At 68.0% G+C, this 57,671-nt stretch carries 47 protein-coding genes and 3 pseudogenes (1 of these 50 running past the window's edge); 18 read left to right on the top strand and 32 right to left on the bottom strand.

Going from position 1 to position 57,671, the window contains the following annotated elements:
• On the top strand, positions 1-450 hold a 450-nt coding region (locus AWC25_RS20740; protein WP_142278637.1), incomplete at its 5' end, for an integrase core domain-containing protein.
• Here the strand turns inward: AWC25_RS20740 and AWC25_RS20745 are convergent.
• Positions 447-1,826 (bottom strand): glycine--tRNA ligase, encoded by a 1,380-nt coding sequence (locus AWC25_RS20745; protein WP_069398891.1) that lies wholly within the window; start codon positions 1,824-1,826, stop codon positions 447-449. The genes AWC25_RS20740 and AWC25_RS20745 overlap by 4 nt on opposite strands.
• A gap of 187 nt (positions 1,827-2,013) precedes the next feature.
• Between AWC25_RS20745 and AWC25_RS20750 the strand changes: the two genes are divergently transcribed.
• Together AWC25_RS20750 and AWC25_RS20755 are read left to right on the top strand one after the other, a co-directional pair.
• Positions 2,014-2,418 carry an ArsR/SmtB family transcription factor gene (locus AWC25_RS20750; protein ID WP_069398892.1) on the top strand — a complete coding sequence of 135 codons (405 nt, stop codon included), beginning with the start codon at positions 2,014-2,016 and terminating at the stop codon, positions 2,416-2,418.
• Positions 2,415-2,807 carry a Fur family transcriptional regulator gene (locus AWC25_RS20755; protein ID WP_085167459.1) on the top strand — a complete coding sequence of 131 codons (393 nt, stop codon included), beginning with the start codon at positions 2,415-2,417 and terminating at the stop codon, positions 2,805-2,807. The genes AWC25_RS20750 and AWC25_RS20755 overlap by 4 nt, the downstream gene beginning before the upstream one ends.
• Before the next feature lie 103 nt (positions 2,808-2,910).
• Here the strand turns inward: AWC25_RS20755 and AWC25_RS20760 are convergent, their stop codons facing one another.
• The 3 genes from AWC25_RS20760 to recO are packed head-to-tail and all read right to left on the bottom strand — an operon-like array spanning position 2,911 to position 5,022.
• Positions 2,911-3,339 (bottom strand): hypothetical protein, encoded by a 429-nt coding sequence (locus AWC25_RS20760; RefSeq protein WP_069398894.1) that lies wholly within the window; start codon positions 3,337-3,339, stop codon positions 2,911-2,913.
• Positions 3,339-4,232 carry a decaprenyl diphosphate synthase gene (locus tag AWC25_RS20765; protein WP_142278971.1) on the bottom strand — a complete coding sequence of 298 codons (894 nt, stop codon included), beginning with the start codon at positions 4,230-4,232 and terminating at the stop codon, positions 3,339-3,341. The genes AWC25_RS20760 and AWC25_RS20765 overlap by 1 nt, the downstream gene beginning before the upstream one ends.
• Complete coding sequence (gene recO / locus AWC25_RS20770) at positions 4,225-5,022, bottom strand: DNA repair protein RecO (protein WP_085167461.1); 798 nt, start codon at positions 5,020-5,022, stop codon at positions 4,225-4,227. The genes AWC25_RS20765 and recO overlap by 8 nt, the downstream gene beginning before the upstream one ends.
• A gap of 62 nt (positions 5,023-5,084) precedes the next feature.
• Between recO and AWC25_RS20775 the strand changes: the two genes are divergently transcribed.
• The gene (locus AWC25_RS20775; protein WP_085167463.1) at positions 5,085-6,572 is read left to right on the top strand and encodes an amidase; all 1,488 of its coding nucleotides are present in this window, start codon (positions 5,085-5,087) and stop codon (positions 6,570-6,572) included.
• 21 nt (positions 6,573-6,593) lie between these two features.
• On the opposite strand, the gene AWC25_RS20780 is transcribed toward AWC25_RS20775, so the two are convergent.
• Positions 6,594-7,379: an SDR family NAD(P)-dependent oxidoreductase gene (locus AWC25_RS20780; protein WP_069398898.1), complete on the bottom strand. Its 786-nt coding sequence runs from the start codon at positions 7,377-7,379 to the stop codon at positions 6,594-6,596.
• A gap of 161 nt (positions 7,380-7,540) precedes the next feature.
• Here AWC25_RS20780 and AWC25_RS20785 point away from each other — a divergent pair, with 161 nt between their 5' ends.
• A complete protein-coding gene (locus tag AWC25_RS20785) occupies positions 7,541-8,437 on the top strand; it encodes a manganese catalase family protein (protein WP_069399027.1) in 897 nt (298 codons plus the stop codon).
• 52 nt (positions 8,438-8,489) lie between these two features.
• Here the strand turns inward: AWC25_RS20785 and AWC25_RS20790 are convergent, their stop codons facing one another.
• From AWC25_RS20790 to hrcA, 12 genes and pseudogenes are all read right to left on the bottom strand, one after another.
• Complete coding sequence (locus tag AWC25_RS20790; protein ID WP_069398899.1) at positions 8,490-9,068, bottom strand: hemerythrin domain-containing protein; 579 nt, start codon at positions 9,066-9,068, stop codon at positions 8,490-8,492.
• A gap of 131 nt (positions 9,069-9,199) precedes the next feature.
• Entirely contained in the window at positions 9,200-10,099 is a 900-nt protein-coding gene (gene era, locus AWC25_RS20795; RefSeq protein ID WP_069398900.1) for a GTPase Era, read from the bottom strand.
• A complete protein-coding gene (locus AWC25_RS20800) occupies positions 10,096-10,416 on the bottom strand; it encodes a cytidine deaminase (protein ID WP_085167466.1) in 321 nt (106 codons plus the stop codon). The genes era and AWC25_RS20800 overlap by 4 nt, the downstream gene beginning before the upstream one ends.
• Positions 10,409-11,713: a hemolysin family protein gene (locus AWC25_RS20805; RefSeq protein WP_069398902.1), complete on the bottom strand. Its 1,305-nt coding sequence runs from the start codon at positions 11,711-11,713 to the stop codon at positions 10,409-10,411. The genes AWC25_RS20800 and AWC25_RS20805 overlap by 8 nt, the downstream gene beginning before the upstream one ends.
• A complete protein-coding gene (locus AWC25_RS20810) occupies positions 11,710-12,969 on the bottom strand; it encodes a hypothetical protein (protein WP_069398903.1) in 1,260 nt (419 codons plus the stop codon). Before AWC25_RS20810 ends, AWC25_RS20805 begins: the two co-directional genes overlap by 4 nt.
• An 8-nt stretch (positions 12,970-12,977) precedes the next feature.
• Positions 12,978-13,511, bottom strand: a complete 534-nt coding sequence (ybeY, locus tag AWC25_RS20815) for an rRNA maturation RNase YbeY (protein WP_085167468.1) — start codon at positions 13,509-13,511, stop codon at positions 12,978-12,980.
• Between the two features lie 18 nt (positions 13,512-13,529).
• A pseudogene (locus AWC25_RS27535) lies at positions 13,530-13,868 on the bottom strand (PhoH family protein); the annotation flags it as partial.
• A gap of 294 nt (positions 13,869-14,162) precedes the next feature.
• Positions 14,163-14,804: pseudogene (locus AWC25_RS27770) on the bottom strand (LAGLIDADG family homing endonuclease); the annotation flags it as partial.
• Positions 14,793-15,521 (bottom strand): annotated as a pseudogene (locus AWC25_RS27545) (PhoH family protein); the annotation flags it as partial. The pseudogenes AWC25_RS27770 and AWC25_RS27545, both read right to left, overlap by 12 nt.
• Before the next feature lie 56 nt (positions 15,522-15,577).
• A complete protein-coding gene (locus AWC25_RS20825; RefSeq protein ID WP_069399028.1) occupies positions 15,578-16,384 on the bottom strand; it encodes a 16S rRNA (uracil(1498)-N(3))-methyltransferase in 807 nt (268 codons plus the stop codon).
• 22 nt (positions 16,385-16,406) lie between these two features.
• Positions 16,407-17,549 carry a molecular chaperone DnaJ gene (gene dnaJ, locus AWC25_RS20830; RefSeq protein ID WP_069398905.1) on the bottom strand — a complete coding sequence of 381 codons (1,143 nt, stop codon included), beginning with the start codon at positions 17,547-17,549 and terminating at the stop codon, positions 16,407-16,409.
• Positions 17,550-17,616: 67 nt separating this feature from the next.
• Positions 17,617-18,648, bottom strand: a complete 1,032-nt coding sequence (hrcA, locus tag AWC25_RS20835) for a heat-inducible transcriptional repressor HrcA (RefSeq protein ID WP_069398906.1) — start codon at positions 18,646-18,648, stop codon at positions 17,617-17,619.
• Between the two features lie 149 nt (positions 18,649-18,797).
• Here hrcA and AWC25_RS20840 point away from each other — a divergent pair, with 149 nt between their 5' ends.
• The 3 genes from AWC25_RS20840 (at position 18,798) to AWC25_RS20850 (ending at position 20,700) form a co-directional block, all read left to right on the top strand.
• A complete protein-coding gene (locus tag AWC25_RS20840) occupies positions 18,798-19,139 on the top strand; it encodes a type II toxin-antitoxin system VapB family antitoxin (RefSeq protein ID WP_069398907.1) in 342 nt (113 codons plus the stop codon).
• Positions 19,140-19,228: 89 nt separating this feature from the next.
• A complete protein-coding gene (locus tag AWC25_RS20845) occupies positions 19,229-19,825 on the top strand; it encodes a carboxymuconolactone decarboxylase family protein (protein WP_069398908.1) in 597 nt (198 codons plus the stop codon).
• On the top strand, positions 19,822-20,700 hold the full coding sequence (locus AWC25_RS20850; protein WP_085167472.1) for a sigma-70 family RNA polymerase sigma factor: 879 nt from the start codon (positions 19,822-19,824) through the stop codon (positions 20,698-20,700). The genes AWC25_RS20845 and AWC25_RS20850 overlap by 4 nt, the downstream gene beginning before the upstream one ends.
• On the opposite strand, the gene AWC25_RS20855 is transcribed toward AWC25_RS20850, so the two are convergent.
• The 10 genes from AWC25_RS20855 to AWC25_RS20900 all read right to left on the bottom strand — a co-directional run bounded on the left by AWC25_RS20855 (position 20,697) and on the right by AWC25_RS20900 (position 43,127).
• A complete protein-coding gene (locus AWC25_RS20855; RefSeq protein WP_085167474.1) occupies positions 20,697-21,221 on the bottom strand; it encodes an MTB12 family secreted protein in 525 nt (174 codons plus the stop codon). The genes AWC25_RS20850 and AWC25_RS20855 overlap by 4 nt on opposite strands.
• A gap of 47 nt (positions 21,222-21,268) precedes the next feature.
• A complete protein-coding gene (locus AWC25_RS20860) occupies positions 21,269-21,790 on the bottom strand; it encodes an MTB12 family secreted protein (RefSeq protein ID WP_069398911.1) in 522 nt (173 codons plus the stop codon).
• A 149-nt stretch (positions 21,791-21,939) separates the two neighbouring features.
• The gene (locus AWC25_RS20865; RefSeq protein ID WP_069398912.1) at positions 21,940-22,167 is read right to left on the bottom strand and encodes an MbtH family protein; all 228 of its coding nucleotides are present in this window, start codon (positions 22,165-22,167) and stop codon (positions 21,940-21,942) included.
• Between the two features lie 12 nt (positions 22,168-22,179).
• Entirely contained in the window at positions 22,180-23,460 is a 1,281-nt protein-coding gene (gene mbtG, locus AWC25_RS20870; RefSeq protein ID WP_085167476.1) for an NADPH-dependent L-lysine N(6)-monooxygenase MbtG, read from the bottom strand.
• Entirely contained in the window at positions 23,457-27,884 is a 4,428-nt protein-coding gene (locus tag AWC25_RS20875) for a non-ribosomal peptide synthetase (RefSeq protein WP_085167478.1), read from the bottom strand. The genes mbtG and AWC25_RS20875 overlap by 4 nt, the downstream gene beginning before the upstream one ends.
• Positions 27,881-34,468, bottom strand: a complete 6,588-nt coding sequence (locus AWC25_RS20880; protein ID WP_085167480.1) for a non-ribosomal peptide synthetase — start codon at positions 34,466-34,468, stop codon at positions 27,881-27,883. Before AWC25_RS20880 ends, AWC25_RS20875 begins: the two co-directional genes overlap by 4 nt.
• Positions 34,465-37,500 (bottom strand): mycobactin polyketide synthase MbtD, encoded by a 3,036-nt coding sequence (gene mbtD, locus AWC25_RS20885; RefSeq protein ID WP_142278972.1) that lies wholly within the window; start codon positions 37,498-37,500, stop codon positions 34,465-34,467. The genes AWC25_RS20880 and mbtD overlap by 4 nt, the downstream gene beginning before the upstream one ends.
• Positions 37,500-38,831, bottom strand: a complete 1,332-nt coding sequence (locus tag AWC25_RS20890) for a beta-ketoacyl [acyl carrier protein] synthase domain-containing protein (protein ID WP_085167482.1) — start codon at positions 38,829-38,831, stop codon at positions 37,500-37,502. The genes mbtD and AWC25_RS20890 overlap by 1 nt, the downstream gene beginning before the upstream one ends.
• Positions 38,824-39,588: a thioesterase II family protein gene (locus AWC25_RS20895; RefSeq protein ID WP_142278974.1), complete on the bottom strand. Its 765-nt coding sequence runs from the start codon at positions 39,586-39,588 to the stop codon at positions 38,824-38,826. Before AWC25_RS20895 ends, AWC25_RS20890 begins: the two co-directional genes overlap by 8 nt.
• Complete coding sequence (locus tag AWC25_RS20900) at positions 39,585-43,127, bottom strand: non-ribosomal peptide synthetase (RefSeq protein WP_085167484.1); 3,543 nt, start codon at positions 43,125-43,127, stop codon at positions 39,585-39,587. The genes AWC25_RS20895 and AWC25_RS20900 overlap by 4 nt, the downstream gene beginning before the upstream one ends.
• A gap of 137 nt (positions 43,128-43,264) precedes the next feature.
• Here AWC25_RS20900 and AWC25_RS20905 point away from each other — a divergent pair, with 137 nt between their 5' ends.
• The gene (locus AWC25_RS20905) at positions 43,265-44,911 is read left to right on the top strand and encodes a (2,3-dihydroxybenzoyl)adenylate synthase (protein WP_085167486.1); all 1,647 of its coding nucleotides are present in this window, start codon (positions 43,265-43,267) and stop codon (positions 44,909-44,911) included.
• Between the two features lie 157 nt (positions 44,912-45,068).
• Here the strand turns inward: AWC25_RS20905 and AWC25_RS20910 are convergent, their stop codons facing one another.
• Positions 45,069-46,517 carry an FAD-dependent oxidoreductase gene (locus AWC25_RS20910; RefSeq protein WP_069398921.1) on the bottom strand — a complete coding sequence of 483 codons (1,449 nt, stop codon included), beginning with the start codon at positions 46,515-46,517 and terminating at the stop codon, positions 45,069-45,071.
• 168 nt (positions 46,518-46,685) lie between these two features.
• On the opposite strand from AWC25_RS20910, the gene AWC25_RS20915 reads away from it, so the two are divergent.
• From AWC25_RS20915 to AWC25_RS20925, 3 genes are all read left to right on the top strand, one after another.
• The gene (locus AWC25_RS20915; protein WP_069398922.1) at positions 46,686-47,111 is read left to right on the top strand and encodes a hypothetical protein; all 426 of its coding nucleotides are present in this window, start codon (positions 46,686-46,688) and stop codon (positions 47,109-47,111) included.
• Between the two features lie 343 nt (positions 47,112-47,454).
• The gene (locus AWC25_RS20920) at positions 47,455-47,853 is read left to right on the top strand and encodes an MmpS family transport accessory protein (RefSeq protein WP_069398923.1); all 399 of its coding nucleotides are present in this window, start codon (positions 47,455-47,457) and stop codon (positions 47,851-47,853) included.
• Positions 47,850-50,699, top strand: a complete 2,850-nt coding sequence (locus AWC25_RS20925) for an MMPL/RND family transporter (protein WP_069398924.1) — start codon at positions 47,850-47,852, stop codon at positions 50,697-50,699. Before AWC25_RS20920 ends, AWC25_RS20925 begins: the two co-directional genes overlap by 4 nt.
• A 15-nt stretch (positions 50,700-50,714) precedes the next feature.
• Here AWC25_RS20925 and AWC25_RS20930 read toward each other — a convergent pair whose 3' ends face one another.
• Positions 50,715-51,497, bottom strand: coding sequence for a 3-hydroxybutyrate dehydrogenase (locus tag AWC25_RS20930; RefSeq protein ID WP_069399029.1), 783 nt, complete (start codon positions 51,495-51,497; stop codon positions 50,715-50,717).
• 144 nt (positions 51,498-51,641) lie between these two features.
• Between AWC25_RS20930 and AWC25_RS20935 the strand changes: the two genes are divergently transcribed.
• Positions 51,642-52,103 carry a nitroreductase family deazaflavin-dependent oxidoreductase gene (locus AWC25_RS20935; RefSeq protein ID WP_069398925.1) on the top strand — a complete coding sequence of 154 codons (462 nt, stop codon included), beginning with the start codon at positions 51,642-51,644 and terminating at the stop codon, positions 52,101-52,103.
• A gap of 27 nt (positions 52,104-52,130) precedes the next feature.
• On the opposite strand, the gene AWC25_RS20940 is transcribed toward AWC25_RS20935, so the two are convergent.
• A complete protein-coding gene (locus AWC25_RS20940; RefSeq protein WP_084229142.1) occupies positions 52,131-52,649 on the bottom strand; it encodes a MarR family transcriptional regulator in 519 nt (172 codons plus the stop codon).
• A gap of 77 nt (positions 52,650-52,726) precedes the next feature.
• Positions 52,727-53,218 carry a beta-class carbonic anhydrase gene (locus AWC25_RS20945; RefSeq protein ID WP_069399031.1) on the bottom strand — a complete coding sequence of 164 codons (492 nt, stop codon included), beginning with the start codon at positions 53,216-53,218 and terminating at the stop codon, positions 52,727-52,729.
• 222 nt (positions 53,219-53,440) lie between these two features.
• On the opposite strand from AWC25_RS20945, the gene AWC25_RS20950 reads away from it, so the two are divergent.
• From AWC25_RS20950 to AWC25_RS20970, 5 genes are read left to right on the top strand one after another with little or no spacing between them, the layout of a single operon-like run.
• The gene (locus tag AWC25_RS20950) at positions 53,441-54,949 is read left to right on the top strand and encodes a YHS domain-containing protein (protein WP_069398926.1); all 1,509 of its coding nucleotides are present in this window, start codon (positions 53,441-53,443) and stop codon (positions 54,947-54,949) included.
• Positions 54,950-54,954: 5 nt separating this feature from the next.
• Positions 54,955-55,200, top strand: coding sequence for a toluene-4-monooxygenase system B family protein (locus tag AWC25_RS20955; protein ID WP_085167488.1), 246 nt, complete (start codon positions 54,955-54,957; stop codon positions 55,198-55,200).
• Positions 55,193-55,531 carry a Rieske 2Fe-2S domain-containing protein gene (locus tag AWC25_RS20960; protein WP_069398928.1) on the top strand — a complete coding sequence of 113 codons (339 nt, stop codon included), beginning with the start codon at positions 55,193-55,195 and terminating at the stop codon, positions 55,529-55,531. The genes AWC25_RS20955 and AWC25_RS20960 overlap by 8 nt, the downstream gene beginning before the upstream one ends.
• The gene (locus AWC25_RS20965) at positions 55,528-55,839 is read left to right on the top strand and encodes an MmoB/DmpM family protein (protein WP_069398929.1); all 312 of its coding nucleotides are present in this window, start codon (positions 55,528-55,530) and stop codon (positions 55,837-55,839) included. The genes AWC25_RS20960 and AWC25_RS20965 overlap by 4 nt, the downstream gene beginning before the upstream one ends.
• A gap of 3 nt (positions 55,840-55,842) precedes the next feature.
• Positions 55,843-56,832, top strand: a complete 990-nt coding sequence (locus AWC25_RS20970; protein ID WP_069398930.1) for an aromatic/alkene monooxygenase hydroxylase subunit beta — start codon at positions 55,843-55,845, stop codon at positions 56,830-56,832.
• A 35-nt stretch (positions 56,833-56,867) separates the two neighbouring features.
• Here AWC25_RS20970 and AWC25_RS20975 read toward each other — a convergent pair whose 3' ends face one another.
• Positions 56,868-57,671: the 3' portion of an NAD(P)H-quinone oxidoreductase gene (locus AWC25_RS20975; RefSeq protein WP_085167490.1), read on the bottom strand. It continues 204 nt past the right edge of the window; only the last 804 of its 1,008 coding nucleotides appear in the window; its start codon lies beyond the right edge, outside the window — the gene reads right to left on this strand; the stop codon is at positions 56,868-56,870.

Genomic DNA, 57,671 nt, shown 5'->3' on the forward strand with positions numbered 1-57,671 from the left:
GTGTACCTGCATTCGGCCGTCGACGGGTTCTCCCGACTGTCCTACACCGAAGCCCTTGACAACGAAAAAGCCGTCACCGCAATCGGATTCATGCACCGCGCCCAGGTATGGTTCGCCGTCCATGGCATCGACCGCATCCAGCGGATCGTCACCGACAACGGCGCCTGCTACCGGGCCAAAGACTTCGCCCACGTGCTCCACGGCGCACGCCACCAATTCATCACGCCCTACACCCCGCGCCACAACGGCAAAGTCGAGCGCTACAACCGCATCCTGGCCGAAGAGTTCCTCTACGCCAGGACATGGACCTCAGAAACCCAACGCGCCGAAGCACTCAAAGTCTGGAACATCCACTTCAACTACCATCGACCACACTCTGCCGCCGCAGGCCAGCCACCAGCATCACGACTCGCCACCGGCGTCACCAATGTCATGGCCTCATACAACTAGCAGCCCTTGAGCCGAACCGCCAGATAGTCGGCGACGGCGTCCATCGACACCCGCTCCTGGGTCATGGCATCGCGGTCTCGCACCGTGGCGGCGTTGTCCTGCAGGGAGTCGAAGTCGACGGTCACGCAGAACGGCGTTCCCACCTCGTCCTGGCGCCGATACCGGCGCCCGATCGCGCCGGCATCGTCGAACTCGATGTTCCAGGACTTCCGCAATTCGGCGGCCAGGTCGCGGGCCTTGGGGCTCAGATCGGCGTGCCGGGACAACGGCAACACCGCGGCCTTGACCGGGGCCAGCCGCGGATCCAGGCGCAGCACCGTGCGCTTGTCGACACCGCCCTTGGCGTTCGGCGCTTCGTCCTCGGCGTAGGCGTCGATCAAAAAAGCCATGAACGATCGGGTCAGGCCGGCCGCGGGTTCGATGACGTATGGCGTGTAGCGGGTGTCGCTGGCCTGGTCGTAGAACGACAGATCCGCGCCGGAATGCTTTGCATGCGTTGATAAGTCGAAGTCGGTCCGGTTGGCGACGCCCTCCAGCTCGCCCCAGGGGTTGCCCTGGAAGCCGAACTTGTACTCGATGTCGACGGTGCGGTCGGAGTAGTGCGACAGCTTGTCTTTCGGGTGCTCGTACAGGCGCAGGTTCGCCGGGTCGATGCCGAGGTCGACGTACCACTGCTGGCGGGTGTCGATCCAGTACTGGTGCCACTCCTTGGCGGTCGACGGCTCGACGAAGAACTCCATCTCCATCTGCTCGAATTCGCGGGTCCGGAAGATGAAGTTGCCGGGCGTGATCTCGTTGCGGAAGCTCTTGCCGATCTGGCCGATGCCGAACGGCGGCTTTTTTCGCGAGGTGGTCACCACGTTGGCGAAGTTGACGAAGATGCCCTGGGCGGTCTCGGGGCGCAGGTAATGCAGGCCCTCCTCGGTCTCGATGGGGCCGAGGTAGGTCTTGAGCATCATGTTGAATTCGCGCGGCTCGGTCCACCGGCCGGGTTCGCCCGTATCCGGGTCGCGGATGTCGGCGAGCCCGTTGGGGGGCGGATGCCCGTGTTTGGCCTCGTAGGCCTCGATCAGGTGGTCGGCCCGGTAGCGCTTGTGCGTGATCAGCGACTCGACCAGCGGGTCATGGAACACCTCTACGTGGCCCGATGCCACCCAGACCTGGCGCGGCAGGATGATCGCCGAGTCGAGTCCGACGACGTCGTCGCGGCCGGTGACCACCGCCCGCCACCACTGCCGTTTGATGTTCTCCTTGAGCTCCACGCCCAGCGGGCCGTAGTCCCACGCCGAGCGGGTGCCCCCGTAGATCTCTCCGGACGGGAAGACGAATCCACGCCGTTTGGCCAGGTTGACGACGGTGTCGATGACGGACGCCACGCGTGGTCCACTCCCCTTCCGGATGACTGCGACGGATGGGCGGCAACCCCGCCGCCCGTGAGACCTCAGCAATCGTATCGACCGGGCCGCGGTCTTTGACATGCGTCACCATGCATGTGACAGTGGATGTCGGCCCTTATAGTGGGCATTCCAACGTTCCGGCACTTCTCGAGGTGATGGCTTCCCCATGGCGATGTCCTCCTCCACGCCGACGGCCGCCCCCGGCCCGGCTCCCGATCTGGGTTCGCACCGGCCCGGCGGGGCGGGTGAGCATTCGCCGTTCGCCGAGTACCCGGTACCGCCGCCGCGGGAGATCCTCGACGCCGCCGGCGAGCTGCTGCGCGCCCTGGCCGCGCCCGTCCGGATCGCCATCGTGTTGCAGCTGCGCGAGTCGCAGCGCTGTGTGCACGAGCTGGTCGACGCGCTGGGCGTGCCCCAGCCGCTGGTCAGCCAGCACCTGAAGATCCTCAAGGCGGCGGGTGTGGTCGCCGGCGAACGCTCCGGGCGCGAGGTGCTGTATCGGCTCGCCGACCATCATCTGGCGCACATCGTCGTCGATGCGGTGGCCCACGCCAGCGAGGACCATCCGTGACGCAGCCCAGCGTCCGCTCCACCCGTCAGCGGGCGGCGATCTCCACGCTGCTGGAAACCCTCGACGATTTCCGGTCGGCCCAGGAGCTGCACGACGAGCTGCGCCGCCGCGGCGAGAACATCGGGCTCACCACCGTCTACCGGACATTGCAAGCGATGGCGTCGTCGGGCGCCGTGGACACGCTACGCACCGACACCGGCGAATCGGTGTACCGGCGCTGTTCGGACCACCATCACCATCACCTGGTGTGCCGCCACTGCGGATCGGCCATCGAAGTGGGCGACCGCGAGGTCGAAAAGTGGGCCGCGCAGGTGGCCGTCAAGCACGGCTACTCCGACGTCAGCCACACCATCGAAATCTTCGGCACCTGCCCGAACTGCGGCTGCTGACAGCTCGGGCCTACAGCGTCGGCCGTCGGCCGAGCGTGAAGTTAGCTTCACGGTCGCGGTCCAACGTGAAGCTAACTTCACGCTCGGCGATGGATGGGGCGGGTCAGGCCTGCAGCGTCCGCCGCATCTCGGCACCCGTGTCGAGGACCAGCAGGATCAACGTGCGCAGGGCGTCGTCGGCCAGCGCCGCGCCCGGGAAATTGTAGCGCAGCATCACGTCGGCGGTCTTGGCCGCACCCTTGCCCGAATTGCGTTGGGCGGCTTGGTCGCTGACCTTCTCGACCAGGGTGACGTTGCCGAAATTGCTGTCGTGTGCCTGCTTGGCGACCCGCTCGCTGAGCCTTTTGGTCAGGGGCAGATCCCACACCACCACCTGGGTCAGCGACACCAGATCCAATCCCTCGGCGATGTTCACCACCTGCAACGACGCCAAGGTGCCGTCGTGGTGCACCGTCAGCCCGCCGTCGGGTTCCTCCTCGACGTGCAGTACGTCGCGCAGAATCTCACCCAGGCGTTGCTGCAGGGATGGCATCAGGCGCTCCCGAACCGTCGATTGCGGTCCGCATATTCCTCGCACGCCGCCCACAAGTCGCGCCGGTCGTAGTCGGGCCACAGCTTGTCTTGAAAGATGTACTCGGCGTAAGCGGCTTGCCACAACATGAAATTGCTGGACCGCTGCTCCCCCGAGGTCCGCAAAAACAAGTCCACATCCGGAATGTCGGGGCGATGCAGGTGCTGAGCCACCGTCGACTCGGTAACCCGCTCCGGGTTCAACCGCCCCGCCGCGGCGAGGCGCGCGATTGCCCTTGCGGATTCCGCGATTTCGGCGCGGCCGCCGTAGTTGACGCAGTAATTCACGGTGATGACGTCGTTGTCCTTGGTCATCTCCTCGGCGATCGCCAATTCGTTGATCACGCTGCGCCACAACCGCGGCCGAGAACCCACCCACCGGATCTTCACCCCGATCGCGTTGAGATTCACTCGGCGCATCCGCACCACGTCGCGGTTGAAACCCATCAGGAACCGGACCTCGTCGGGGGAACGCTTCCAGTTCTCGGTGGAAAAGGCGTACAGGCTGAGCCACTTGATGCCGATTTCGATTGCGCCGCAAACGATATCGATGACCACGGCCTCGCCCGCCCGGTGGCCGTCGGTACGGGTGAGGCCCTGCTGGGTGGCCCAACGGCCGTTGCCGTCCATCACGATGGCCACATGGTTGGGCAATCGATCGGCCGGAATTCGAGGCGGGGCCGCCTTCGAAGTGTGCTGCGGTGGCCGCCTGGGGCCGCCGTCGGGTGACGGCGGCAGCTCGGGGAACACCACCGGCCAGCTCGACCTGTCGGGAAACGTCGGATAGTCGTCGGGCGCGGGAGGTAGTTGCGGGAAGTCGCTGGACTTCGGGGTGCGCTCGTGGTTCCTAGCCACAGGCCTCATCCTGCCCGATCAGCGCAGCGCGCCGATCGGCAATGGTGCGGTCGACCCGATAACTGCGCTCCACCAGCGGCAGCGTCTTGAGCTGACGTTCCAGATGCCATTGCAGGTGGGCGGCCACCAACCCGCTGACGTGACTGCGGTGCGACTGCGGCGTCGCCTCGGCGGCCTCCCAGTCGCCGTCGTGCAGCGCGGACATCAGTTCCAGCACGCCCAGCGGCGGGGTCGTCGAGCCCGCCGGGCGGCAGTGCGGGCAGACGCTGCCGCCGGCGGCGATGTGAAACGCCCGATGCGGGCCGGGTGTGGCGCAGCGGGCGCATTCGGTCAGCGCGGGCGCCCAGCCGGCGATGCCCATGGCGCGCAATAGGTAGGCGTCCAGGAGCAGGTCGCGGGGTCGGCGTCCGTCGGCCACCGCCCGCAGCGCACTCACCGTGAGCCGGTGCAGCGCCGGGGCCGGCGCCTGCTCCTCACCGGCGAGGCGTTCGGCGGTTTCCAGCATCGCGCATCCGCAGGTGTACCGGCCGTAGTCGCTGACGATGTCGGTGGCGAACGCGTCGATCGCCACGACCTGGGTGACGATGTCGAGATTGCGGCCCGGATGCAGCTGCACATCGATGTGCGCGAACGGCTCCAGCCGCGCGCCGAATTTGCTGCGGGTGCGACGCACGCCCTTGGCCACCGCACGGACCAGACCATGGTCGCGGGTCAGCAGGGTCACGATCCGGTCGGCCTCGCCGAGCTTGTGCTGGCGCAGCACTACCGCTCGGTCTCGATACAGCCGCATCTCAATAGTTTTGCACCCCGCCGCGACATCGCGGGTACCCGCGCCGGATAGTCTCGTACCCCGTGATTGGCGCTCCTGGACCCGCTGCCGGGTCCCCGTCCGGGTCCGCTCACGGATCCCGCGGCAGGCGCCTGCCCACCCTCACCGACCTGCTCTACCAGCTGGCCAGCCGGTCGGTGACGTCGGACACCCTGGTGCGGCGTTCGCTGCACGCGATCGAGGTCAGCCAGTCCACGCTCAACGCGTTTCGGGTGGTCCTCACCGAGTCGGCGCTGGCCGACGCGGCCGAGGCCGACCGGCGCCGGGCCGCCGGGGACACGGCGCCGTTGCTGGGTGTGCCGATCGCGGTCAAGGACGACGTCGACATTGTCGGGGTGCCGACCGCGTTCGGCACCGACGGCTACGTCCCGCCGGCCACCCAGGACGCCGAGGTGGTTCGCCGGCTCAAAGCCGCCGGGGCGGTGATCGTCGGCAAAACGAATACCTGCGAACTCGGTCAGTGGCCGTTCACCAGCGGCCCGGGGTTCGGGCACACCCGCAACCCCTGGTCGCGGCGGCACACCCCCGGCGGGTCGTCCGGCGGCAGCGCGGCCGCGGTGGCCGCCGGGCTGGTCACCGCGGCGATCGGCTCCGACGGGGCCGGCAGCATCCGCATCCCTGCGGCATGGACACACCTGGTCGGCATCAAGCCGCAGCGCGGCCGCATCTCCACCTGGCCGCTGCCGGAATCGTTCAACGGCATCACCGTCAACGGGGTGCTGGCCCGGACGGTGGCCGACGCGGCGCTGGTGCTCGACGCGGCGTCCGGCAACGTCGAGGGCGACCGCCATCGTCCGCCGCCGATCAAGGCGTCCGACTATGTGAGTATCGCGCCCGGGCCGCTCAACATCGCCCTGTCGACCCGCTTCCCGTACACCTTCTTTCGGGCCAGACTGCACCCGGAAATCCTGGCCGCGACCCGCGCTGTCGGCAATCAGTTGCAGCTGCTCGGGCACACCGTCGTCAGCGGCAACCCGGACTACGGCGTGCGACTGGCGTGGGACTTTCTTGCCAGATCGACTGCGGGACTGAGGGAATGGGAGGAGCGTCTGGGCGACGGCGTGGTGCTGGACCCCCGCACCCTGTCCAATTTGCGGCTGGGCCACGTGCTCGGGCAGGCGGTGCTGCGCAACGCCCGGCGACACGAGCCGGCACTGCAGCGTCGGGTGGGATCGATCTTCGACATCGTCGACGTGGTGGTGGCACCGACCACCGCGCAGCCACCACCGCTGGCGCGGTCGTTCGACCGGCTCAGCGGCCTGGGCACCGACCGCGTCATGATCAAGGCCTGCCCGGTGACCTGGCCGTGGAACGTTCTGGGCTGGCCCTCGATCAATGTCCCGGCCGGGTTCACCACCGACGGCCTGCCGATCGGCGTGCAGCTGATGGGACCGGCGAACAGCGAACCCATGCTGATCTCGCTGGCCGCCGAGTTGGAGGCCGTCTGCGGCTGGGCGAGCAAACAGCCCCAGGTTTGGTGGGAGCCGGAGCTCGGCTCGCCGCGCAGCTGATAAGGCGCCGAGCGATGCCGTCTAGCGATGGATCGGGATCGAAATAACCCGATTCAGAACGGCTTTCACGCTGTCCGGCAGGACACGGGTCGCGACTCCCAGCACCTGGGACAGCACCGTACCGCCCTGCACCTTCGCGTCGCCGCGCAGCATCGCGTCGAAGCCCTGACGGGCCACCAGGGCCGGGTCGTCCTTGGGCATCTTGCCTGCCACCGAGTCGTCCATCCCGGCACGATGGAAGAAGTTGGTGTCGGTGACGCCCGGCATCAGCGCGGTGACGGTGATCGGGGTGTCACGCAGTTCGTCGTGCAGGGCCTGCGCGAACGACTGGATGAACGACTTGGAGGCGTTGTAGACCGGTTGATACGAGCCGGGCATCATCGCCGCGACCGATGAGGTGAGCAGCAATTTGCCCCGGCTGCGGTTCGCCATGTCGCGCAGCACCAGCTTGGCCAGATGCACGGTGGACCGGACGTTGAGGTCGATGATGCTCAGGTCGTCCTCGAGCTCACTTTTGAGAAACATCTCGCCTCGCCCGATGCCCGCGTTGAGCGCGGCGGCGGCCAACTCACGACCTCCGTCGGTCGCGCTTCGATAGAGGTGCTCGACCCCGCCGGCGGTACGCAGATCGACCTGCACCGCCTGCACGACCGAATCCCATTCGGACAGCCTGCCGGGAACGTCGTGGATGCCGTCATCGTCGGCCGCCACGATCACGTCGTAGCCGTTCTGGGCGAATTGCTTCGCCAGTTCGAAGCCGATCCCGCTGGACGCACCGGTGACCAGGGCCAGTTTTGCTTGCGCCATTTCCGGTGGCTACCCGTCGTCGGCGCACGCAAACCCCGTCGCCGATGGCCGACGCGCCCGCGATCGGCAACCGAGCAACTGGCTGGCGCACCGTTTGGTCCCGCATCCGCCGGGTACACCGCTGGACGCCCCAACATGCCTACAGCCCCAGGGAGGCGCCAATGTTCATGCACAACAAAGATCTTCAGTTCGAGGTGCGGGTGACCGAGCCCGACCCCCAGTTCGCGACGCTCCTGATGGAACAGTTTGGCGGCGCAAACGGCGAACTGACTGCCGCGATGCAGTACTTCACCCAGGCCTTCGTGCTGCGCCAGAAGAATCCCAAGATGTACGACCTGTTCATGGACATCGCGACCGAAGAGCTCAGCCACCTCGAGATGGTCGGCTCGATGATCACGATGTTGCTCGATGGGCTCAACGACGACCTGCACATCGCCAACCAGCGATGTGACTGGATGCCGTTGGTTTCCAAGGGGGATGGCCGCGACCAGCTGATGCACTCGGTGTCGGTCAACCCGCTGCTTCTGGTCCTCAGCGGCGGCGGGCCGGACGTCAAGGATTCCGGTGGCAACAACTGGACCGGCGCGTTCATCGACGCCAACGGTGACCCGACCGTCGACTTGCGCAGCAACATCGCCGCGGAGTCGCGGGCGAAAATCGTGTACGAGTACCTCAAGCAGTTCACCGACGACCCGGGCGTGCAGGACACCCTGACGTTCTTGATGACGCGTGAGGTCGCGCACTACCAGCAGTTCACCGCGGCGCTCAACGAGCTCCCGGTGAACTTCCCACCGGGACAGCTGCCGGGCGACGATCGCTTCCAGAACAAGGCGTTCAACATGTCCAACGGCGGCGGGGAATCGATCCGCGGACCGTGGAACAAGGGCCAGGGCCCCTGGCCGGAGGGCGTCGAATGGGACTACGTCGAAAAGCCCGAGCAGCAGTGGCTGGGAACCGACGCACGTAAGAACGAGGGAGCCGTACGAGTTCCGGATGGCTCACCGGAAGTACAGGGCGAAAAGCCGTTCACGCACGAACAGCACACCCCGACAAGCTAGTTCGAAAAGAAAAGGCCGGGCGTCGAAGACGACGCCCGGCCTTTTCGATCGTTCAGTGTGCTTGCGGGTCGGGTGGGTTGTCCTCGTCGCGGCCGGTGAACGCGTCGCGGACGTGATCGACCACCGCTGCGGCCATTCCCATCGTCTTGAGCACCGCGGGGTTCGGCGGGGTGTCCGGATGCGGCCTGGTGGGCGCGATCTTCTTGGCCATCTCCAGTTTCTCGCCGATCTTTTCCAGCTCTTCCGCGCTGATCGCGGCTTCCACCTGTGGCCACACCACGTCCTGCTCATAGGCGATGTGCTCCCGGCCGAGCTTGATGAACTCCTGCAGCGCATCGTGGTAGTCCGGCTCGCCGGGTTTGCCGTCTTCCAGACGCTGCAGCACCTGCTTGCCCTGCTGTTCCTGCTCGATCGCCTTGTCGGGGAGCGCATCGCCGAGCGCTTCGCGTACGGCGGGCCAGAAGTACTGCTCCTCGATCGCTTCGTGCTGCGACTCGGCGATGATGAGGTTGTTCACCGTGGTTTCCAGGCCGCTGGCGTGGGCGCCAGAGCCCGACGGTGCGCCGTCGAGTGACTCGAACAAACCGAGCACGCTCTTGTGGTCTTGACGGAGAAAAGTTATTGCATCCATGCGTTGCCTTTCCGACTGGGCTGTATCGGTGGGGTCAGTGGTACCCGGGCAACAGGCACTAAAACGGGAACCACCGGGGCGAAAGCCGCCCGCGACGCGAAATTCGGTGCCCAGACGTCGCGGCCGGGCCCTTAGAAACCCAGCCGCCCAAGCTGTTTGGGGTCGCTTTGCCAGTTCTTGGCGACCTTGACCCGCAGGTCGAGATAAACCTTGGTGCCCAGCAGCTTCTCGATCTGGCCGCGCGCCGCGGTCCCCACTTCACGCAACCGGGCCCCACCCTTGCCGATGATGATGCCCTTCTGGCTGTCCCGCTCGACGTAGAGCAGCGCGTAGACGTCGATCAGGTCGTCGCGCCCCTCGCGCGCGTTGACCTCGTCGATCACCACCGCCAACGAGTGCGGCAGCTCGTCGCGCACCCCTTCCAGGGCGGCCTCCCGGATGAGCTCGGCCATCAACACCTCTTCGGGCTCGTCGGTCAGCTCCCCGTCGGGGTAATACGCGGGGCCGGGCGGCAGCGCCGCGGCCAGCACGTCGATCAGTAGGTCGACCTGGGTGTTGGCGAGCGCGGACACCGGAACGATTTCGGCGGGGCCCACGAGTTCACTGACCGCGACCAGCTGTGCGGCCACCCGATCCTTGGGCACCTTGTCGATCTTGGTGACGATCGCCACCAAGGTCGTCTTCGGCGCGACCGAGCGGATCTGGTCGACGATCCAGCGGTCGCCCGGACCGATAGCCTCGTCGGCAGGGATGCACAACCCGATGACGTCGACCTCGGCGTAGGTATCCCGGACCAGATCGTTGAGCCGCTTGCCCAGCAGGGTGCGCGGCCGGTGCAGTCCCGGGGTGTCGACCAGGATGATCTGAAAGTTCTCCCGGTGCACGATGCCGCGGATGGTGTGACGGGTGGTCTGCGGCCGCTTGGAGGTGATCGCCACTTTGCTGCCGACCAGCGCATTGGTCAGCGTGGACTTACCGGTGTTGGGGCGACCGACCAAACATACGAAACCGGAACGGAATTCGTCGTTCACAGCGGGTTACCGGTGCCGTCGGTGAGGATGATCGTCGCGGTGGGTCCGAGCTCGCGGACCGCGGCGATGCCTGGATCGTCGGCCGACCCGGCCACCAGGACGGCGGCCCGCAGGCCGGTGACACCGCTGGAGACGGCGGCGGCCACCGCAGCCTGCAGCCCGGTGAGCCGCAGCGCCGACAGGTTCACCGGCGCACCCGCATAGGTGCGGCCGTCGACGTCGCGTACCGCGGCGCCGCTGCCGGCCTCGGCACGCGCCATCGCGCCGCGGGCCGGCACGACCAGCTTCGCGTCTTCGGGGTCCAGCGGGTCAGCCATGGTGGGTGTCCTCGAGTTCGTGGTCGTCGGATTCGGCCGGGCTCAGCAATACGGTGCCGATCCGGACCCGGCCGCGGTGGTCGGGGCCGCCCTCGGCGCGCAGTCGCAGCCCATGCGAGACAACCTCGGCGCCGGGCAGGGGCACCCGGCCCAATTCCAGTGCCAGCAGACCGCCCACCGTGTCGACGTCGAGATCGTCGTCGAACTCCACCCCGTACAGTTCGCCGACGTCTTCGATCGGTAACCGCGCCGACACCCGAAAGTTCTTGTCGCCCAGATCTTCTATCGGGGCGGTCTCTTCATCGTCGTACTCGTCGGCGATCTCCCCGACGATCTCCTCGAGCACGTCCTCGATGCTGACCAGGCCGGCGATCGCGCCGTACTCGTCGACCAGCAGGGCCATGTGGTTGCGGTCGCGCTGCATTTCCCGCAGCAGCGCGTCCAGCGGTTTGGAGTCCGGCACGAACACCGCAGGGCGCATCACCTCGGACACCTTGGCGTCGCGGCCACCGTCTGGGGACAAAAACGTCTGCTGGACAAGGTCTTTCAAATACACCACCCCGACGATGTCGTCGACGTTCTCGCCGATCACCGGAATGCGGGAATGCCCGCTGCGCACGGCCAGGGTGGTGGCCTGGCTGGCGGATTTGTCGCTTTCGATCCAGATCATCTCGGTGCGGGGCACCATCACCTCGCGGGCCGGGGTGTCACCGAGCTCGAACACCGACTCGATCATCCGGCGTTCGTCGGCGGCCACCACGCCGCGTTGCTGTGCCAGGTCGACAACTTCGCGCAGTTCGATCTCGGAGGCGAAGGGCCCGTTACGCAGGCCGCGGCCCGGGGTCAGCGCGTTACCCACCAGCACCAGCAGTCGGCTGATCGGCATCAGAAGCCAGGAGAGTACTTGCAGCGGAAGGGCTGTCGTGAGCGAAATGGAATACGCGTGCTGGCGGCCCAGGGTGCGTGGGCCCACACCGATGACGACGAAACTGGTCAGCACCATGATGGTCGCGGCACCGAACACCGCCCACTCCATGCCGAAGTTGTCGTATAGGAACACCACCAGCAGCACGGTGGCGGTGACCTCGCAGATGATGCGCAGCAGCACCACCAGGTTGATGTAGCGGGGCCGGTCGGCCATCACCTTCGACAAGGCCCGGGCTCCCGGCCGCTCGTCGCGCACCAGCTCGGCGACCCGCGCCACCGACACCGTGCTGATCGCGGCGTCGATCGCCGCAAAAACCCCGCCCAGACCGATCAACGCGATCGCGCCGAGCAGCTGAGACATGCCGGTCAATTCTTGGAATGCCTTGAGTCGGTTACGGAGTCAGAGGTGTCGTCGGCGTTGTCTTTCCGACGATTGAGCAACGAGGAGACCGCGACGACCGCGATGCCCAACAGTCCGAAGCCGAGCGCGGATGGCCACCAGGGCTGGCTGGGTGCGGGCGGGGCGGCCTGGTTGGGTTCCCCGGGAGCGGCCAGCGCGAACAAGAAGCTGCCGTTGTCGGTGGGCCCGAAACCGGGCAGCGATTGGCTCTTGGCCACCTTGATCTGGGTGCTGCTGCTGGGGTCGTTGACCTGCCCCCACGCCAGCGTGGAGTCGTCGAGAAGGAAGGTGTCCTGACTGCCGGGAGGCTGGCTGTCGTCGTGACCCACCACCGCCACCTGCCCGATCTGCACGGTTTGGACGACGGCGGGAATCTCGGCCGACACGTTTTGGTACAGCGTCGGCGGCGCCGGTGCGGCGTACCCCGGCGGCGGCGGGCCCTGCCAATTGTCCGGCGGGACAAAGGCTCCGCCGTAGAAGCTGCCCGCCGCCAAATAGCTCTCGCTGACCGCGGTGAACGGGACCAGGCCCACGGTGCCGGCGTCGAGCACGATGCGGCCGCCGGCCGGCAGGTACGCCTCGCGGGAGGCGCCCGCGTAGGAGTAGCGGAACGTCATCGCCTGACCGAGCGGGTTGTACAGCGTCGGCCGGTGATATTGGTCGTAGTCGACGAACTCCCAGTGGCGGGGCCGGACCAGCGCCTTGTTGTCGGCCTTGATCAGCTCAATGTTGTCGCTGTGAGCGTTGATGACGTTCTGCACCTGCTGATTGAAGTCCGTCGGCGTCGGTGGCCGCGGCGGGTCGGCGGGGTTGAGTCGCGCCTCGGGTGCGGCCTTGGCGGCCGCGATGGCCTGCGCCGGTGCCTCCAGCTTCTTCGGCGGGGTCACCACCGAGATGTTGCGCGGCGTGCCCGGACGCGACGGGTTGATCTTCGGGGTCTGCACCGGGGTCGGCGCCGGCCGCGTGGAGCTCGGCGGCGGAACCGGCGGGGGTTCCGGAATCTGGATCGGCACGGTGCTCGACGGGGCCGGGGCCGGCCGCGGCGCCGGGGCGTAGCACACGTTGGCGGTGTGATAGGCCTGCACGTAGAACAGGCAATGCTGGCACGACACTGGGTTGGATCCCGCACCGGCGCACGGAGATGCCTGTGCCACACCGGAACTGACGATCGCGGACAACGGCGCCAACGTTATGGCTGCCGCAACCGCGACCTTGACTGCTTTCATTAAAGAGCTCAATTGTCGAAATACCTTGACTTGTCCAGCAACCGGCGGTCTCTTTCACCCTGCCGGTCGTAGTGGTATGCCTCGACCTGTTCGGCGACCCACTCTTCGAGAAGTCGCTCCTGCAGAGCGAACATCTCCTTCTCTTCGTCGGGCTCGGCGTGGTCGTAGCCGAGCAGATGCAGCACGCCGTGCACCGTCAGTAGCGCCAGCTCGTGTCCGAGACTGTGACCCGCGGCGGCGGCCTGTTCGGCGGCGAATTCCGGGCACAGCACGATGTCCCCCAGCATCGACGGCCCCGGCTCGGGAGCGTCCGGACGGCCACTGGGCTCGAGCTCGTCCATCGGAAAACTCATCACGTCGGTGGGGCCGGGTAGGTCCATCCAACGCATGTGCAGGTCGGCCATCGCGGCGGTGTCCAACAGCACCATCGACAACTCGGCGCCCGGATTGACGTCCATTTTGGCGATGACGAAGCGCGCGACGCTCACCAATTCCGTCTCGGATACGTCGAAGCCCGATTCGTTGGACACTTCGATGGTCATTTGCTGCTCACCGCATCATCATCGGCGATTTCGGGTTCCGGATGCACGGCGGGCCGCCCGGTTCATGCCCGCGCCCGGCTCCTCGTGGCGCGCGTAGGCGTCGACGATCTCGGATACCAGCCGGTGGCGAACCACATCTGCGCTGGTCAATTCGGCGACGTGGATGTCTTCGATGTGCTCGAGAATGTCGACCGCCGCGCGCAGACCCGACTTGGCCCCACCCGGCAGGTCGATCTGGGTGATGTCGCCGGTGACGACGATCTTCGACCCGAAGCCCAGCCGGGTGAGGAACATCTTCATTTGCTCGGGCGTGGTGTTCTGCGCCTCGTCGAGCACGATGAACGCGTCGTTCAGGGTGTTGTGGGTGAGCAGGAAATCTTCGGTCACGTACAGCGAATCCGCGGCCGCCACCTGGATGCACACCGCTTCTTCGGTGCCCGCGGCCTCGATGCGCTCGATAAACCGCTTGGGGTGTCCCCCACCCGTCGCGAGGTATGTGGCGGCCTTGCGCGCCGACCGGAAGGGGACCAAACCCTCCGGCAAACGGATGTCCAAGGTGTGCGCGTCGTACCGATGCCGAACCGCACCCGCCCGCGCCGCACGGCCGGCAGCGGGCCTGCCATCGCAGCAGACGACACCGCCCAACGACCGAACCAGGAACATCACGTCGTCGCGCAGGCGTTCGGAGAGCGTCGTGAACTGGATACGGCACGACCGGTCCTGCTGCCGGACCGGACTGCCGTCGGAGTCGAGCAACCCCTGCAACAGCGCCAACCGCACCTCGGGCGCATTGAACAGGTAATCGCGAGGAACGAACGTGGTGGCCGAGCGCGAGCCCGCCGCCGTGACCGGATTCGCCGCCGCGAACGACGGCGTCGAGCACGTCGGACAACCGGCACCCAACTGCAGTCCGAGCACGTACGGGTCCAGTGGAATGGGCCGCGGCTCGAAGCTCACCGGGGCACTCAACAGCGGCAGCTCGTAGCGGTAGGAGTGCGCGGCACGAAGGTTGCCGATCATCTGCTTCGTCTGCAACACCCGTGCCGGCTTGCCGAGCCGCCGGTCGGAGTGGGTGTACACCGACCACAGATGATCGCCGGAGGCTAGGGTCGACGAACCGTCCTGCGTCCAGACCCGGTAGATCTCTTTGAACCCCTGCGGGTACACGCCGATGACTTCCGTCGGCAGGCCATCGCAACCGATGACGCTATCCCCGACCTTGAGATCACCGATAGGGCGAAACCCGTTGGGAGTCAACACTTTAGTGAATAGTGGTTGCGCCCTGCCGCGCATGTATGCCAGCGGCGCGACCTCGATCACCCCGGCCGACATCAGCTTCGGTACCAGCTCGGGGTCCATCATGTCGTAGAGCGCGTCGTACAGCGGCCGCAGATACGGGTCGATCTTCTCGTTCAGGGTGCCGGGCAGGAAGCCCAACCGCTCGCCGGCCTCCACGGCCGGACGGGTCAGGATGATGCGGGTGACCTGTTTGGACTGCAGCGCGTTGACCGCCTTGGCCATCGCCAGATACGTCTTGCCGGTGCCGGCGGGGCCGATCCCGAACACGATGGTGTGCGCGTCGATGGCGTCGACGTATCGCTTCTGGTTGAGCGTCTTGGGCCGAATCGTCTTGCCGCGGCGCGACAAGATGTCCAGCGTGAGCACCTCGGCCGGTGACTCGTTGCCGGTGCCGACCAGCATCGCGACGCTGTGGCGCACCACCTCGGGCGTCAGCGGCTGGCCGTTCGCCACGATCGCGACGAGCTCGGTGAGCACCCGCTCGGCCAGGGCGACGTCGGCGGACTGACCCGAGAGCGTGACGGCGTTGCCGCGGACATGCAGGTCAGCGTTGAGGGTGCGTTCGAGGGCGCGCAAATTTTCGTCTGCCGAACCCAGCAAGCCCACGACCACATCGGGCGGAATGTCGATGCTGCTGCGAACCTGAGCTTTGAGATCGGGCCCCTGCAGGTCCCCAGCTGCGTCGGCAGCGTTGGTCTCGCGTGGCGTCACGTGGTTTCCGGTGCCTGCCTATCTCGGCTCATCAAGGGTGATTCGGATGTCTCAGTCTACGCCGAGGGCTCCGTCTGGTCAGCCGCGCGCGGCGCGGCGGGCTCGACCTCGGCGGTTTGCTCCCATCGCGGTGTGAGCACGCCCAGGGCCCCCAGCGCCACGGCGGCCGCGGTGGACGTCCGCAATACCTGCGGGCCCAGTCGCACCGCCACGGCGCCCGCATCGATCAGCGCGGCCAGCTCCTCCGGGGCGATACCGCCCTCGGGACCGACCACCAGCATCAGCGAGTTCGCTTGCGCCAGGGCGGCGGCCGCGAGCCGCTCGGGCGCCGACTCGTGCAACACCAATGCCGTCGCGCCGGCGACCACGGCGTCGCGGATCCGCGGGATCAGCCGCGGCGTGCTCAGCACGCCGTCGACGGTCGGCAGGTAGGCCCGCCGCGATTGGCGCGCCGCCGAGCGCGCCACGGCGCGCCACCGACGCAGCCCCTTCTCGACCCGGGCACCCTGCCAGGTGGCCACGCATCGAGTCGCCTGCCAGGCCAGAAACGCGTCGGCGCCGGCCTCGGTGGCAAGTTCGATCGCCAGCTCGGAGCGGTCGGACTTCGGCAGCGCTTGCACCACCGTGACCGCGGGCCGGGCCGGGTCCGCGGCCCAACGGTCAAGCACCCGGGCGTGCAAGCCGTCGCGCCCGGATTGTTCGACCACGCAGCGGGCCAACCCGCCCGCGCCGTTGCCGAGCACCAACTGCTCGCCGGGCCGGATCCGGCGCACCGTCGCGGCGTGAAAGCCTTCGTCGCCGTCGACCACCGCGAGTTCACCGATGTCGGGCAGGGCCTCGACGTAGAACAGCGTCGCCACCATCTGCACGGCCGCCGCGACCGGGCTAGCGCCCGCTGAAGGTTTCGCGCAGCCGGCTGAACAGCCCGCCGCCGGTGTGGGAGGAACGGACCTCGGGCACGTCGCGGTTGCGCCGGCTCTTCAGCTCGCGCAGCAATTCGATGTCGTGGTTGTCCAGCCGGGTGGGGACCACCACCTCGACGTGGACATTGAGATTGCCCCGGGTGGACGACCGCAGTTGCGGCATGCCCTGGCCGCGCAGCGTGATGATCGAACCCGGTTGTGTCCCAGGCGGAATGGTGATTTCGCTGGGTCCGTCCAGGATGTCGTCGATCGTGATGGTGGTGCCCAGCGCGGCGTCGATCATCGGCACCGACACCGTGCAGTGCAGGTCGTCACCGTCGCGGACGAATATGTCATGGGCCTGTTCGTGCACCTCGACATACAGGTCACCGGCCGGACCGCCGCCCGGGCCGACCTCGCCCTGTGCGGCGAGCCGCACCCGCATCCCGTCGCCGACACCGGCCGGGATCTTGACGCTGATCCCGCGCCGGGCGCGCACCCGCCCGTCGCCCATGCACTGATGGCAGGGATCGGGGATGACCACGCCGACGCCGCGGCAGGTGGGGCACGGCCGCGACGTGACCATCTGCCCCAGCAGCGAGCGCTGCACCGTTTGCACCTCGCCCCGGCCGCCGCAGGTGTCGCACGGGACCGGCGCCGAATCGCCGTTGGTGCCTTTGCCCTGGCAGCGGTCGCACAGCACTGCCGTGTCGACGGTGACCTGCTTGGTCACTCCGGTCGCGCACTCCTCGAGGTCCAGACGCATCCGCAGCAACGAGTCCGACCCGGGCCGGACCCGGCCGATCGGGCCGCGCGAGGTCGCGCCCCCGGTGAAACTGCCGCCGAAGAACGCCTCGAACACGTCGCCCAGGCCACCGAATCCGCCGAAGCCGCCGCCGGCCGCGCCGTTTTCCAGCGGATCCCCGCCCAAATCGACGATCCGGCGTTTCTCGGGATCGCTCAGCACCTCGTAGGCGACGCTGACCTCCTTGAACCGCGCCTGCGCGGCCTCGTCGGGGTTGATGTCGGGGTGCAGTTCACGCGCCAGCTTCCGATAGGCGCGCTTGATCTCCGCATCGCTGGCGTTCTTATTCACGCCGAGCAGCCCATAATAGTCGCGTGCCACGCCTGACCTTTCTGGACCCCGTTAGGGCCGCGTTACCACGTACGTCCGCAATCCTGCCGGTGCGCGTTCATCGAGCACCCAGGACTTCGCCAATATAAAGAGCAACCGCGGCCACGCTGGCGATAGTTCCCGGATAGTCCATCCGGGTGGGGCCCAACACCCCCATACCGCCGTACACGGTGTCCATGGTGCCGTACGCGGTGGTCACCATCGACGTTCCCGCCATTTGTTCGGCCTCGGTCTCGTGACCGATGCGAACGGTTACCTTCCCGGCCTCCTGCTGGGCCGCCAGTAACCGCAGCACCACGACCTGCTCCTCCAGCGCTTCCAGGATCGAGCGCAGCGAACCCCCGAAGTCCGCCGCGTTGCGGGTCAGGTTGGCGGTGCCGCCCATCACCAGGCGCTCTTCGGTGTGCTCGACCAGGGACTCCAGCAACACCGTCGCCGAACGGCCGACCGCGTCCCCGAGCCCGCCGGTGCCGCCGAGCTGGGCGGCCAGCTCGGACACCGCCACCGAGGCCGCGGAAAGCTTCTTGCCTTCCAGCGCCTGGCCCAGGATCTCCCGCAGCTGAGAGAGTTGGTGCTCGTCGATGACGTCGCCGAGCTCGACGATGCGCTGATCCACCCGCCCCGAGGAGGTGATGACGACCATCAGCAGTCGCGCCGGCGTCAGCGCGATCACTTCGAGGTGTCGCACCGTCGATGTGGACAGGGTCGGGTACTGCACGACGGCCACCTGACGGGTCAGCTGTGCCAGCAGCCGCACCGCCCGTCGCAGCACGTCGTCGAGGTCGACGCCGGATTCCAGGAAGGACTGGATCGCCCGCCGCTCGGCCGTCGAGAGCGGCTTGACGTCGTCGATGCGGTCGACGAATTCGCGGTACCCCTTCTCGGTGGGCACCCGGCCGGAGCTGGTGTGGGGCTGCGTGATGTACCCCTCGGCCTCCAACACCGCCATGTCATTGCGGATGGTGGCGCTGGACACGCCGAGATTGTGCCGCTCCACGAGCGACTTCGACCCGATCGGCTCCTGGGTGGCGACGAAGTCGGCGACGATCGCGCGCAGCACCTCGAAGCGACGCTCGTCAGCGCTGCCCATCGACCACCTCCTTGATCCAGTACATTTTACGGTCTGATGAGACGTTGACCCTCATCAGCAAGTGTCCGGCGCGTGATCGACGACTTTGCCGCTAGCCTTTGCGGCAGACATCCGTCGGGTTTCGACGACGCATCGGGGAAAATTGGCAAATGATCTTCAAGGGCGTACGAGAAGGTAAGCCCTATCCGGACCACGGGCTGTCCTACCGCGACTGGTCCCGGATCCCGCCGCAACAGATCCGGCTCGACGAGTTGGTCACCACGACCACGGTGCTGGCCCTGGACCGGCTGCTCTCGGAGGACTCCACGTTCTACGGCGATCTCTTTCCGCACGCGGTGCGGTGGCGCGGCGTGGTCTATCTCGAGGACGGTTTGCACCGCGCCGTGCGGGCGGCGCTGCGAAACCGCACCGTGCTGCACGCCCGGGTGTACGACATGGACATACCGTTGAGCCAGCAGACCCAGGGCTCCGGCTCGAGTTTGGGGCGGTAACCGGTCACGTTTGCGGGTCGCCGGGTGTCGACGTAGTAGGGGCCACAGACTCAGCTGGGCCCGTACCGTGACTATTCGGAAGGATCGCCATGTCCCGTCTGCAGGGGGTCGATGACCGCGACGCCGGCCTCGGCGCGAAGATCGCGTTCTTCTTCACCAAGCGCAAACTCGCGCAGATGACCGGCCTGGAAACGGCCGGGATGCTCGAGCCGCTGCGCATGTATGCCCACATTCCCAGGTTGCTGAGCGCCTACGGCAAGCTCGAGCAGGCCGAGGCCAAGCTCGACATCCTCAGCCCACGCCACCGCGCGCTGGCGGAGTTGAAGGCGGCCACGACCGTGGGTTGTGAATACTGCATCGACCTCGGCTCGCAGATCGCCCGCCGCTGGGGTCTCACCGACGAGGAACTGCTGGCGTTGTCGAATTACCGTGCGGCCGCATGTTTTTCCGACGTCGACAAGCTGATCCTCGAGTACGCCACCGCCATGAGCCGTACCCCGGTCGAGGTGACCGACGAGCTGTTCGACGCGCTGCGCGCCCATTTCGACACCGCGCAGCTCGTCGGGCTCACTCATGTCATCAACCTCGGCAACATGCGCGCCCGGTTCAATATCGCGTTGGGCATCAAGTCGGCCGGCTTCTCCGGCGGTCGGGTGTGTGCAATGCCGGACACCGCTCGCCCATGACCGCCGGGCGGTCGCTGACGGAACGGTTCGAGGCGGCCCGCCCGCAGCTGAGCGCCGTCGCGTACCGCATGCTCGGCTCGGTCGACGACGCCCAGGACGCAGTGCAGGAAGCCTGGTTGCGGCTGGACCGCAGCGGGGCGGACGACATCGCCAACCTCGACGCCTGGCTGACCACCGTGGTGGCCCGCATCTGCTTGAACGTGCTGCGCGACCGCCGCGGCCGGCACCGCGAGGAGCCGATGGCGCAGTTGCCGGATCCGATCGTCGACGCGGACGACTCGTCCTACCCCGAGCACCGCGCGATGCTGGCCGAGGCGGTCGGCCTGGCGCTGTTCGTCGTGTTGGACACCTTGCCACCGGCCGAGCGCCTGGCGTTCGTGCTGCATGACGTCTTCGGTGTGCCGTTCGACCACATCGCGACGATCGTGGAGCGCACACCGGAGGCGACCCGCAAGCTGGCCAGTCGCGCCCGGCGACGCATCGAGGACGCCCACCCGGTTCCCGACGCGGACGTGCCGGCGCAACGCGAGGCCGTCGACGCATTCTTCGCCGCGGGGCGTTCCGGCGACTTCGACCGGCTGTTGTCGGTGCTGCATCCCGACGTGCTGCTACGCGGCGACTTTGGTTCCGGCGCAGCGCTTTTCCGTGCCCAGGGCGCGCAGTCGGTGGCGCAGCTGGCCCGCGGCTACGCGGGCCAGGAGCGGGAAATCCGCGCCGCGACCGTCAACGGAGCCGCCGGCGCGGTCATCCTCGTCGCCCGCCGCCCGGTGGCGATCATGGCGTTCCTGGTGCGCGACGGCCGGGTGGCGGCCATCGACGTGCTGGCCGATCCGGCGCGCATCGCGCGGCTGGATCTCAGCGCGGTGTGCGGTTAGTTCGTGGCGGCGGCCGCCTGCACCAGGGCGAGCGCGGAGTCGTGCTGCAGGATCCAATTGCCGCCCTCGTTGACGAACGCGAGGTTCTTGGTCACCGGTCCGGCGAGCTTCGGACCTGCGATCGCCACGTCGGCGGTGGCCGCGTTAGGGCCGGCCGGCTGGATGTTGGTGACGGTGAACGTTTCCGGGAAGTTCCCGTTTCGGTAGGCCTTACGCAAGTCGTGGTCGGCCACGTGCCCCTCATCCGGACTGATGCCGCCCTGGACCAGATTGGTCTTGGTCGTGTACGACACACCGGCATCGGTGACCTGGTTGCACAGGTTCACCAATTGGTCCGGCGTCGGCAGGTTTTGGCCGGGCGCCGGGGGCGGCGGGTCTTGCGGCAGCGCCGGTCCGTACGGCGCGCCCATCCCGGTCAGCTGCACGGCCGGCTGCGGCGCCGACGGCGCGACCGGGGTTAGGCCGACGGCCGCGCCGCCGAGAACGGCCAGCGCCGCCACGCTCATCGCCACGGATTTCATGGTTTTCCCTTCTCGGCCCTGTCGGAGGCCAACCCGCCCGATGGTCATCAGTGTCCGGCCGCCTGTAGCAGCTGCATCGCCGAGGCGCGCGACAACATCCAGCTGCCCTGGTTGACGAAGGTGACGTTCTGCGACACCGGGTTCGGCAGCTTAGGGCCGGACACGGCGACGACGGCCGTCGCCGTCCCGCCGGGGCCCGGCTGGATGTTGGTGATGTCGAATGTCAACGGCAGGTCGCCGTTCTTGGCGGCCTTCTTCAACTCGTGGTCGGCCAGGTGAGCCTCGGTGCCGCTGATGCCACCTTCGACCAGGTTGCCCTTGTTGGTGAACGACACGTTCGGGTCGGCAAGGCTGTTCAGCAGTCCGACCAGCTGATCGGCGGTCGGCACGCCGACGACCGGAGCGGGCAGCGGCGGCGGATCCTGCGGGGCCGGTCCATACGGCGCGCCGACCGAGGCCAGCTGCACGTCGGCCGTCGGTGCAGCGGCGAGCGACGTGACGCCCAGCGCGGCGGCGCCGAGAGCGCCGACTGCGGCCACCCCCGTGGCGAGAGCTTTGACGGATTTCACGATGTCCCCCTTCGAAGTGCACCGACATGACGGTGTGTCACACGGATACAGATGGTGCGATTGCGCACCCTGTGACACAGGTTACGCGAGGTTCGCCCGACTAGTCTGTGCGCAACCTGTGTAGCAGCCCAGAATTTCGGGTTTGCCGGCTAGTCGGCCGGGCGGCGTGCCGCGACGGAATCACGCAGGCTTTTCGGCCGGATGTCGGTCCAGTTCTGTTCGACGTAATCCAGGCACGCCGCGCGGTCCGCTTCGCCGAACACCACCCGCCAGCCCGCCGGCACGTCGGCGAAGGTGGGCCACAGGCTGTGTTGTTCGTCGGCGTTGACCAGCACGAAGAAGGTGCCGCTGTCGTCATCGAACGGGTTGGTGCTCATTGCTCGTCTCCATCATCGCTTCTCCATCATCGATTGGTACTTGGACGCGACGGCCGGACCGACCCACGGGCCCAGGACCCGGTCGGACAGCAGGCCCAGGCAGCTCAGGTTGGGAAAGCCGGGCCCCTGCGTGAGTCCGGACAGGTTGGGCAGGAACAGCTTGGGGGTGAGCTCGTTGACCGACAGGTCATGGCCGATCGCCTCCTGCAGGCGATCCGCCGCCAACGGTCCGCCCAATCCCAGCTCGAGGAGATCCAGCGCCTCCTGGCCGAACAGTGAGGTGAACCAGAGCGGGTCGGCGCCGGAGCCATCGATCACGAGATCGAAGCCGTGCACCGTCTCCAGGTTCTCGCTGAACCGGTTGGTGGACAGGGTCAGCCGGATCTGCCCGTCGCGGCCGACCGCGTGGGCGACCCGACCGCGCAGGTGGCGGATGCGGTCGTCGGCCAGCAGCGCCTCCTGCACATTGGCCGAGAACACGCCGCGGTCGGTGCGGGCCAATGCGTCACGGCGCTCGGCCAGCGTCAGCGCGGTCCAGTCGCTGGGATCGGAGAACAGCGAGTTCTCGAAGAAGCTCTCCCCCCGGGTGAACAGCGTCACCTGCGGCGAGATGACGGTGATGGTCGAAACCCGGTGGCGGAACAGCTCGTTGAGCATCGAGGCGGCGGTCTCGCCGCCGCCGATCACCGCGACGCGTTCGGCGGTGATGCGGTCGTGGCCGGCGGCGCGATCCCAGAACTGCGCGATCGACATCATCCGCGGGTTGCCGGGCAGCAGCGACTTCTCCGCCTGACCCGGTCCGGTGATCATCAGCGCGTCGGCGTGCACGGTGGTCTCGTGGGTCCGCAGCGCCCACCGGTCGCCGTCGACCGTGAGGCCGTCGACCTCGCCGTGCACCACTTTCATGCCCACCTGATCGGCGACCCAGCCCAGGTATTGGCTCCATTTGCGGTGCGGCGGGGCCGGTCTGCCCCGGTCGATCCACTCCGCGAACGATGCCGTCGCGATCAGGTAGGACTGCCAGCTGTAGCGCGTCATCCGCTCGTCGAGTTCGGCGTTGCGGCGCGGCACCAGCGCCGACCGATAGGGAAACCCGACATCTTTTTCCGGGCTGGTGCCCAGCCGGTGCGCCCCGTCGGTCCAGCCGCCGCTCGCCTGCCAATTCGCCCCGACCCCGGTGCGTTCGACGGCGAGGACCTCGGGCACCTCGACGCCCATGTCGCGCAGCGCCTTGGCCTTGGCGGCCACGGCCACCGCCTTGGCGCCGGCGCCGAGGATCGCTAACGTGCTCACGTCACCACCTCCCGCAGTGAGTCGATCCAAAGCTGTTGCAACGCCGAGACATCCGCATCGGCCAAGATGTCGGGCAGCGCCCGCCACTGCGCGGCCAGCACCCGCTGTCCGTCGAAGCTCAGCACGGCCGCCACGATGGTGAGTTCGTGACGGACCGCCAGCTCCGGTTCCGGTTGCGGCGAGACCCCGGCGAGCAGTTCACGGTCCAGGGTCAGCACGCCGGTCCCGCCGCTGCTGTGGGCGGCGCCCAGGTAGTTCAACAACAGCTGCGGACCGGGCTGGGACGCAAGGGATTTCGCGGACTCCGGGCGCAGGTAGCGCAGCAACCCGTAGTCCAGCCCGTCGCCGGGGATCGCGGCCAGCTGCTCGCCCACGCCACGCGGATCCGTTGCCACGATCCGCAGCGGGTAGATCGAGCTGAGCAGTCCGACCGTGTCGCCGGTGTCGATGGCGTGGACGCCGGACTCATCGACGAGACCGTCGGCGCGGCCGTGGGTTTCCAGCGCGAGCAGCGGCGGCGGTGTGGCTTGATTGCGGATCCGGCGCCAGCGCGTCACCGTCGCCGCGGTCGCGGCGATCAGCAGGTGCGGCAATGGCAGGCCCGAATCGAGCAGCCGGCGGGTGAGGTCGGCATCGGTGGCGATCATGCGGACATCCAGGTCGCGGGCCCGGTCGTGGCGCGGGTCGAGGCGTCGCGCACCGAGCGCGGGATCGTCGCCGCCGCACTGGGCGGCCCAGAACTGCGCGGTGTCCAGCCGCCGAGCACGCTCGGCAAGGGCCGCCGCCCACCGCCGGTAGCTGGTGTGCTCCCGCACCGGCGCGGGGTGCTGGCCACTGATCAAAGCCGTGAGGGCGGCGTCGAGTTCGCCGAGCACCACGCGCCACGACGCCGGATCCATCGCCAGCACGTGCGCGGCCAGCAGCAGCACGCCGGGTCCGGTCGGCGGACGCAGCCACACCGCGGCCAACAGCACGCCCCGTTCGGGGTCGAGGCGCTCTACGGCCTGAGCCACGTGCGCGGGGATTACGGCCGGCAGGTCGGCGGTCACCGTGACCTCGCGGATAAGTTCGGCGGCGCGTGCCGGTGCCGGGACCAATGTCATGGCGGCGCGGTCGAGTCGTGTCCGCAGCACCTCATGCCCGTCGACGATGCCGGCCAGCGCGGCATCGAGGTGCGCACGGGTGACAGTCTCGGGCAGGCGGATGGCCTCGGTCTGCGCCAGCCGGCGCGGCTCGCCGTATTCGTAGAGCCAGCGACCGTTGGGCAGCACCGGCATGGGTGCGGCGCTGTCTTCGACATCGATTGCCGCAGAATCCGTTTCGCGGTCGATCGACTCGGCCAGCTCCCGGATGTTGGTGCACTCGAGGATCAGCCGGGCGCGCAGTGCCAGGCCCCGCGCCCGGGCCGCCTGGACCACTGACAGGGCCATGATGCTGTCCAGGCCCAACTGCAGAAAGTCGGCGGTGACGTCGACGGTCGGCAGATGCAGGAGCTCCGAAAGCAGTTCGGCCAGCGCGGCTTCGGTCGGTGTTTGCGGCTCGGCGTGGGCGGCGCGGGGGGCCTCGGCGGCATCGAGTGCACCCAACGCGGCCTCGTCGAGTTTGCCGTTGGCGGTCAACGGGATTTCGTCGACCACGACGATGCGCTGCGGAATCATGTAGCGCGGCAACCGAGAACCGAGCATGCCGCGCAACTCGGCCGCCGTCGGCCGGTGTACCGCCGTGCCGGACATCACCACGTAGGCGGTCAGCCGCGCCGTCGCCTGCTGCCGGCGCACCAGTACGCCGGCATGCCGGACGGCGGGATGCGATTCGAGCGCGGCGGCGATCTCGCCCGGCTCGACCCGATAGCCGCGAATCTTGACCTGCGTGTCGGCCCGGCCCACGTATTGCAGTGCGCCGCCGGATCCCCGGCGCACCAGATCGCCGGTGCGGTACATCCGCGCGCCGGTCGCGAACGGGTCGGCGACGAATCGGTGGCTCGTTTCGCCCGGGCGCCCCTGGTAGCCGCGGGCCAGCTGGGCGCCGGCCAGATACAGTTCGCCGGTCGCCCCGACCGGTACCGGACGCAGCTGCGAATCCAGAACGTAGGCGCGGGTGTGCCGGGTCGATCGCCCGATCGCGGGGTCGTCGTACTCGACGATGTCGGCGACCACGGCCTCGACGGTCGTTTCGGTGGGGCCGTAACAGTTGTAGGCCCGCAACCCGGTTCGCGTGCAGTGGTCGCGGATCAGCGCCCACGCCGCGCTGCCCAGCGCTTCGCCGCCGAGCGCCAGCACCGCCAGCGGCACGCTCGTCAGCAGACCGCAGGCCATCAGTTGGGCGAACATCGACGGGGTCGTGTCGATCATGTCGATGCGATGCTCGGCGATCGCGGCGACAAGTGCCTCGGCGTCGGTTTGGGTCTGTTCGTCGACGACGTGCACGGCGTGGCCGTCGAGCAGCGCGACCAGGGGTTGCCAGGCGGCGTCGAACGCGAACGACCAGGCATGGGCGATGCGTAGCGGGCGATCCAGCCGGCCCGCGGCGGGTCGCAGCACGCTACCCAGATGGTCGTCGGCGTAGGCGCCCAGCGCGGCGTGAGTTCCTATCACGCCCTTGGGTTCTCCGGTCGTGCCCGACGTGAAGATCAGGTACGCGGCCTGCTCGGGTGCCACGTCGAGCGGCCGGAAATCGCCATGCCCGCCGCCGTCCAGCAGTTCCCGGACCAACACCTCGTCGACGACGAGCGTCGCCCCGCTCTGCCGCACGATCGACTGAGCCCGGTCGGGGGGCAGGCCCGGTTCCATCGGCACGCAGGTGCCGCCGGCCTTGAGCACGGCGAGCATCGCCACGATGTATTCCGGGCCGCGGGAAAGCCTGACGCCGACCGGTGTTTCGGAGGTCACGCCGCGCGCGGCAAGGCCCGCCGCGACACGGTTGGCGCGGGCGTCGAGCTCGCGGTAGGTCAGCGTGCCGCCGGCCCAGCTGACGGCGACGTTGTCGGGGGCCGCGGCCGCGGTCGCGGCGAAGCGGGTGTGGATGCCGAGCGCGGGCGCCCGCGGCGCCGCGACGCCCGGGCCGACGAGCTCGTCGTCGAACAGGACGCTGACGGCGCGCAACGGCCGTTCCCAGTCCCGCAGCAGCCGTTCGGCGGTGCTCAGCACCCGCCGGCCCAGCCGTTCGGCGCTGGTCGCGCCGAGCGCGCCGTCCACCACCTCGATCAGCACCACCAGCTCGCCGCCTTCCAGGTGGGCGGCGACCGCGATCGGGAAGTGGGACAGGCTTTCCAGCGCCGACGGCCGGAATACCGCACCGCCGACGGTCAATTCGCCGCACGCGACCAGTCCGTCCATTGGAAAGTTCTCGTACACCAGCAGCGTGTCGAACATCTCCCCCACGCCCCCGAGTGCCCGCAGCTGGGCGTGCCCGAGGTAGCCGTGCTCGCGCAGCAGGGCGGCGGTGCGCTGCACGGCGCGGCACTGCTCGCCGACGCCGGCGGCCGGATCCAGCCGCACCCGCATCGGCACGGTGTTGATGAACAGGCCGATCATCGTCTCGACGCCGGCGAGTTCGGGCGGCCTGCCGGACACGGTGACCCCGAACACCACGTCGCCGGTGTCGGTCAGCCGGGACAGCACCAGCGCCCAGGCCATCTGCATCAGCGTGTTGACCGTGATCCCGCGCGACCGGGTTCCGTCGATCAGCCGCTCGGCCTCCTCGGGTGGCAGCCGTAGCTCGGTGGTGCGGGCAAGCCCGGCCCGTCGCGCGTCGCCCACCTCCGCCGAGCCCAGCGCGGCGGCCAGCAGGGTGGGTCCCGGCAGGCCGGCCAGGTGTTGACGCCAAACCCGTTGACTGGCCGCGGGATCGCGCCCGGCAAGCCACCCGATGTAGTCGCGGTACGGCCGCGGGGCGATCGGCAGCGCGGCAAGATCTCCTCGCGCACCATAGAGAACCATCAGCTCGTTGACGAACACCGGCAGCGACCAGCCGTCGATCACGATGTGATGCGCGGTGATCATTAACCGCCAACGGGCGCCGGGCAATTCGACGAGCAGGAAACGGATTGCCGGGCCGTGTTCCAGGTCGAACGGGCACCGCCGCTCGGCCGTCTCGAGTGCCGGCACGTCCTGCGGCGCTGCGCTGACGACGCGCCACGGCAGGTCAAACCGCGCCGGCACGATCTGTACCGGGCGGGCGATACCGCGGCTGAAGAAGCTGGCCCGCAGGTTCGGGTGTCGCACCAACATCTTTGTGGCGCAGTCATGCAACAGCTCGACGTCGAGCGCACCCGAGATGTCGGCGGCCATCCCGATCAGGTACGGATCTTGTTCACCGGCGACGAACTCAGTAAGCGTGGACAGTGAATACAGGCCCTCTTGCAGCGGGCTCAGCGCCATCACGTCCTCGATGTCGGGGGCGACATCGGATCGGGTCGCGGTCATGACGCGCCGTCACGCGACGATTGTTGCTGCCGGGCCCACAGCTGCGTCACCGCCGCCAGATCATCGGCCGACAGGCCGGACGCGGCCATCGGCTCGAATCGGGTGTCGGCCGGCAGGTTGTCCTCTTCGGGCCCGGCCGCCGCCTCGTCGCGCGCGTCCACCGCGGCCGCGAGCTGCTGCACCGTCGGATGTTCGAACACCATGCGCGGGCTGATCGTCAATCCCGCCGCCCGTGCCCGGGCCGCCAGTTGCACGGACAAGATGCTGTCGCCGCCGAGGGCGAAGAAGTCGTCGCACCGCCCGACCTCCGGGGTGGACAGCAGGTCGGCGAAGACCGCGGCCAGCGCCCGCTCGGTGTCGGTGCGCGGCGGCTCGACCCGCCCGCGGGTGCTGACCGCCGGCGGCGGCAGCCCGGGCCGGTTCAGTTTGCCCGAGTCGGTCTTGGGCATCGCGTCGAGCACGGTCAGCGACGACGGCATCATGTATCCGGGCAGGGCGTGGGCGATCGTGGCGCGCACGGCGGCGGCGAACTCCGCGCGCGCCGCGTCGTCGGTGATCGGCCGTCGCGGCACCACGTATCCGGCCAGCGAGGTACCGCCGTGCACTTCCCAGGTGCGCGCCGCCGCGGCGGCGACACCCTCGGCCGCGGCCAGCGCCGCCTCGACCTCGGCCAACTCGACGCGGAAACCACGCACCTGCACCTGATGGTCGGCCCGTCCGGCGAATTCCAGCTGGCCGTCGCCGGTCCAGCGGGCCAGGTCGCCGCTGCGGTACAGCCGCGAACCCGGTTGCTGCGCATACGGATTGGCCACGAACCGGGAAGCGGTCAGGCCGGGTCGCTTCCAGTAGCCCCGAGCCAGCTGGTCGCCGGCGTAGTACAGCTCACCGATCACCCCGACCGGCACCGGCCGCAGGGCGTCATCGAGCAGGTAGGCCTGCGCGCCCGGGACCGGCTTGCCCACCAACGGATTCGGCGGTGCCAGCGGTCCCCGCGATACCGCGCCGGAAGTTTCGGTGGAGCCGATGTTGTTCAGGAGTTCGGTGCCGGGGCCGCCGGCGCAGGTGGCGACGAGTCGCTCCAGCAGCGACGGATTCACCGGTTCGCCGCCGCATACCAGCCGCGACAGGCAGCGAATCACGTCGGGCCGAGTGTCCAGGAGCGCGGACACCAGGCTGGGCACCGCCGTCACCTGCGTCACCCGGTGCCGGTCCATCAGGGCACCGAGCGCTTCGGCGTCGCGGTGCTCGGCGTCGTCGGCGAGGATCATCGTCGCACCGGCCGCCAGTCCGGCCAGCATCTCCATGCCGCCCTCGAGGAAGGTGATCGAGGCCTGCGCCAGTCGAATGTCTTCGGCGCGCGGCGAGTAGTGCCGCAACTGCCAGTCCAGCCGCGCCGACATGGACCGGTGCGTGCCCACCGCGCCCTTGGGCGTGCCGGTGGAACCCGAGGTGAACACCAGATACATCGGGTCGTCGGGGTGCGGCGCGGGCAGCGATCGGGGCGTCGGATCGGGCTGGTCGACGGCGGCACGCACCTGGGGGTCGTCCAGCGAAATGACTTTCACCCCAGGCACTTCCGGAGTCGCGGTGGCGGCTTCGGCCGTCGCCAGCAGCACCGGCGGCTGCACGTCACCGAGCATGAACTGCTTGCGCGCCGGCGGGTAGGCCGGATCGATCGGGAAGTACCCCGCGCCGGCCTTCATGATGGCCACCAGCGCGATCACCATGTCGATGCCGCGCCGGGTCGACAGCCCGACCAACGACCCGGGGGCGACGCCGTGCTCGGCGAGCAGCGCGGCCAGATTATCGGAGCGGCGGTGCAGCGTGCGGTAATCGATCTCGTCGCTGCCGCACCGCACCGCGATTCGCTCTGGTCCCCAATTACGGCTGGGCGCAAGCACTTCCGGTATCGTGCGGGGACGATCGGCGGGTGCCGGGGCACCGCGACTGTACTGCTGCAGGATGCGACGCTGCTCGTCGTCGTCGATCAGGCGCACCTGGCGCAAAGTTTGATCGAGGTTGTCGGCGAACGCGGTGATGATGCGGCCCAGCCAACCGGCCACCCGCTCGATCGTGGATCGGCGATACAGCTCGGTGCGGAAGATGAGGTGGCAGTGATACCCGCCGTCGGCGCCATCGGCGCCATCGGCGCCCAGGAAGTTGACGCTCAGGTCGGCGTGCGCCATGTCGAAGATCGGGTTCAGCGAGGTGCACACCGTGTCGTCGGCATCCGGGCCGTCCGGACCGCCGTCGATCACCCGGGTGGCCGGCAGCTGGTCACGGACGTGCACCACCACCTGGAACAGCGGGTTGCGCGCCAAGGAGCGCGCCGGGCTGACGGCATCGACGACCCGGTCGAACGGCAGATCCTGGTGCGCGTAGGCCGCCAGCGCCGTCTCCCGGGTTCGGCGCAGCACTTCGCGCAGCGTCGGGTTGCCGCCAAGGTCGTTGCGCAGCACCAGGATGTTGACGAAAAAGCCGATCAGCTGGTCCAATTCGGACTCGGTGCGGCCGGCGACCGGGGTGCCCAGCGGGATGTCCGCGCCGCTGCCGGCCTTGTGCAGCACTACGGCGACCGCCGTTTGCAGCAGCATGAACTCGGTGATGCCCATCTCTCGGCACACCTGTGCAAGCTTGTTGCGGGTGGCCGCGTCGATGCGGAAATCGACGGATTCGCCCGCACCGCCGGGCACCGGCTGACGCGGAAAGTCCGGCCGCAGCCCGGTGTCCTCGGGCATCCCGGCCAGCTGCCGGACCCAGTACGCCCGCTGTTCGCCGGCGACGGCCGTTTCGTGGCCGTCCGAGTCACCCAACAGCGCGCGCTGCCACGCCGCGTAGTCGGCGTACTGCACGCGAAGCGGTGCCCAGGATGGGGCTTGTCCGCTGCGACGGGCCCGATATGCGGTGAGCACGTCGGAGAACAGCACCCCGGCCGACCAGTGGTCGGAGGCGATGTGGTGGACCACGAACGACATCACGTGTTCGTCCGCGCCGATGCGCAGTAACGCCACACGGATCGGCCGTTCGGCGTCGAGCTCGAAGCAGTGCTGGCGTTCGGTGTCGAGCTGGTCCTGCAGCCAGGCATCGCCGTCGCCGATTTCGAGGACCGCCCGGCGGATCGGCAGATCGCCCGCCGGGTTGACGACTTGATAAGGGACGCCGTCGATTTCGACGTAGCTGGTGCGCAGGATTTCGTGCCGGGCAACGACGTCGCCGATCGCGGCGATCAGCGACTCGATGTCCCACGGTCCGGTCAGCTTCGCCGCGAACGGGATGTTGTTCACCCAGCTGGGGCCGTCGATGCGGTAGGCGAACCAGCTGCGCAGCTGCGACGCCGACAGCGGCTGCGGCTCCTGGTGCACGGTGGCGATCAGCTTCGGCCGGGGCGCGACTGTGCCGTCGAAAGCACCTGAGCCGAGCTGGTCAATTCGCTCGGCCAGCCGGCCGACCGTCCCCAACTCGAAGACGTCGCGGATGCCGAGCTCCACGCCGCACTCGGCGCGGATCGCCGTGACCAGTTTGGTGGCCACCAGGGAATGGCCGCCCAGATCGAAGAACGAATCGTCGACGCCGACCCGGTCGTGGCCGAGCAGTGTGGAAAACAGTGCGGCGATGCGGTGTTCGGTGGCGGTGGCGGGGTCGCGGTATTCGGCGCCGCCGGCGATGTCGGGTTGTGGCAACGCGGTTCGGTCGATCTTGCCGTGTGCCGTGATCGGAATCTCGTCGAGCACCACGTAGGCCGCCGGCGTCATGTAGTCCGGCAGCGCCGCGCCCACCCGGACCCGGATGCGTTCGACGTCAACGGATTCGGTGCCGCAGCCGGGGGCCGGGGTGACGTACCCGACCAGGCTCTTGCCCAGCCGCGGCAGGTCGACGGCCAGCACGACCGCCTGGCCGACGCTGGGGTCCACGGAGATGGCGGCGGCGATCTCGCCGAGCTCGATGCGAAAGCCGCGGATCTTGACCTGCTCGTCGGCTCGGCCGACGAATTCGATGTCACCGTCGGCGTTGCGGCGGGCCAGATCGCCCGACCGGTACATCCGCCCGCCCGCGGTGAACGGATCGGCCACAAAACGCTCGGCGGTCAGCCCGGGCCGGCGATGGTACCCGTGAGCGACATGCGTTCCCGCGATGTAGATCTCGCCGATCACGCCGACCGGGACGGGTTGCAGCGCGTCGTCGAGCAGATACACCCGGGTGTTGATCTTGGGTTTACCGATCGGCACGATCCGGGTGCCCTGCTTGCCCTGCACCGGGTAGCTGGTGCAGTTGACCACGGTCTCGGTCGGTCCGTAGAAGTTGTACAGCAACGCGTCGAAGGTGGCGTGAAACTTGTCGGCGATCTCGCCGGGCAACGCCTCGCCGCCGATCGGAACCCGCCGCAGCGTGCGCCACTGGTTGACCCCGGGCAGCGAAAGGAACAACCCGAGCAGCGACGGGACGAAGTGCATCGAGGTGATGCCTTCGCGACCGAGCAGGTCGGTCAGATAACCGATGTCGCGTAATCCGTCCGGTCGCGGGATCACCAGCCGAGCCCCCATGATCAGGGTGCCGAAGATCTCTCCCATCGAGACGTCGAAGCTGGGCGAGGCCACCTGTAACAGCGACTCGGTCGCGTCGATCTGGTATTCGGCGCCGAACCAGACGAAGTACTCGGCGATCGGCGCGTGCGGCACCGGGACACCCTTGGGCAGGCCGGTCGAGCCGGAGGTGTAGATCAGGTAAGCCGTGTTCTGCGGGCTCAGCGGTCGCAGCAGGGTTTCGGGCGCGTCGCCAGGGTAACGTCGTAGTCCCGGGATCGGTTCTCGCAGCACCAGTTTGGCGTCGGCGTCGTCGAGGATGAAGGAGATGCGCTCGCGCGGATAGGTCGGGTCCACCGGCAGGTAAACCGCGCCGGACTTGAGGATACCCAGGGCCGTGATGACCAGTTCGGGTGACTTGTCCAGCAGCACCGCAACCCGGTCCTCGGTACCGACGCCCTGCTCGATGAGCCAGTGCGCCACCCGGTTCGACTCTTCGTCGATCTCGCGGTAGGTGTAGTTGCGGCCTTCGTAGGCGATCGCGAAGGCGTCCGGCGCGCCGGCCGCACGACAGCTGACCAACTCCGGCAGGGTTGCCGCCGGCGTGCTGAACGGCTCGCCCGTCGACACCCGGCGCAGCCATGCGGCATCGTCCTCACTCATCAGGGTGCAGGCCGCCAATGCGGCGTCGGGGTCGCTCGATGCGCTGTCCAGTAACACCACGTAGTGCCGCAGCATCTGCTCGACCAACGGCCGATCCATCACCTCGACCAGGTACTCGGCCTCGACCAATCCGCGTTCCAGCTCGACCATGAAACTCAACGGCAGCTGGTTGACGTGGCCGCGCAGTTCGGCGCGCGCACACCGGACCCCCGGCGGGCAGAAACCGGGGCCGTCGGCGTCGCGCTGGCCGAAGCTGACCCGCGTCATCCGGTCCGCACCGTGGCGGCGGTCGGGATTGGATTCGCGGACCAGCCAGTCCAAGTCGGCCCGGGAATGCGCGAAGGCACCCACCGCGCTGTCACGCGTCTGGGTCAACAGCTCCCGGAACGTCTGGCGGGACCGGGGTTGCAGCCGGACAACCACCGTGTTGCCGTAGTAACCGATCGCGTCCTCGGTCCCGCGGCCGCGGTTGAGCACCGGCACCGCAACCAGAAAGTCGTTCGCCTGCGTGTAGCGCTGCACCAACGCGGCGAAGGCGGCCATCAACACCATGTAGGGCGTGGCGCCGCTCTGCCGGGCCAACGCCGCTACCCGATCCAGCACGGCGGCCGGCAGTTGCGCCGTCGCCCGCTGGGCCCGCCACGTGCTCGGCACCACCGATCCGTTGGCGCCCGGAAGTTCCAATGGTTCAGGAAGATTCGTGATCAGCGGCCGCCAGTAGTCGAGGTCCTCCTGATGACTCGCGGCGTCGGCGAAAGCCGACTCGACGGCCGGCTCGACGACGGGTGCGGCGGCGAAGTCCTCGGGATCGAGATATGCGCGCGTCAGATCGGCGAAGAATGGCGCCCAGGACCCGTCGTCCCAGGCGATGTGATGCGCGGTGATCAGCATCATCACCTCGTCGCCCGACAGCCGGGCCACCGTGATCCGCAGCGGGGAGTCCTTAGCCAGATCGAACGGCCGGCCGAAGTCGCGCTGCGCCAACACATCCAGTCGTAGCCGCCGGGACTGATCGGCCAGGGCGGACAAGTCGTGCTCTGCCCAGTCCGGCCGCAGCTGCTCGCGGATCACCGGATACGGATCGCCGTCGGCATCGGTTTCGTATGTGGTGTGCAGCACCCGGTGGTGTGCGGCGACGGCATCGACTGCGTCGTGCAGCCGATCGATGTCGACGGGACCGGTGAGGCGGTAGGACACGCAGACGTTGAGCAGCGCGCTGTCGGGGTCGGCGGCCTGCACGAACCACATGCGATGCTGACCACCGGACATCCGTGGTGAATCCGGTCGCGCCGCGACAGTTTCGGCAGTGGGTCGGTCCAGACCACGCTCGACAAGCTTGCGGCGCAACAGTTCCAGGCGCTGGTCGTCGAGCCGGGCACGTCCACCGGAGGTTTCGGTCACGCTGGGAGTCCAACCTTTCTAGCGTCGCGAGCGTCGGGTGGTGCGCCAGCCGGGCCGGCACCCAACGCGTCGATCAGTTCGTGCACGGTGATGCCGCCGAGCATGCGTGCCACCGGCACCGAGCCGCCGACCTTGCGGCGCAATCGGTTACGCAGATCGAGCGCCAGAAGCGAGTCCACGCCCAGGTCGATCAGGGAAGCACCCGGGTCGATCGCCGACGGCTCACCCAGGTGCAAGGTGGCGGCCAACTCGGCGCACACCACGTCGGCAAGCGGCCTGGCCGCCACGGCGTCGCCGGATTCGCAGTGCTCGGTGTAAGCGGCGCCGCCGAACGGCATCGACATGCCTGCCATTCCCTGGCTTTCGAAGAAGACCGCGAGCCGGTCGAAGTCCGCGTCGAAGATCAACGGGTCGTCGTCGTAGCGGTGAAGGCTGGCCGCGATGGCCAGTTCCGGGTCCATCGCGATCAGGCCGGAGCGTTCGGTGCGGGTGATCTCGTCGGCCGCCACCACCCCGGCCGCCTGCCAGAGGCCCCACCGGATCGCCATACAGTCTCGGCCCCGGGCGCGCAGTTGACCCGCCAGGATGTCGAGCATCCGGTTGGATGCCGCATAGGCGGCGTGGTGGTAGCCACCCCACACGCCGAACACGGACGAGCAGGCCAGGATCCGGCAGCCGGGCTGGGTCGGCCACACCTCGGCCAGCAGCGCCAACCCGCGCACCTTCGCCGCGCACACCGCCGCGACGTCCGTGCCGGTGAGGTCCGCGCGGGCGACGGCCCGGGCGATACCGGCGGTGTGAATCAGCAACGACGCACCGGAGCCGGCGTAGTCGGCAGCGACGGCGGACAGCGCGGCACGATCGGTGATGTCGCACAACGGGGCCTGGATCAGCGCGTCGTGGCGCTCGGTGAGTCGCGCCAGCGCGTCTGGGTCAACGCCGTTGCGGCTCAACAGGGTAACGGCCCGGGCGCCGTGCTCGAGGCAGTAGCGCGCGTACTGCAACCCCAGGGCGCCGCTGCCGCCGCTGATCACCACGTGGTCCAGCGCGGCGGCGTCCAACGGGCGGCTCTTCGCCGTGTCGCCGCACTCCCGGAACGTCCGCACGTAACGGCGCGGCAAGTCGGCACCGCGCACCGCGACTTCGCCGGTATCGCCGAGGAGCGCGTCGATGACCACCCGCGCGCTGGGGGCATCGAGGTCGCGGCCGGGCAGGTCCAGATGTCCGAAGGCCTGGTCCGGGAATTCGACGCCGACGCTGCGGTGCATCGCGGCCAGCGCCGCCTGCGCCGGTGCGACGGCCGGCGGTCCGGGATCCACCCGTTCGGCGCCGGCGGTGAGCAGCCACACCGCCCGGCAACGCGGGCCGATGACCGCGGCGTAGTCGGGCAGACCCGCGTCGGGCCGCCCGGCGATCTGCTCGATGGCCGCGCCGGCATCCAGCTGGTCGAGTTCGGGGGCGATGACCGCGACGATCTCGGCCTCGCGCACCGGCACCGCCCGGCAGCCGCCGTGCCGGGCGGCCGCGTCGATCAGTTGTCGGGTCAACCGCCCCGCCGACGCCTCCCCGAAAAATCCGATGTCACAACCGGTTACACTCGGAGGCGGCGTCGCCGTCTGCTCCCAGGTTTCGACGGCGACGGTGAGCGCGGGGGCCGCGGTCGTGTCGGCAAGCGGCTCCGGTGTGGCCCACAGATGCACCGCGCGCATCGGGGCGTTGGGGAAGCGGCGCAGCGGCGGCAGCAGACCGCCGGGCAGGGCGGTCGCCCAATGCGTGCCGGGGTCCGCGGTCGCGACGGCGGCCAGATTCGCCGACAGCGAGTCGGTGATCGATTGGTCGCGGTGCCCGGATCCGACGACCAGGGCACCGACCTCGTTTCGGTCCTCGTCGAGGATCTCGGCGAGTGGATACAGCAGCGACGGGTGTGCCGACAGCTCGACGAACGTGTCGATTCCACCCTGGTGTGCGTAACACACGGCCCGATCGAATCGGACCGTTCCGCAGAGGTTTTCATACCAGTACTCGGCGAAATCCGTATCGACGGCCACCTCGTTGCCGAAGGTGGAACCGATGAATCGCACGTCCGAGGGCCGAAACGCCGAGTCGGGGATCGACTCGATCAGGGCGGTGCGCAGCCGGCGCAGCGCGCTGGTGTGGCCCGGATAGTCGACGGCCAGCTGGTGGGTAAAGATGCCCCGGCGTTGGGCGAGTTGCGCCGCGGCGGCCACCGCGTCGGAGTCGCCGGACACCACGGTCGACGACGGCCCGTTGACGGCCGAGACTTCCAGCCAGCCCGGCGAATCGGCGAGCACGGACTCCGCCTCGTCGATGCCGGCGCCGAGCACGACCATCGCGTACCGGCCCGTCAGCCGGTCGACGACGCCGGCCCGCGCGCCGATCAGGGCGACCGCGTCCGCCAGCGTGATCGTCGCGGCCAGGTAGGCAGCCGCCACCTCGCCGAGGCTGTGCCCGATGGTGACTTCGGGGTGTATCCCGCAGCGGCGCCAAACGGCGGCCAGGCCGACGGCGTGGGTGAACTGCGCGCCCTGGATCTCGGTGCGCGACGCGTTCCGTTGCGACTCCCCCGCCAGATATGGCAGCGGGGAGGGCAGCCCGGCGTCGATGAACGCCTGCCCGCACTCGTCGGCGCTCGTGCGGTACTCGCTGAGTCGGCGGTAGGCCTCGGCCCCCATCGCCTGCCATTGGTTGCCTTGCCCGGCAACCACGAACGCGATGCGTGGCGCGGTGGTCTTCGCCGATCGGCTGAGCAGCGGGTGCTGTTCGTCGCGCGTCAGCGCGGTCAGGCCCGCGACGAGCTCGGCGCGGTCGGCGGCCCGGACGACCGCGCGGTGGCGCCTGCCCCGACGCAACCGCAACAGGGTCGAGCCGATGGCCTGCGCCGCATCCGGCGTGCCGAGCGGGTTGCGGTCCAGGTAGTCGAGGATGGCGGCCGCGTCGTGGCGCACCAACTCCCCGTCGTGCGCGGTGAGCAGCACCGGGACACGTCCGTCGGGTAACGGGTGATCGAGCACTAGGCCACCTCCGGCGCGGAGACGATCACGTGTGCATTGGTGCCGGCGATCCCGAACGCCGACGCCGCCGCGGTGCGCTGCCCCGCGATGGCCGGCCAGGGCGTCAGCGTCTGGGCGAGTCGCAGACCCTGCCGGTCCCAATCGATTTCGGGGCTGGGCTCGGTGGCGTGCAGCGTGGGCGGAATGGCGCCGTGCTCCGCCGACACCAGAACCTTGGCCAGCCCCAGGGCACCGGCGGCGGCCAGTGCGTGACCCACATTGGATTTGACCGATCCCAGCAACCCGCCGATGCCCGCCTCGACGTCGCCGTAGGTCTTTGCCAGCGAACGCAATTCGGTGCGATCGCCCAGCCGGGTACCGGTGCCGTGCCCCTCGATCATGCCCACTTCGTCGGGTTTGATTCCGGCCTGGTCGATCGCCCGCCGGAACAGCCGAACCTGTGCGTCGCCGCTGGGCGCGGACAGCCCGGCGCTGCGGCCGTCCTGGTTGACGGCGGTGGCCCGGACTTCGGCCAAGATCTGCCGCCCGGCCCGCACCGCGGCCGATTTGCGTTGCAGCACAAACATCGCCGCTCCCTCGGCCCACACGGTTCCGCTGGCCTGTGCACTGTAGGGGCGGCAGTAGCCGTCGTCGGAGAGCGCATGCTGCTTGGAGAACTCGACGAAGAAGCCGGGCGAACCCAACACGTTGACCCCGCCGGCCAGCGCCAGGTCGCAATCGCCATCCTGCAGGGCACGCACCGCCACGTGGAAGGCGACCAGCGCCGAGGCGCAGGACGAGTCGAGGGTGAGCGCCGGTCCGGTCAGCCCGAGCGTGTATGCGACCCGGCCCGAGATCACGCTGAGCGCGGTGCCGGCGAGCAGATGTCCGCTGTGCCGGGAGAATTCGGCCATCGGGGGTCCGTAACCCGTCATCGACGCGCCGACGTAGCAGCCCACGTCGTGGCCGGCCAGGTCGTCGGGGTTGATGCCGCTGTTTTCCAACGCACGCCAGGACACCCGCAGCGTGACCCGTTGCTGCGGGTCCATCGCGACGGCCTCACGGGGCGAGACACCGAAGAATTCGGGATCGAAGGTGGCCGCGCCGCTCAGAAAGCCGCCCCGGTCGTGGATCCGCTTGAATCCGCTTCGCCGCGATCCGGCCAGCAGCTCGCGCACCGACCAGCCGCGGTCGGTCGGAAACGGCCCCAACGCCTCGCGGCCGTGTGCCAACAGGTCCCAGTAGCCGTCGGCGGTGTCGATGCCGCCCGGTGCTTCGACGGCCATCCCGACGATCACCACCGGGTCCGGCGCAGCCGTTTCGAATCGTGGGCCAAACACGTTGTCAGACATCGGAGTTGACCTGCGATGCGATCGCCCGGACATGGTCGTAGAGATAGAAGTGCCCGCCCCGGTACAGCGACAGGTCGAACGATCCGGCCGTGTGGCGCTCCCACTGTCGCAGCACCTCGATCCCGATGCGGTGATCATCGCGGCCGCCGAGGGCGTGGATATCGGCACGAATGCGGATGTCGGGGCTGGGGTCGTAGCGATTGAACGCCCGGTAGTCGACCCGCATCGCGGTGGTGAGCAGTTCGCAGAATTCTTCGTCGGCAAGGAGGTCGGGGTCGGTGCCACCCAGCTCGGCGATCTCGGCGAGCACGCCGTCGTCGCTGGTGGGCAGCTCCGGCATGTCGGCCACCACACATGGCGGCGGACCCGCCGACGCCCAGAGCTTGTGCACGGTGACGTCGTTTTCTTCGGCGATACAAGCGAATTCGAACGCCACCACGGCACCCATGCTGTGGCCGAACAAACGTAGTGGCGCGACGCTGCGCCATGGCGCGGCCTCGAAAAGTTCGCGGGCAAGGTCGTGCACGGTCTCGTGGGCGGGGTCGGCGAGCCGGTCGGCGCGCTGCGGGTACTGCACGATGTAGGTGTCGGCACCGGCGGCCAGGGCCGCGGCCAGCACCCGGTAGCCGGCGGCGGCCGCACCGGCGTGCGGGAACACCACGATGGCGCCGGCGGACGGTTGCCGGTCGGGCCGCGGTACCCGCTTGATCCAGGACGGAAAGGCGGCGGGCACGCTGATCAAATCGCGGAATGTCATGTGCCGGAATGTCCTTGGGCTGCTTCGATGTTGGTTGGTCGACCCGAGGCCTGTTCAACCGCGTCGGCGTCCATGCCGATGACCTCCAAGTACAACTCGGCCACCTGGTTGAGCCGGCCGGGGTCGCGCTCGCGGCGCAGCAGCACCGCGGCGAGCGTCGCGACGGTTCGGTTGGCGAAGATGTCGGCGACCATCACGTCGGGGCTGTCCAGCCAGGAGCGGATGCGCGCCACCGCCTGGGTGGCCAGCACCGAGTCGCCACCCAGGGCGAAGAAGTCGTCGTCGGCACCGACGCGGTCGCGGGCCAGCAGGTCGGCGACGATGCCGGCGAGCGCTGATTCCAGCGCAGTCGACGGGGCACGGTAGCCGGGCAGCTCGCCGCCCGCCCCGCGAACCGCGGCCGCCAGCTCGGCAGCGACGGCGCGCCGGTCGATCTTGCCGCCGTCGGTGAACGGGATCTCGGCCACCAGCGAGATGTGGCGCGGAACCATGTGTGCGGGAAGAACATCGGCGAGGGCGTCGCGGATCCGTTCGGCATTAACATCGGGATCACCCGGGCTCTCCGCGCGCACGGCAGCGGCCAGTACCTCGGATCCGTCCGGCGCGGGCAGCACGGCCGCCACGGTGATCCGCACCCCCGGCACCCGGCGGATGGCCGCCTCGACCTCACCGAGTTCGACCCGGTACCCGCTGATCTTGACCCGGTGGTCGGCGCGTCCGACGAACTCGATGGTGCCGTCCGGCCAGTACCTGGCCAAGTCGCCGGTGCGGTACCACCGCCGGCCGTCGTGCTCGACGAACCGCTCCGCGGTGAGATCGGGGCGTCCGCGATAGCCGCGCGCAATGCCGCGCCCGGATACCCAGAGCTCACCGGGAACCCAGTCCGGGCAGTCGTCGCCCGCGGCGCTGACGATGCGGCAGGCATTGTTGGCCAGCGGGACCCCGAAGGGCAGCGCGGTCCAGTGCACCGGCAGCGCGCGGGCGTCGAGCACCTCGAAAACCGTGTTGTGCGTGGGGGTTTCGGTGGCCCCGCCGAGACCGGCGAAACGCAAGTTGGGCGCCTCGGCCGCAAACCGGCGAACCATTGCGGGGCGCACCCAGTCGCCGCCGGTGGGAATCACCCGCACCGACGACAACCGGCCGTGACCCACCTCGATCAGCATCTCCAGCCAGCCCGGCATGAAATGCAGCACGGTGATCTGGTGGGTGTCGATCAGCGCGGCCCACGCGTCGGGGTCGCGGCGCTGCGCTTCGTCGACGACGACGATCGACCCACCGGTGCGCAGCGTGACGAACAGGTCCATCACCGATATGTCGCCTTCCAGCGTCGACAGCGCCAGGCACCGGTCCTGTGGGCCGATCTCGAAGTGGCGGGCGATGAACTCGACCGTGTTCATGGCGGCGTCGTGCGTCACTTCGACGCCCTTGGGCTCACCGGTGGAGCCCGACGTGAACAGCACGTAGGCCAACGCGGTGGGATCGACACGCGCCGGCCGGATTTCGGCGCCGGAGGTCTCGGCGGCGAGCACGTCGGCCAGCGTCAGCGCGGGCACCGGCAGCTCCGGCCGCAGCCCGCCGCATACCAGCGCCAGCGCCACCTCGCCGGTGTCGAGGATGCGCTGCGCCCGCTCGGCCGGTTGGTCGGCGCCGATCGGCAGGTACGCCGCGCCGGCGGCCAGGATGCCCAGCACCGCGGGCACCTGCTCGGCGGTCTTCGGGCCCACCACGGCAACCGTGTCCCCGGCCGCGATTCCCGCGTCGGTGAGAGCGGCGACAACGGCGAGCACCTGGTCGCGCAGCTGCGCGTAACTGAGGTCGCCCGAGCTGGAGAACACCGCGGGCGCATCGGGTTGTTGCTCGGCGTGCCGAAAGAAGCCGTCGTGCAACGCTTCTCCGCTGGGCTCGGCGGTGCGGCTGTTGACCGCGTCGCGCACCGCGCGCTGCTCGGCGGGCAGCGCGGACGGGCCGGGCTGCTCCCACGGCTCGTCAGCGCAAGCCAGCCGGGTGAGTTCGCCGATCTGGTGGGCGAACATCGCGTCGATGACGCCCGGCGCGAACACGCCGTCGCGCACGTCCCAGTTCACCAGCACCCCGCCGTCGAACTCGGTGACCTGCGCGTCGAGCAACACCTGGGGGCCCTGCGAGATGATCCATTCCGGGGTGCCAAATTGCTCGGTGACCTCGGCACTGAACAACTCGCCGAGGCCCAGCGCGCTGGTGAACACGACGGGCGCCAACACCTGGGTGCCGCGGTGGCGGCTCAGGTCGCGCAGCACGGACAGCCCCGGGTAGGCCGCGTGGGCCGCGGCGGTCTGCATGGCGTCCTGCACCACCCGCGCCCGCTGCACGGGCGTCGGTGCATCGGTGAGGTCGACGTCGAGCAGCAGCGACGAAGTGAAGTCGCCGACCAGTGCGTCCACCTCGGGGTGCACGGCCTGGCGTCCGAACAGCGGCACGTTCAGCAGGAACCGCGGGGAGGCCGACCAGCGCGACAGAACGGTGGCGAAGGCACCGGCCAGCGCCATCGCGGGGGTGATGCCGCGGGCGCGGGCGCGGGCGAACAAGGCGTCGCGGGTGGGCGCGTCCAGCCAGTGCCAGCGCCGGATGCCGCGTCTCGAATCCCGACCGCCGAGCGTGGGCAGCGCCGGCGGGTCGGGCAGCTGCGCAATGCGCCGCGCCCACCACTGCCGGTCGGCCTCGCGCGTGGGCTGCGGACGCTCTTCGGCACGCGCCATCGCCTGGCGGTACTCGCGATAGGTGAAACCCAGCTCGGGTAGCTCGCGCCCGACATAGAGGGCGGCCAGGTCCGACATCAGGGTGCGGTAGCTCATCGCGTCGGCGGCTTGCATGTCCAGGTCGACGTGCAACCGGGACCGGTTGCCGGGCAGCAGCGTCAACGCGAGTTCGAACACCGCGCCGTCGAGCTGCTGGTGTGATTTGGTCTCCCGGAGGGCGTCGAGCCGTTCGGCGACGCGATCGGCGTCGAGCTGCCGCAGGTCCGCCACGGCCACCGGGAAGTCGCCGCATTCGCCCGCCGGGGGTATGCGCTGGGTGCCTTCGGGCAGGAACCGCACCCGCAGCATCGGGTGACGCACCGCCAGGCGGGTCGCGGCGGCACGCAGTCGATCCGGGTCGACCGTGGCGCCGTCGAACTCGACATAAAGATGCCCCGCCACCCCGCCGAACTGCTGATCGTCGTGCCGGCCCACCCACATGGCGTGCTGCATCGGGGCGAGCGGAAACGGTTCGCCGGCGGCGTCGTCGGCCGGGATCTCGACGGCGGGCGCCGCCTCGGTCGCGGCGTGCGAGCCCGCGGCTACCAGCGCCGACCACGCCTCGATGGTGGGCGTGGCCGACAGCGTGGCAAAGTCGATGTCGATGCCCCGTTGGCGCCAGCGACCGGCCAGTGACATCATCCGGATCGAATCAAGCCCCTGGCTGATCAGGTTGTCGGCGGGCTGAACAGCGTCGACAGCGACGCCGAGCAATTCGGCCACCTCCGCACGGATGTCCTCCGCGCACGTGGGGGCACGCACCACGAATCTCCTCCCGAATTAGCACAGCCTGCCCTAAGTTGTTTGGCTACCCTATCCTCTATCGCGGTGCCTTTGCTACCAAGCCCCTCCCAACTGTGATCTGTTTCCTTCCAAGCCGTCTAAGCCGTTAAGGAGTTCCGGTGGTCTTGACCGCAGCGCAGCCTCCCGAGGGCTTCGTGCCGTTCCCGTCCGACCGGGCCGCCGCGTATCGGGCGGCCGGCTACTGGGCGGGCCGAACTCTCGACACGGTGTTGACCGATGCGGCAGCGCGTTGGCCCGGCAAGGTCGCGGTCGCCGACGCCGGCACCGGGCAGGGCCTGACCTTCGCCGAACTCGACGAGCGGGCGCGTCGGGCCGCGACGGGTCTGCGCGGTCTGGGCGTCGGCGCGGGCGAGCGGATTCTGCTGCAGCTGCCCAATGGCCCCCAGTTCGCGGTGGCACTGTTCGGGTTGCTGCGGCTCGGCGCGATACCAGTGCTGTGCCTGCCCGGACACCGCGCGGCGGAGTTGGGTCACTTCGCCGCGGTCGCCGAGGCGACCGGGTTGCTGATCGCCGACCGGGTGAACGGTTTCGACTACCGCGCGATGGCGGGCGAGCTGGTCGGCGAGAACCCCGGGCTGCGGCACGTCATCGTCGACGGCGATCCCGGGCCGTTCGTCTCGTGGGCGCGGCTGTGCGATGCGCCGGCCGGTTGCAGGACCGACGCGACGCCGCCGGCGCCGGCCGATCCGGGATCGCTTGCACTGCTCCTGGTTTCGGGCGGCACCACCGGCCTGCCCAAGCTCATCCCCCGCACCCACGACGACTACGTGTTCAACGCGACCGCGAGCGCCGAGCTGTGCGGGCTCAGCTTCGACGACGTCTATTTGGTGGTGCTGGCCGCGGGCCACAACTTCCCGCTGGCCTGTCCGGGACTGCTGGGCGCGCTGACGGTCGGGGCGACGACGGTGTTCGCCACCGATCCGAGTCCCGAGGCCGCTTTCGCCGCCATCGACCGGCACGGCGTCACGGTCACCGCGTTGGTGCCGGCGTTGGCCAAGTTGTGGGCGCAGGCATGCGACTGGGAACCCGTGACGCCAAAGACGCTGCGGCTCTTGCAGGTTGGCGGTGCCCGGTTGGAGCCCGACGACGCCCGCCGAATCCGCGAAACGCTGACGCCCGGCTTGCAGCAGGTGTTCGGCATGGCAGAGGGATTGTTGAACTTCACCCGCCTCGACGATCCGGCTGAGGTGGTGGAGCAAACGCAGGGCCGACCGCTGTGCGCGGCCGACGAGCTGCGCATCGTCGACGGCTTGGGTGAGCCGGTGCCGCCGGGCGCCGAGGGTGAACTCCTGGTGCGCGGCCCCTACACCCTCAACGGCTACTTCCGGGCCGAGCGGGACAACCAGCGCAGCTTCGACCCCGACGGCTTCTACCGCAGCGGCGACCTGGTCCGTCGGCGCGACGACGGCAATCTGGTGGTCACCGGTCGGGTCAAGGACGTCATCACCCGCGCGGGTGAGACGATCTCCGCCCAAGACCTCGAAGAGCAGATACTGAGCCACCCGTCCGTCTTCGCGGCGGCCGCCGTGCCGCTGCCGGACCCGTATTTAGGTGAAAAGATCTGTGCTGTCCTGGTTTTCACCGGCCAGCCGATGGACCTTGCCGAATTGAACGCACATTTGGATCGGCGCGGGGTTGCCGCACATGCCCGCCCCGACGCGTTGGTCGCCATGCCGGCGCTGCCGACCACGCCGATCGGAAAGATCGACAAGAAGGCGATCATCCGCGCGGTCGGCGGGGCCTGACCGGTTTTCGGTGTGCGCGCACGGTTTTCGGTGTGCGCTCGCGGCGGGCCCGCTCGGCGTGTCGCCGCCGTGGGCGCACACGCAAGTACGTGAGCGCACACTCGGCCCCCAGAGCGGGCCAGAGCGGGCCAGAGCGGCTGAATCGCCCAAGGGCTGGCTAGTAATTCAGCCCGGAGAACATCACCCGGCCGGGGTCGAATTTTTGTCGCACGGCGGACAGCTTGGACAGATTCTGGCCGAAGTAGCGCGACGCCGGCTGGTTGGCCTCGATGTAGTTTACGTAGCCGCCGACCGAATACGGTTGCACCGCTTGGTGTGCGGTCGCGAGCCAGTTGGTGGCCGCCGCGGCGTCCCCGGTCTCGACGTACCACTGCACCAGCGCGGCCTGACGACGCCACGGGTAGGCGGTCGCGCCGGGCGCCACCGTGGCCAGCGCGCCGTCAAGGGCGTGCATGATGGCCAGCATGCGGCCGGCACCGCGCGGAAAAGCGTTGACCGCGGCGGCGATTCCCTGTGCGGCGGCCGGGGTGAGGCTCGGAAAAACATCCGATCCGCCGACATAGCCGAGCGGCTGCGGGTTGAGGTTGTTGACCGCTAGATAGCGCACCAGGTCCATGCGGTTGAACGTGTGGTGTTCGACCCCGCTGGGCTGCATTCCGACGGCCGAGGTGATCGCGTTGGCCACACCATTGCCCGACCCCGCCGGACAGGTCGCGAGGATGCGGCATTGCGTGCCGAAGCCGTCGGTGGTGCTGTCGGCCAACGCCCAGCTGTTGCGGTCGGCGGTGCGCAGCCAGTTAGCCCAACCGACGAGAACCTGCGGGAACGCCTGCGGTGGGAAATTGAGATTCACCGCGTCGACATCACGGGTGGGGAACGTGTTGAAGGTCAGCGACGTGGTGACCCCGAAGTTGCCGCCACCCCCGCCGCGCAGCGCCCAAAACAGGTCGGGGTTGCTGTTGGCCGACGCGGTGACGGCCTGGCCACCCGGGAGCACCACCTGCGCCGACGTCAGCTGGTCGCACAGCAACCCCGCATGCCGGGAGTCGGCGCCCATCCCGCCGCCCAGGGCGTGGCCCGCCGCGCCCACCGACGGGCAGGTGCCGGTCGGCAGACCCCGCCCGGCCCCCGCCAGCGTCTCGTGCATCGAGTACAGGCTCGTCGCCGGCGTCACCGTGACCTGTCCGGTGGCGGCGTCGTAGTTGACGCCCCCGGGCAGCTGCCGAAGGTCAAAAACCATGGCGCCGTTGGCCGTTGACGCGCCGATGTAGGAATGGCCGCCACTGCGCGGGGCGACTTTGAGGTGATTGGCGGCGGCGAAGGCCATCGCCTTTTGGACGTCGGACGCCGATGTCGGGGTGACGATCGCCGCGGGGGTGAAGCCGTTGTAGTTGGTGTTGAAAACCTGCTTGGCGGCCCCGAATTGCGGACTGTCGGGAAGCAGCACCTTGCCACCCAGCGCGCTCGAAAGGCCGTCCCAGCCCGTGGCGTTCGGGGCGGCGGTCGCCCGGACCGAGCCGACACGCCCCGTCCCCAGGACCGCGCCGGCGGCCAACGCCGCGGCGGCGCCCCGCAGGAACCTCTGCCGCGAGATTTCACGCGCCATCGTCGGACTTCCGCGATTGCGTCATGTCCCGCATTCTGGGATCGCCGCCACCGCGGCACCGCACGACGTGCGGCGGCATAACCGAATCGAACCCGAACCGTTATCGCCTCGGGCCTAAGCTGTTGACCAATCCGGTGACTTGACCAATCCGGCAACAAGGAGCAAGGCATGACGCAAGGTTTGTATGGGTTGCTAACCGTGGTCGCGCTTGTGCTGGCGCTGGTGCTCGTCGCCGTTGCTGCCGTTCACGTGAAACGCCTGGGAGACCGGCCCGCTCTGCCGATTAGCGACGAAATCGGAATCGCCAAGACGGTCACCAGGAAGGTGCGTAAAGGCGAGCCGATGTCGGACGAGGAGCTGGCCTACGCGAAGCAACTCGTCGCGAACCGGAGCTCCCCGCTGACCTTCGCCATCCCCGGTGCACTGTTCATGGTGGGCAGCTTTTACGTGTTCGGCAGCCTGTACCACCTGCACGGCGCGACACCGTCCGAGCGCACCTTCCTCGGCGTGTTTCCCATGCTGGCCTCGCTCAACTTGACGACGCAGATTCTGCGCAGCGCGCGGCTGAGAAGACGTCTGCGCAAAGCGTCTTAGCAACGGCATCGAGCAACCTACCCACGCTGTGATGTCGACCTTCGCATCGGCGGACCGCTAACAGCAACCAACCAGACCACTTCGCAGGCCCACGCCGTCACGTTGACGGCGCCGATCGTCGTTGCCCAGATCACCCGCGGATGGCAACGTGCGTGGTCGTTGTGTTCTCGTTTTGCCGCCAACCCGCTACTCTTGACGATCAGTCAATCGCATTGGGTACAGGACCGTCTACTATCCGACAGCTTGGGAGCGCGATGAGAGCGCAAGGTCGAGGACCGGAGTTCGAAAAGGTGGTGGAGTGAGCCCGCGTTCGGTCGGCAGAACTGTCTTGGCCCGAGTCTGGATGCCCTTGGTTGCCGTCATCGCCGTCGGTACGGGTGGAGTGGCCATGTACAAGGTTCACGAATTCTCCAATCCCGAGCCGGTCATCACCGTCAATCAGCCGGCCGCGCCTCCGGAGTTCAGCATCAAGCGCATCACCTACGAATTGTTCGGCTCCGCGGGGGACGGCGGAATGCTCGTCTGGGTGGACATCAACGGACACCCGCATCAGGTCAATCTCACGACCCTGCCGTGGTCGCATACCGAGGCGACGACTTTGACGGTGGTATCGGGCAGCATCTCGGCGCAGGTTCATGGAGGTTCGCTCGGCTGCCGGTTGCGGGTGAATGGCGTTGTCCGCGCTGAACAGTCCGACACCAACCAGGACGCGCACGTTTTCTGCTTGGTGAAATCCGCATGAGCGAGCATCAGGCGGAACCCCGGCCGAAGCGCCCCTTCGTGCCCCGAATGGTCCGCATCTTCGCGATACCGATCATCGCCTTCTGGGCTTTGCTTGCCGTATCGACGAACACCTTCATGCCGCAGGTCGAGCGGGTTGCCGAAGAACTCGCGGGCCCGGTGGTCCCGCACTACGCACCGTCGCAGCGGGCGTTGCTGTCCATCGGCGCGAAATTCCGTGAGTCCGACTCGACCAGCCTGGCCATGATCGTGCTGGAAGGCAACCGAGCACTCGGCGATGCGGATCACCAGTACTACGACGACCTGATGCGCCGGTTCAAGCAAGACCCCAAGCATGTCCAGTACGTCATGGACCTGTGGGGCAAGCCGATCACCGCGGCGGGCGCGCAGAGCCTGGACGGCAAGTGCGCCTACGTGCTGTTGCGTCTTGCGGGCGATATCGGCCAGATGCAAGCCAACGAATCCGTTGCCGCCGTACGGGATATCGTCGCAAAGGACACGCCACCGCCCGGGCTCAAGGTGTACGTCAGCGGCGCCGCGCCGCTCGCCTCGGACACCGTGGCGATCGCGAATTCAAGCCTGAACAACATCACGATCGTGACGATCTTCTTGATCATCGCGATGTTGTTGTTGGTATATCGCTCGATCGTCATCATGTTCGTGCCCTTGGCCGGCGTCCTGTTCGAGATGCTGGTCGCCAAGGGGGTGATCGCCACCCTCGGGCATCTCGGATACATCGAACTGTCGTCCTTCGCCGTGAACATCGTCGTCGCGCTCACGCTGGGCGCCGGAACCGATTACGGCATCTTCTTGATGGGCCGCTACCACGAGGCACGCCACGACGGCGAAGGCCGCGAGGAGGCGTTCTACACCGCCTATAAGAGCGTCACGCCGGTCATCCTCGGCTCGGGATTGACCATCGCCGGAGCGTGTTACTGCTTGACGTTCGCGCGACTCAACTACTTCCACACCATGGGGCCGGCGGTGGCGATCAGCATGCTGTTCACCATCGCGGCGGCGCTGACGCTCGGCCCGGCGTTTCTAACCGTCGGCAGCCTGTTCGGGCTTTTCGACCCGAGAAGCAAGGCCAAGGCACATCTGTATCGGCGGATCGGGACCAGCGTGGTCCGGTGGCCGGTACCGGTGTTCTTCGCCAGCGCGACCGCCGTGTTGCTGGGGGCGATCTTCGTGCCGACGTACCGGCAGAACTACGACGACCGTCAGTACCAACCACGCAGTTCCGCCGCCAACGTGGGTTTTCAGGCAGCCGACCGGCATTTTCCCAAGAGCAAGCTGTTCTCCGAGATGCTGATGATCGAGTCGGATCACGACCTGCGAAACTCGGCGGATTTCATTTCCTTGGACCGGGCGGCCAAGGCGCTCGAACGCCTTCCCGGTGTCGCGATGGTGCAAAGCATCACCCGGCCCATGGGTCGCGCCTTGGAACACGCCACCATTCCGTACCTGTTCACCACGCAAGGCAGCGGCAACGGTCAACAGCTGCCCTTCACCAAGCAGCAAAACGCCAATACCCAAGAGCAGGCACGGGTTACCGAGCACACGGTCGCGGTGCTGCGTAAAGAGATCACCTTCTTCCAGACGATGTCCGATGAGATGCACAAAACGGTCCTCACCATGCAGGACATGCAACGGGTCACCGACGATCTCAGGTCAGAACTGGCGAACCTCGAGGACTTCTTCCGCCCGATGCGCAGCTACTTCTATTGGGAGAAACACTGTTTCGACATTCCCGTCTGCTGGGCGTTCAGGTCGCTGTTCGAGGCGGTTGACGGCCTGGACAAGATGGCCGACGACATCACCGACGCCGTATCGTCGCTCGAGATCATCGATAAGACGCTGCCGCAGATCATCACGCAGCTGAAACTGACGGCCGACGATTCCGAAACGTTGGCCTCGCTGTTGGTCAGCACCTACGGTCAGTCTTCGCTGCAATCCACTCAGACCGACCAGACCTTCGACGACATGATCAACGTGGGGCTCGACTTCGACCAGTCCCGCAGCGACGACTTCTTCTACATCCCGCACGAGGGTTTCGACAATGAAGACGTCAAAACCGGGATGAAGCTGTTGATGTCGCCGGACGGCCAGGCCGCGCGGATCATCGTCACCCACGAGGGCGACGCGAATGGGCCCGAAGGCGTAGAGCATGTCCAGCAGTTCCCCACGGCGATCACCGTGGCGCTCAAAGAGACCTCGCTGGCCGGTGCGAAGGTCTATATCGGCGGTTCGGGAGCCACGAACAAGGACATCAAGCAGTACGCCGCATCCGATCTGCTGATCGTGGCCATCGCCGCGTTCGTCTTGATCTTCTTGATCATGCTGTTTCTCACCCGAAGTCTGGTGGCCGCCTTGGTGATTCCCGGTACGGTGGCCTTCTCTTACGCCGGGGCGTTCGGACTGTCCATACTCGTCTGGCAACACCTCATCGGGCTGCCGCTGCATTGGTTGATCCTGCCGCTCACGTTCATCATCCTGGTGGCGGTGGGTTCGGACTACAACCTGCTGTTGATCCTGCGGGTCAAAGAGGAGTTGCATGCCGGGATTCACACCGGGTTGATTCGGGCCCTCGGCAGCACGGGCGGTGTGGTGACCTCCGCGGGACTGGTGTTCGCGTTCACGATGCTGGCAATGCTGACAAGCGATTTGCGCACGATCGGTCAGATGGGTTCCACCGTCTGCATCGGCCTGCTGCTCGACACGCTGATCGTGCGTTCCTTCGTGGTGCCGTCGATCCTGCGCATCATGGGGCCCTGGTTCTGGTGGCCGACACTCGTCCGCAGTCGTCCACTGTCCGTGACAAGGCCGGCGCCCGCGTCCACGGCGTAGCACGGCCGCGCGACGTTATTGCGCCGTCCAGCCGCCATCGATCGAGTAGCTCGCGCCGGTGATGGTGGCGGCCGCATCCCCGGCCAGGAAGACCGCGAGTGCGCCGACGTCTTCCGGTCGGATGAAGCGGGCCATCGGCTGCTTGTCGGCGACGAACTCGTGCTTGGCCTCTTCGACGGACCTTCCGGTGGTCTCGGCGAATGTCTCGATCTGCTGTGCGATCAAAGGCGTCATCACCCACCCGGGGCAGATCGCGTTGGCGGTGATGCCGTGCTCCGCGGCTTCGATCGCGACCACCTTGGTCAGCCCGACGACGCCGTGCTTGGCCGCGACGTAGGCCGCCTTCCCGGCGCTGGCGACCAGGCCATGCGCGGAGGCGATGTTGATGATGCGGCCCCAGCCGCGGCGTTTCATCCCGGGCACCGCGCAGCGACAGGTGTGGAACACCGCCGACAAGTTCGTCGCGATCACCGCGTCCCACTTCTCGACGGGGAAATCCTCCACCGTTGCCACGAACTGGATGCCGGCGTTGTTGACCAGGACGTCGACCGCCCCGAAGCTTTCTTCGGCCCGGGCGATCATCTCGGCGATCTCGGCCGGCTTGGTCACGTCGGCCCCCGAGTAAACCGCCGTGACCCCGAAGCCGTCCTCGATGTCGCGCCGCTGCTGCTCGATGGCGTCCTGGTCGCCGAAGCCGTTGAGGGTGACGTTCGCTCCCTCGGCGGCGAAGGCCCGAGCCATAGCAAGACCGATGCCCGACGTGGAACCCGTTATGACGACGGACTTTCCGCGGATCATGCTGTACACACTTCCTTCCCGGCGCCGCGCGGCCACCCGAGGTGATTATCCGCGACGAATCCGGCCCGCCTCGCCTGACAACCGACGTTTTCCGGTGATCCGGCGACGCCGAAACGCTGCACCGTGGGACTTGGCGTCGACAAGATGCAACCAGTGCAAGAGTTGGACGACGAGAGATTCCGCACCGACACGGCCGCGCTGAACCGGTTCAACGAGCAGATCATTGCGGAGTTCCGGGACGACGGCGGCAAAGTCGGGGGCATCTTCGAGAACCACAATCTGCTGTTGCTGACCACCACCGGCGCCAAATCGGGTGCGTCGCGACTGACCGCACTCGCCTACTTCACCGTCAACGGCGCCATGGTGATCATCGGCTCACGTGGCGGCGCACCACGCAATCCCGCCTGGGTGCATAATTTGCGCGCCAACCCGCAGGTGCACGTGGACCTGGGCACCGAATCGTTCGAAGCCACCGCTCGAGAAGCACTCGGTGCGGAGCGCGACGCGCTGTTCGATGCGGTCGTGTCCGTCGCGCCGAACTTCGGGGTCTATCAGACCCGAACCACACGGGTCATCCCGGTGTTCACCCTGCAGCGCCGTGATTGACCGGACGGGCGACCAACCGCGTCGCCGCTAGGCGCTCACGTGTTCGGCGCAGTCGACCCGCAGGTCGGACACCGCCATCGGGGTGTCGTAGAACATGCATCGGTACTGCCGGGTGGCGCTTTGGATCGTTTCCAGCTGCGCGCAGGTACTGCACGCTCGCGTCACCGGAAGCAGTTGCGCCTCATGCAGTTTCGCAATGACGAGCAGCAAGCTATCCAGTAACTGCTCCGCCTCGACCCGGTCCAGCTTGGACGTGGCGATCTCCGCCGGCGCCGTCCACCGGGACAGAGCGAGGGCGGCCTTGCGGCCCACTTGCGTCAGCACCAGGCCGTGCCGGCGCCGGTCGCGCGCATCTGGGGCGCGCAGCACCAGCCCCTTGCGGATCAGCGCCGCGACGGCGTCGCTGACGGTGGGATCGGCGACGTTGAGTTCGCGGGCCAGCGCCGTGCTTCGGGCCACCGGCGGTGGACCCACCAAAAGCCATGTCAGCACCCGCATCTGGGTGCTGGACAGGTCGTGCGCCTCGGCGCTGCGACGGGCCAGCACATGCAGGGCGTCGCCGACGCGATCGAGCGCCGCGACAAGCTTGGCGTCAAGGCTGAGGTGCCGCGCGCCGTCGGACTTCAGAGCTCGACCTCGTTGAGTTTGCCGGTCGCCACGTCAAACACGAAGCCCCGCAGCGATTCGTGCTTGGTCACGAACGGGCTCTGCTCGATACGGCGCAGCGATTGGCGGACGTCCTCCTCGATGTCGGGGAACGCCTCGGCGGCCCATCCCGGTTTGATGCCGGTCTCCTGCTGGATGGCCGCCTTGAACGCGTCGTCGGTGAACGTGAGCATGCCGCACTCGGTGTGGTGGATCAGGATGATTTCCTTGGTGCCGAGCAGCCGCTGACTGATCGCCAACGAACGGATCTCGTCGTCGGTGACCACACCGCCGGCGTTGCGGATGACGTGGGCCTCGCCCTCCTTCAGACCAAGGATCCGGTACACGTCCAGCCGGGCGTCCATGCAGGCGACCACCGCGACGTGTTTGCTCGGCGGCAGCGGCAGGGGCCCCTGAAACGTGCTCGCGTACGCGATGTTGTTGGCCAGGTATTCGTCGGTCACGGTCACGCCGGGCTTCTCCTCATCCATTTGCTGTCTTTTGCTGTCCGGAGGGTCACAGCGGAGCATAACGCCGTCGCGTACGGCACAGTGAGGATGCGAATCTGCGTGAGCAGAACCCTTAGGACTCCTTTGGAGATGTCGCATGATGGGTTCGATCGCATCATCCATGCAGCTCAGTGCGACTGAGATGGCAGCTCGAGCCAGACCCGAGCAGATTAAGGACAACCCATGCCGAAACTCACGCGCAGCGACTGGTACGACCTGGCCCGCGACACCAACTGGACCTTCCGCTACGTCACCGAAGACGAGGTGTTTCCTGAAGAACTTTCCGGGACGCATCGAGTCTCGGGCGAGGGCTGGCTTAAGTGGGACGAGCCCTACAAGATCGGCTACCGCGAGTACGTCCACAACCAGGTCACCAAGGACACCACGACGTATTCGCTGAAGAACGCCATCGGGCGCTCGAAGTTGTTCGACCAACTCGATCCGGGGTGGAAATCGGTGATCGTCGCCCACTACGGCGCGATCTCGATGCCCGAGTACCTGGCCTCCATCGGCGAGGCCCGGATGGGCCGGTTCGGCCGCTCGGCCGCCTGGCGTAACACCGCTACCTTCGGCACGCTCGACGAGGTCCGGCACGGTCAGATCCAGGCGTTCTTCCCGTTCGGTCTCCTCGACAAGGAGCCGCGAGGCGACTGGGCCCTCAAGGCATTCCACACCAACAACTGGATCGTGCTGGCGGTGCGTTATCTGTTCGACGACATGTTCGTGGCCAACGACGCGCTGTCCATCGCCCTGCAGTTGACGTTCACCCTGGAAACCGGTTTCACCAACCTGCAATTCCTGGGCATGGCGGCCGACGCCATCGATGTGGGCGACCTGGAGTTCGGCGCGCTGATCAGCTCGATCCAGACCGACGAGGCGCGCCATGCCCAGCAGGGCGAACCGACGATCAAGGTGCTCATCGACAACGGTGAGGCCGAATGGGGCCAGTTCCTCATCGACCACATGTTCTGGCGTTCGTGGCGCATTTTCGCGCTGCTGACCGGCCTGTCCATGGACTACTACACCCCGTTGGAGAGCCGGCGGATGAGCTTCAAAGAGTTCATCGAGGACTGGGTGGTCAAGCAATTCGCTGACCAGTTCCGTGACTACGGACTCGACTTCCCCTGGTACTGGGACGAATTCATCAACGAGCTGACCTGGTATCACCACGCCATCCATCTCGGCGTCTGGTACTACCGGCCGACGGTGTGGTGGAACCCCGACGCCGGGGTGTCGCAGGCCGAGCGGCTGTGGCTCGAAGAGAAGTATCCCGGCTGGAACCGGGACTTCGGCAAGCACTGGGACGTCATCACCGAGAACATCCGCAACGGTGACGTCGCGGCCACCCTGCCCGAGACGGTCCCGATCACCTGCAACCTCTGCCAGCTGCCGATCGTTCGGGCCGCGGGCGTCATCGTGGGTGCCCATGACGATCCGGCGCCGCGGACGCACCTCCACAACGGTCGCACGTACCTGTTCTGCTCCGAGCCGTGCCGGTGGATCTTCGCCCAGCGACCCGACCGCTTCGCGGGCCACCAGTCGCTGATCGACCGGATCCTCTCGGGTGAGATCGCCCCGCCGGATCTGCCAACGGTGTTGCAGTACTTCGGTTTATCGCCACAGGAGCAGGGCCAGGATGCCGACGGCTATGCCTGGGCCCGCAACGGATCGACCAACGGATCGAAGGGCTAAGGGCCATGGCATTGCTCCCGTTGACCGCGCTGTTCGAGGGCGATGTGCTCGAACTGCTGATCCCCGTCGATGACGGCGATACCGTCGAAGCGGTCAGTGCGGCGATAGCCCACCACGTGGTCGGCCACCGCGTCGCCAGGCGCGATGCACCGATTCGGCTGCGCCACAATGGAACCGTCCTCGATCCCGCGGCCAGAATCGCGGCGGCCGGCGTGGCACCCCTCGACCATGTCGTGGCCTTTTATGACTAGCACCCAGACCTGGATCCCCGTCGCCACCATCGACGAACTCTGGGAGGGCGAAGTCGCCGAGTTCTACGTCGGCGACCGGCCGATTTTGCTCGCCCACCTGCGCAACGGGGAGATCCGCGCGTACGACGGTCTGTGCCCGCATGCGAATTATCCGCTGGCCGAAGGCGAGGTGTCGGACTGCGTCCTCACCTGCGCTGCGCACAGCTGGGAATTCGATCTGGCCACCGGCGCCGGTGTCAATCCCGCCAACTGCCGGCTGCACAGCCACCCGGTGCGCCGCGACGGCGACCACATCGCGATATCCCTCACCGACAAAGGAGATCACCGATGACCTCAACCGCTGAGCAGGCCAAGCTCGTCGGTCCCGTCGTGCGGGGTTTCGATCCCGAGATCGTTTCGGCGCTCACCGAGGCCGTGTACGCCGATAACCCCGATGCGGCAATCGTCATCGACGATCACGCGGGTTACGTGCGCATCCACGCGCCGCGTTTCCTGCGTGTCACCCGGGCTAGCCTGGAATCCGCTGCGGGACAACCGTTCCCGCTGGCCACGCTCGAGCCCGCCCTGGTGGCCTTCGCCGGTCGGCTGCGCTATGTCGGCGACGACGAACTGCACTGGTACCTGGATCGAGAGGACTGACAGATGACCACAGCGGCCCCGCGGCGACTCAAGACCTGGAGCATCGCCGGCGACACTCGGCGCAAGCCAACCGAATACGAGGCGGTCACCGGACATTTCCACTATCACTTCAATCGCAAACCCGCGCCGTTCGACCTCGACCCGGACAGCGCCGTCAACCGGTGGTACCTCAAGCACCGAGAGGGCTCGCCGCTACAGGCCGACGACTGGGAAGGCTTTCGTGATCCGGCCGCGCTGAACTACCGCCGCTACATCGCGCTGCAACACGACCGCGAGGTCTACGCCGAGGGTGTGGTCGATCATTACGAAGCGCTCGACCACGATGCGCAGTTGGACCCCACCTGGGTCGAGACGCTGAATCGCGTTTACCTGCCCGCGCGTTACGCATTTCACGTCCTGCAGATCACCGGCCTCTACGTCGGGCAGCTGGCCCCCAGCGCCTACATCACCAACGCGGCGTTCTTCCAGGCCGCCGACGAGCTCCGGGCGCTGCAGTGGATCGCCTACCGGGCCAAGTCGCTATCGCTGACACACGGCACCCAGTTGGCCAACACCGAAGCGACGAGGCGGATTTGGGAATCCGACGAGGCGTGGCAGCCGGCCCGGGAAACCCTCGAACGCCTGCTGCTGGCCTACGACTGGGGCGAGGCGTTCACGGCGCTGAACTTGGTGGTCAAGCCGGCACTGGACGCGTTGTTCAAGGAGGCGTTCGTCGAGCTGGCCAGCCGGCGCGGCGACGGCCTGACCGCCGCCCTGCTGCAGGAGTCCCGGGTCGACACGACGCGCAGCCAAGCGTGGAGCGTCGCGCTGGCCCGTTACGCGCTGGTCGCCAACCCCGCCAACCGCGCGGTTATCGACGGCTGGGCCGAAAAGTGGCGGCCGCTCGCCGACCGGGCCGTCGAGGGTCTGGCGGCCTCGTTCGCCGATCCGGGCGCGGCCCAACGCCGGGTCACCGATTCGGTCGCCGCCGTGACGGCCCAGTGGGCGGACTGAGCCGACTTGCCTCCGGCGCAAACCGGTCGTCGACGTCAGCGGGAATGGTTTCGCTTCGTCGTGTCGCGGTTGTCCAAGACGACCTTGCCGATGTGCGCTCCCGACTCCATTCGAGGGTGCGCCCTGGCCGCTTCGCGGAGCGGCACGATCGTGTCGATCACGGGTCTTACGTGACCGGCGGCAAAATACGGAAGAACGTCCTTGCGCACCCGGGCCACGATTTCGGCCTTCTGCTCCAGCGGCCGCGGCCGCAGCCTTGTCGCGCTGACGCTGGCACGGCTATCCATCAGCCGGGAAAGGTCAAGAGCCGCGGCGCTGAGCGAACCGCCGATGATGACCAGATGTCCGTCATCGGCCAGGCACCGCAGATTGCGATCCAGGTAGCTCGCGCCAACGACGTCGAGGATCGCGTCGACACCCCGGCCCTTGGTGATGTCCAACGTGACGCCGACGAAATCCTGCGTCCGGTAGTCGATTGCCGCGTCCGCCCCGAGTTTTCGGCCCGTCGCCACCTTCGCATCACCGTCCGCGGTGGTGATCACGCGAGCTCCGACTGCCTTGGCCCATTGAATCGCGAAGGTACCGATCCCTCCGGTCGCACCATGGATGAGGACGGTCTGTCCCGGTCGCACGCCGGCAATCATCGCGAGGTTGGAGTAGACGGTGCAGGCCGCCTCCGGGAACACCGCGGCCTCGAGGATGCTCCTGGTGTCCGGTATCGGCATCACCTGGCTCGCCGGAACGGCGACTTCGTCCGCGTAGCCGCCCCCGTCCAGCAGCGCGCAGACGCGGTCACCCACCGACCATCCCGTGACGCCGTTGCCGATCGACGTGATGTG

It is taken from the genome of Mycobacterium sherrisii, assembly GCF_002102355.1.
In the GTDB taxonomy this organism is placed as follows: Bacteria; Actinomycetota; Actinomycetes; order Mycobacteriales; family Mycobacteriaceae; genus Mycobacterium; species Mycobacterium sherrisii.

Bases quoted from the DNA above. Each gene is read 5' to 3' on its own strand.
- AWC25_RS20895 (WP_142278974.1), bottom strand. From the start codon at position 39,588: ATGACATTCCGCGATTTGATCAGCGTGCCCGCCGCCTTTCCGTCCTGG.
- AWC25_RS20875 (WP_085167478.1), bottom strand. From the start codon at position 27,884: ATGACCGCGACCCGATCCGATGTCGCCCCCGACATCGAGGACGTGATG.
- AWC25_RS20750 (WP_069398892.1), top strand. From the start codon at position 2,014: ATGGCGATGTCCTCCTCCACGCCGACGGCCGCCCCCGGCCCGGCTCCC.
- ybeY (WP_085167468.1), bottom strand. From the start codon at position 13,511: ATGACCATCGAAGTGTCCAACGAATCGGGCTTCGACGTATCCGAGACG.
- AWC25_RS20935 (WP_069398925.1), top strand. From the start codon at position 51,642: ATGCAACCAGTGCAAGAGTTGGACGACGAGAGATTCCGCACCGACACG.
- AWC25_RS20920 (WP_069398923.1), top strand. From the start codon at position 47,455: ATGCCCTTGGTTGCCGTCATCGCCGTCGGTACGGGTGGAGTGGCCATG.
- AWC25_RS20800 (WP_085167466.1), bottom strand. From the start codon at position 10,416: ATGGCTGACCCGCTGGACCCCGAAGACGCGAAGCTGGTCGTGCCGGCC.
- AWC25_RS20785 (WP_069399027.1), top strand. From the start codon at position 7,541: ATGTTCATGCACAACAAAGATCTTCAGTTCGAGGTGCGGGTGACCGAG.
- AWC25_RS20825 (WP_069399028.1), bottom strand. From the start codon at position 16,384: ATGGTGGCGACGCTGTTCTACGTCGAGGCCCTGCCCGACATCGGTGAA.
- AWC25_RS20760 (WP_069398894.1), bottom strand. From the start codon at position 3,339: ATGCCATCCCTGCAGCAACGCCTGGGTGAGATTCTGCGCGACGTACTG.
- AWC25_RS20955 (WP_085167488.1), top strand. From the start codon at position 54,955: ATGGCATTGCTCCCGTTGACCGCGCTGTTCGAGGGCGATGTGCTCGAA.
- AWC25_RS20890 (WP_085167482.1), bottom strand. From the start codon at position 38,831: ATGTCTGACAACGTGTTTGGCCCACGATTCGAAACGGCTGCGCCGGAC.
- AWC25_RS20910 (WP_069398921.1), bottom strand. From the start codon at position 46,517: ATGGCGCGTGAAATCTCGCGGCAGAGGTTCCTGCGGGGCGCCGCCGCG.
- AWC25_RS20915 (WP_069398922.1), top strand. From the start codon at position 46,686: ATGACGCAAGGTTTGTATGGGTTGCTAACCGTGGTCGCGCTTGTGCTG.
- AWC25_RS20845 (WP_069398908.1), top strand. From the start codon at position 19,229: ATGTCCCGTCTGCAGGGGGTCGATGACCGCGACGCCGGCCTCGGCGCG.
- AWC25_RS20855 (WP_085167474.1), bottom strand. From the start codon at position 21,221: ATGAAATCCGTGGCGATGAGCGTGGCGGCGCTGGCCGTTCTCGGCGGC.
- hrcA (WP_069398906.1), bottom strand. From the start codon at position 18,648: ATGGGCAGCGCTGACGAGCGTCGCTTCGAGGTGCTGCGCGCGATCGTC.
- AWC25_RS20840 (WP_069398907.1), top strand. From the start codon at position 18,798: ATGATCTTCAAGGGCGTACGAGAAGGTAAGCCCTATCCGGACCACGGG.
- AWC25_RS20965 (WP_069398929.1), top strand. From the start codon at position 55,528: ATGACCTCAACCGCTGAGCAGGCCAAGCTCGTCGGTCCCGTCGTGCGG.
- AWC25_RS20950 (WP_069398926.1), top strand. From the start codon at position 53,441: ATGCCGAAACTCACGCGCAGCGACTGGTACGACCTGGCCCGCGACACC.
- AWC25_RS20780 (WP_069398898.1), bottom strand. From the start codon at position 7,379: ATGGCGCAAGCAAAACTGGCCCTGGTCACCGGTGCGTCCAGCGGGATC.
- AWC25_RS20970 (WP_069398930.1), top strand. From the start codon at position 55,843: ATGACCACAGCGGCCCCGCGGCGACTCAAGACCTGGAGCATCGCCGGC.
- AWC25_RS20810 (WP_069398903.1), bottom strand. From the start codon at position 12,969: ATGAAAGCAGTCAAGGTCGCGGTTGCGGCAGCCATAACGTTGGCGCCG.
- AWC25_RS20865 (WP_069398912.1), bottom strand. From the start codon at position 22,167: ATGAGCACCAACCCGTTCGATGACGACAGCGGCACCTTCTTCGTGCTG.
- AWC25_RS20790 (WP_069398899.1), bottom strand. From the start codon at position 9,068: ATGGATGCAATAACTTTTCTCCGTCAAGACCACAAGAGCGTGCTCGGT.
- AWC25_RS20925 (WP_069398924.1), top strand. From the start codon at position 47,850: ATGAGCGAGCATCAGGCGGAACCCCGGCCGAAGCGCCCCTTCGTGCCC.
- recO (WP_085167461.1), bottom strand. From the start codon at position 5,022: ATGCGGCTGTATCGAGACCGAGCGGTAGTGCTGCGCCAGCACAAGCTC.
- AWC25_RS20960 (WP_069398928.1), top strand. From the start codon at position 55,193: ATGACTAGCACCCAGACCTGGATCCCCGTCGCCACCATCGACGAACTC.
- AWC25_RS20850 (WP_085167472.1), top strand. From the start codon at position 19,822: ATGACCGCCGGGCGGTCGCTGACGGAACGGTTCGAGGCGGCCCGCCCG.
- AWC25_RS20930 (WP_069399029.1), bottom strand. From the start codon at position 51,497: ATGATCCGCGGAAAGTCCGTCGTCATAACGGGTTCCACGTCGGGCATC.